Origin of the sequence: Actinokineospora sp. NBRC 105648, from assembly GCF_030269645.1 — a bacterium.
Lineage (GTDB): Bacteria > Actinomycetota > Actinomycetes > Mycobacteriales > Pseudonocardiaceae > Actinokineospora.
In genome coordinates this window covers 1-57,028 of record NZ_BSTR01000045.1, presented here as the reverse complement: position 1 = coordinate 57,028, position 57,028 = coordinate 1, and the positions used below count along the sequence as shown (strand labels likewise).

The following is a 57,028-nucleotide window of genomic DNA, read 5'->3' as shown; positions in this document are numbered from 1 at the left end:
GCAGCCTACGACCTCGGGCCCAGGTGGGCACGCGTTCATCCGGAACTCCTGGGCTGCTCGTCGGGCTCGCGGTGGTGCTTGCCGGTCGGGAGGTTGTCGGGGGGTTCCACGCGCAGCGCGCGGGCGACCGGGACATCGGTGGAGGAGTGCAGCACGATCGACAGCGCGATCGTCACCGCGACCAGGTCGAAGACGACCTCGCTGTCGGGGATGCCGGACTGCAGCGCGAGCAAGCCGTAGACCACCGAGGCGAATCCCTTGGGCCCGAACCAGGCCGCGGTGTACCGCTCCCGTCGGGGTAGTCGGGTGCGCACGAGCGAGAGCAGCATGGACGCCGGGCGCACGACCACGATGGCCAGCACCGCGACGGCCCACCCGCCCAACGACAGGTGGGAGAGCCGCTCCGGGGTGATCAGCGCGCCGAAGACGAGCAGCGCGGCGAACTTCGTGGTCTCGGAGAGCAGGTCGCCCAAGGGCTCGAAGTGCTCGGCCGCGACCCGGTCCAGGGTGGCCAGCGTCGACCCGGCGGCGAACGCGGCCAGGTACGGGTTGGCGTGGGTGAGGTGGCAGGCCGCGTAGAGCATCACCCCGATCGCCAGCGGACCCAGCGCCTGCAGGCGCGGTTCGGCGGTGAGCACCCGCAGACGCCAGGCCAGCGCCACCAGCGCGGGCACCGCGACACCCAGGACCAGGCCGAGCAGCAGTTCGACCGCGACCGTGCCCAGGTGCGACTCGGTGTCCGCGGCGGTGGCCAGGAAGATCAGCACGAACGGCAGCGCCAACCCGTCGTTGAGCCCGGACTCCACGTTGAGCAGCCTGCGCAACCGCAGCGGCACGTCGTCACGGCCGACGATCGCCGCGGCGAACACCGGGTCGGTCGGGGCCAGGATGGCGCCCAACAGCAGCGCGGTCGGCCAGTCGAGCCCGACCAGGAAATACGCCGGGACCGCGACACCGATCATCGTCAACGGCATCCCCAGGCCCAGCGCGCGGCCCGAGAGCCGCCAGCCTTCCCGCAGCGCGGGCAGGTTGGCCCGCTGCCCGTCGGTGAACAGCACGGTGAACAGCGCGATATCGGCCAGGACGGTGACCATCGGGGTATCCGGCTGGATGTCGATCACACCGAGCCCGCCCCGACCGAGGAGGGCACCGGCGAGCAGGAACAGCAACGCCGTCGAGAGGACCGTGCGGGCGGCGACCCCGGAGAGCGAGACACTGATCAGCATCACGACCCCGAACGCCAGAACGAGCATCATGGGTGACCCTGCCGTCGACACCGGACCCGAACCCGGGCGGGTTCGGGCCGCCGACCAGACTTCCCGGCACTCCGACCGTAAACATTCCGCATCGATGCCGCTGAGGCAAACGACCGCGTGTCGACCTTCCCTGGCGTGTCGGGGCCGACCATGCGACAAGGAACGGTCGAGCAGGTGCGGTGCCCGTTGGCAGCGCAACCGGGTGGGGGGTGCACACCGTTGAGGTCGCAGTGGTCGTCACACAACCGACAAGTGGTGGTGCCGTCCATCTCAACACCGCGCGACGACGATCGACGCCATGCTAGCCACGACAGTCACTGCCCTGGCCAGAGAGGCCCTGCTCCTGTGGCCCCGGGAGAACAGGCACGGCGGCGACGCAGACCTGTGGCCGGTCTTCGTGGTCGCCGTCGACGACGACGACATCGCAGGCAACGCCGTCGCTTCCTGCCTGAAGCAGGCGCACTCCACCGTCACCCTCCTCGACGGTGTGTGCCACTGGTCGGTGATCACCATCGACGACCCACTGCTCGGACTTCGCGTCGAGGCGGCCGCCCCGGTCCCCGTGGCGCTGCGAATCGTGTTGCCTGCCGGTCCCCTGCGATCTGAGTTGCCGCTGCTCGCCGCGGGGCCGACGGTCGGGCTCACCACTGTCAATCGCGCCCGTGAGCTGGGCAACGGCGTGGACGCCCAACTCGCTCTGCGCTCGATGGTGCTGGTCCGGAGCCGGCCCGCCGCCGAGGTCGCCGCGCTGGCCCTGGAACGGGCGTCATGACGGCCCCGGTGACTGTCGGGAGCCGGGTGCCCGGACCGCAACTGCCCGGCCTGGTCAGCGGCGTGGTGCTCGCGGTGGGCTGCTGGCTGCTCGTGCAGTCCCTCCGCGCCGACTACGGAGCCCTCACCGGGTTCGACGCCCCGTGGAACGATCGCCTCGTGGGACTGGCGGCCTGCGCGCTGGGCCTGTTCAGGGCACTTCGCCGGATGACCCTGCGCACCGCGACGGTGTGTGGGGCGGCGATCGGGTGCTGGTCGCTCTCGGCACCGCTGATGATCGACTACGGCTTCGGCGCGGACTCCACCCTGGCCACCGGGGCCGATGTGCTCGCGGGCGTGCTCATCGCCGGGTTGAGCCTGTTGGGCCACCTGCACGCTACCGACCCGATGGTCGAGGACTAGCCACTGTGAACACTACTGACCGGCTGTCGCGGCGGGGAACTTGTCACGGCCACGAAGAAGCCGTCGATCGCGCGGACGATGTCGAGGAGTCGTTCGAAGTCGACCGGCTTGGTGACATAAGCGTCGGCGGTCCCGTGGCCGCGCGCGATGTCCGCCTCGGACTCCGAACCGGTCAGCACGACCACCGGAATCGTGCGGAGTTCGGGGTCGGCCCTGATCTCGGCGAGGACCTGCCTGCCGTCGACACCGGGCAGGTTCACGTCGAGCAGGACCAGGTCGGGGCGTGCTGCCGCAGCGTAGGGCGGTTCGCGGCGCAGGAACCGCAACGCCTGCCGGCCGTCCCGGGTGACGTGCAGGGCGTTGCGGATCTTGTAGTGCGTGAACGCCTCTTGGACGATCACCAGGTCGCCCTCGTCATCCTCGACGAGCAGGATGTCGATGACTTTCAACTGCCGGACGTCATGCATGGGCTCGGCTCACATCCCGAAGTCGATCAGGGCGTCCGAGCCTAGCCACCGCCGCGCCTGATTCACGCCGTCGTCACGTGATCGCAAAGCGGCGCGGGCCGGTGTCGGCTGGTGGAGTTCCCCCGACACGGGGATAGACAGGACGTGGAGGACGCATGCGGACACAGCGCTCAGACATGGAGCGGGGCTCGCTGGCGGCCGAACTGCTCGTCTCCGGGCGTGGTCGCCCCGGACGGGTCCGGTCGAGCGTTGGCATCCGGTTGGCCAGCGCGGTGGTGTTCGGTGCGGGGTGGTGGCTGCTGGCGGCAGGCGGCCAGGACGTCCCCGCGGCCCCGACAGCGGCGCGGCGCGAAGAGGTGCTCGTCGGGGCGGCCCTGGTGGTCTTGGCGTCGGCACGGGTCTTGGCCCCTCGCCGGTTCGTGGTCGTCAGTGGTGTGAATGTGCTGCTCGGCGCGTGGCTCGCTGTCGGTCCGCTCGTGCTCGAGGACGCCGCGGTGACCTCGGACCCGGCGGACACCGCGACCGACGTGATCGTCAGCGCGTTTGTCATGGTCGCCGCCGCGGTGAGTGCGTCGCTCACGCTCTCGCAGGCCGAGTTCCGCATCGGATAGGACCGTCGTGTCGTCGGTCAGTCATGCGGCGCTCGGGGAAGGGCCACGGTGAATCGAGCGGCGCCGTCGGGCGCGTCCGTGCAGACCACTGTTCCGCCGTGCACCGCCACGGTCTCGGCGACCAGGGCCAGGCCCAGCCCGGTACCCGCTGTCGAGCCACGACCGCCGCGGCCGGTGGCGAACCGTTCGAAGACGCGGTCGCGCTCTCCTTCTGGCACCCCGGGCCCGTCATCATCGACGTGGACCAGGACGCGCTCCTCAGTCGTTCTCACCACCACCCGGACCACGCCGCCCGCATGTCGTTCCGCGTTGTCGACCAGGTTGGTGAAGGCCCGTACGAGCGCCAACTTGCGACCCGGCACGACCCCGTCGCCTGTCGCGTCCAACACGGCCGAGGCGTAGCCCTTGCTCGCGAGCACGTGGCCGAGCAACTCGACCAGGGACAGCGGTTCCACCTCGTCGTGGTGCAGACCCGCCTCGGTCCTGGCCAGGGCCAGCAGGTCGTCGAGCATGCGGCGCAGGTGGTCGAGTTCGGTGTGCACCAGCTCCAGTGCGCGACGCGGGCGGTCGGGCAGCTCGGCGCCGTGTTTGCGCATGACCTCCACACTGGTGACCAGAGTGGTCAGCGGGGTGCGCAACTCGTGGGTGACATCGCCGACGAAGCGCTGTTCCCGGTCGATGCGCTGTTGGAGGAAATCGACCATCGTGTTGAACGACGACACAATCGTGCTCAGGTCGCGGTCCCCCTCCTGGGGAAGCCGGGACCCCAGGTTGCCGCCCGCGATGCTCGCCGCCGTGCGGGCCAGGGTGTCGAGCGGGCGCAGCACCCGCCTGCTCGCCCACAGGCCCAGCAGCGCGGCGCTGATGGTCGCCGCCGCGGCGCAGGCCGCCAGGATCACCCCGAGGATGCGGATGGTCGACCGCAGCTCGACGACCGGGGCGTACTCGTAGAACGCGCCGCCATCCGGCAGCGGGATCCCCGTGACCAGGTAGGGCGAGTCCCGGACGGTGAAGGGCACGATCCCGGTCGATCCACCGGTCACCTCGGCGCGGAGGACGTCGGGTGGCAGGTCGGGGGGTGCTGTGTCGTCGGCGGAGACCCACTCCCCCGACCACTGCAACAGGATCTTCGTTCCGGCCGGCGGGTCGAGCGCGGCCACCGCGGCCTTCGGCGTGCCACCGGGTGCGGTGAGCCTGCGGGTGACGAAGTCGGCGTCACCCGCCGCCAACCGCTGGGCAGACCGCTCGCGCTGGTCGGTCAGGTATCCGCGACTGATCGTGAACACCGAGACGGCCAACAGCAGCGAGACCAGGGCCGCGCCGACGGCGAAGGTCAGCATCACCCGCCCGCGCAAGCCCAGCCTGCGCGGGCGCACCTCGTCAGTGGACATCGAGGCGGTACCCGAGGCCCCGCACGGTCACCACGACCGAGGGCGCCGCCGGGTCCCGCTCGATCTTGGTGCGCAGCCTGCGCACGTGCACATCGACGATGCGCTCGTCGCCGAAGAAGCCCCGGTCCCACACCCTCGCCAGCAGCGCGGTGCGGCTCAAGACCCGTCCGGGCTCTCCCGCGAGCTCGCACAGCAGTCGGAACTCGGTGAGCGTCAGGTGCACCGGATGGTCACCGCGCCGCACCGTGCCCGCGTCGACCGAGAGCACGAGGGGATCCTCCCCATCGGACTCCAGGACAAGCTCGGCCGGCGCCGACGCCTGGCTGGTCACCGCGGCGCGTCTGCGCAGCGCGCGCAGCCGGGCGGTGATCTCCTTGATCTCGAACGGCTTGGTCACGTAGTCGTCGGCGCCCGCCTCAAGGGCGGCGACCACATCGTGGGTGTCCGCCCGCGCGCTGACCACGACGATCGGCACGTCACTGCTCTGCCGGACGCCGCGGATGCAGCTGAACCCGTCCATCCCACCGAGCATGAGATCGACGATCATCATGTCGGGTGTGCCGTGGCTCCCGATCCGGGCCAGTGCCGCCTCGGCACTGGCCGCCTCCTCGACGCCGTAACCCTCGTCCTCCAAGGCCAGCCGCAGCGACGCCCGGATCCGGTCGTCGTCCTCCACGATCAGTACGTTCAGGCTCACCCCACCATGCTGTCAAAGCGAGGCAGGCGCCGCGCACTGGCGGACCACGCGTCACGAGATCGCAAGGGCGACCGCTGATACCGCGAGCCGAGAAGTCGTATCCCACCGTGTTCGTCATGAGATCGCAAAGCGATGGGTCGACCCACCTCAACACCCCGCCTCGACAATCGGTCCGTGTTCGGCTGGCCCGCGAGTTCGAGTGGCAGCACCGGAGAGCCAACGGTGCTGCTGGCCCGCGCGATAACCGCGGTGACGACGTGGTCGGGCGACCTGGCGATCGAACTGGTGCTCGACCGGCGCGACGTGCTTCGCGTGCCCGGCGGCAGGCGCCTGCTGACCTGCCGCTCGGCCGCGTTGTCCGCAGGCGCGGAATGGGTCGTGCTCTCCGATCACGGCCCGGTTCTCGCGGCCGTGCTCCCCGCATCGGCGCCGATGCGGACGGGCCTCGCAATCGTGCTGCCCGCCGCGAGTACTCGATCGCACCTCGGGGTGCTCACCCGAGCACCGGCCCTGTGGATCGCGATCCGTGATCCACAGGGCGAACGTCGCCCTACCGTGCTGGCGACGACGCCCACCGCCGCGTCGTGTCGGCTACTCGCCATCGCCCGTCCTCGGGTACCCGCCCGGTGATCGGCCATTCCGGACCCGAACCGGTGGACGTCCCCGGCTCGGTTGCGGTCCGGGCCTTCGCCGTCGATTCCACCTCGCCGGAACCCGTCAGCGGCGCTTCGGCCACGAGCAACACCTCGCAGACCCCGCGCCGCACCAAAGCCCACCCATCGGCCGTAGCGGTGACCTCATAGCCCAAAGCCAGGTAATGGTCCAAAGCGGCACCCAACGATCCACCGACAGCGCGACGGTCGCGTTGCGAAAACGGTTCTCGCTCACGTTCGGCTCTGCTCCGACCGCTCCCGGGACCACCCACGACGCCACTCCTCAGACCGCGCCCGCCACCCGCGGCGAAGGACCCGAGCGGCCTTTGAACTCAAGTGATGATGGCACCCCCGGCACGACTTCGCTCGAAGTCGACGAGGACCGGCCCGACCACGCGGTGTGGCGAGTCCTCCGCAGTCAACTCACCCGACGAGACAAGCCCACACGTCGTCGGTAGAGGTGAACAGCCGCTCCGGCAACCGATTGATGGCGGCGAAGACAGCAGGCCGGGCATCGCACCGCAACGCGGCGTTGAGCAGGTCGGCCTTACCCACATCGACCACCAGGAACGCGTCGCCCACACAGTCGTGCAGTTCCATCCGGGTGACGGCGGGAGCGCGGGTGTCCCGCATAGCGGCAGACTGTCTAATCACGCCAGGTTCCCCTCGATCGACGACGGACCACCATCCAGTGTTCGCGCCCTGGGTTGCGACCGCACTTCCGATCCGTTGACGATGTGATGACAGCACCCGCCGGTACCCGCCTCTCGCCGCGTCCGTTGCCGGCCTCACCGCTTGGCCGATGAGCACAGATCGTCCTCCGTTCACCGATCCCGTCGCGGACCGCGTACCTTGCGATCAGATGACGGTTGCGGCAGGCCCGGCCCGTCCTGGTTTCACCGCCCGGCCCGTGAGGCATCACCCCGACATCCGCAGCACGGGAGGTCCCGATGTCCAGTCATCCCCATGACGAGCGACCCGTTGTCCTCAGCGCTCACGAGCGCCAAGAGTTCGACCGAATCGCCGACCAGTTCGATGGCGGCTCCGAACACTCGGCACATCCGATCCGGGTCGTGGCTCTGGCTCTCTGCGCTGCCGCGTTGGTCGTGTTCGGCACGCTGATGGGCAGCCTGGCATTCATTCTGCTCGGCGCCGTCACCGTACCGGCGAGCATCGTCGTCGGACGATTCGTCGGCGGCCCGCGGTGAAGGCCGTCGGACTCACGACCCCAGCAGCCGTCACGATCGCGGTACTGGTCGTGGTTCTGCTGGCGACGCTGGCATCCGGAGCACCAGCCAAGGCTCGCGTGACCTGTTCGCCCACGTGCGTCTCGAACACGGACGAGTCCGGCTGAGTCGGGGTTTGGTCAAGATGGACGACTGCCGCGTGATGTTCCAGTGCTACCGGGGGTAGAACCGCTATCCGACATAAGAGAAGGTGGTCGAGTGTGAACACTGCGACGGAACAGCGGGCGGAGCGCACGTTCCTCGGTCATCCACGTCCATTGGCCAACCTCTTCGGCGTCGAGATGTGGGAGCGGTTCTCCTTCTACGGCATGCAAGGCATCCTCACCATTTACCTGTACTACTCCGCATCGGCCGGCGGACTGGGCCTGCCGCAGGCCACAGCGACGAGCATTGTCGGCGCCTACGGCGGCTTGGTGTATCTGTCCACAGTGGTGGGCGCGTGGATCGCCGACCGGGTGGCTGGTTCGGAGCGGGTGCTGTTCGCCAGCGCTTTGTTGATCATGTTCGGCCATGTCTCACTAGCCCTGCTGCCCGGCTTCCTCGGTGTCGGTGTCGGTCTGGGTGCCATCGCGCTGGGCAGCGGCGGTCTCAAGGCCAATGCGACCTCGATCGTCGGATCACTGTACGAACCAGGCGACGACCGCCGGGACGCCGGGTTCTCGCTGTTCTACCTTGGGGTCAATCTCGGCGCGTTCGCCGGACCGCTGCTGACCGGGCTGGCCCAGACCAAGCTCGGGTTCCACTACGGCTTCGGACTGGCCGCGATCGGCATGGCCGCCGGTCTCATCCAGTACGCGTTCGGCCGCAAGCGGTTGCCCGTGACCGCGAACGCCATCCCCGACCCCCTGCCTCGGGAAAACCTGTGGCGGATCGCGGCCGCGTCGGTCTTCGTACTGGGCTCGGTCGTCGCGCTCGTACTACTCGGGGTCATCAAGGCGGCCAACCTGGCCACCGTCACGGTGATCGTCATCATCGTAGTATCGGTCGGCTACTTCACCCTCATCCTGTCGAGCAGGCGCATCACCCCGATCGAACGCCGCAGGGTGGTCGCCTTCATCCCGATGTTCCTGACCAGCTTCGTGTTCTTCTCACTGTTCCAACAGCAGTTCACCGTTGTCTCGGTCTACGCCGACAAGCGCTTGGATCGTTCGCTGTTCGGCTGGGAGATGCCGGTGTCGTGGGTCAACTCGATCAACCCGGTTTTCGTGATCGTGTTCGCGGGCGTGTTCGCCGCGCTGTGGACCAGGCTCGGGCCGCGCCAACCCTCGAGCCCAGTGAAGTTCGCGCTCGGCACGATCGTCATGGGCTTGGCATTTCTCGGGTTCCTTACCGTGAGTGGCGGAGGGGCCAACAGCACACCCCTGCTTGCGCTGGTTCTTATCCTGCTGCTGTTTACCATCGCCGAACTCCTGCTCTCACCGGTCGGCCTGTCACTGTCCACAAAACTCGCTCCGAAGGCATTCCGCACCCAGATGGTCGCCCTGAACTTCCTGTCCATCGCTCTCGGCACGGCGACGGCCGGAGCCCTCGCAAAGTTCTACAACGCGGAGGCGGAGGCCGCCTACTTCACCACTATCGGCGGTGGCGCGATCGTTTTCGGTTTCCTGATCCTGCTCGCCAGCCCCGCCGTACGGCGCCTGATGGGCGGCGTGCGCTGAACCGGCCTACAGCCAATCCGACATCGGCCGCGCGCAGAACGGTGGCCAGAATGGAACCAGCACCACCGTCACTTCCCAGACGGGCGTTCGCGTTGACGACCGGTCGCGTGGGGCCATGGCCGCAGCACCACCAGCGACACGCAGGTGCACAGACCGGCTATCACCACGCGGAACAACCTGCCCAAGGGGCAAGCGACTACGCGCGCCGCGCCGGCTCGGTCGTCACAGTTCGGAGAGGAAAGATCGGACCGCCAGCAGCAGCGGCACCGCGAACAGCGCGCCGGTGATACCCGCCACCACGCCCCCGACGGCTACGGCGAGAACGACGGTGAGTGGATGCAGGCTCACGGCCTTACCGAGCAGGAGCGGCTGCAGGACGTTGCCCTCCAGTTGTTGCACGGCGACCACCACGGCGATAATCAGCGCGGCAAGCGGCCCGTTGACGAGCAGGGCGACCAGGACCGCGCGATGCCGGACACGAACGCGCCCACGAACGGCACGAATCCGCCCAGGAACACCAGGGCGGTCAGCGGGAGCACAAAGGGCACACCGACCACGAGCAGGCCGATGCTGATACCCGCCGCGTCGAGGAAGGCCACCGCGATGGTGGCCCTCATGTATGCGGACAGCTGGGCGAAGGCACGGCGTCCTCGTTCGTCGACCCGGCCGGCGAGGTCGCGCGGCACTCTGCGGGTCAGACCCCGCCAGATCCGGGCGCCGTCGTGCAGCAGGAACACCAGAGCGAACAGGGCCAGGACGCCGCCGACGAGCAACCGGACAACGGCCGAGGCGGTCGCTCCGGCGCCCGCGGCCAGGGATTCGGCATGTCCGCGCAACCAGTCGGTGAGGCTGCCCACGCCCTCGTCGATCTGCCGGGGGCTGAGGTTGAGTGGCCCGTCGACCAGCCAGTTGCGAACACCGGACACGCTGTTCTCGATCGTGCCCTGCAGCTCGGGCAGCTCGCGAAGCAGGGCGCTCACCGCGAGAGCCAGCAACCCACTCAGCAGCGCGAGCGCGCCGAGCAACACCACGGCGACGGCAGGCCCGCCCGGTGAAGCCAGCCGACCAACGGGTGCAGCAGCGCCGCGAGCAGCACGGCCACCACCACGGGGTCACCACCACCACGGGGTCACCACCACCACGGGGTCACCACCACACTGAGAAGCGCCAGCAGGCGGACCGCCACATAGCCCAAGACCACCGGCACCAGCAGAGCCGGTCCGCCATGCCACGGGTGTCAGGAGGACTCGGGTCGCCGTCGCTCGTCACGGTAGACGAACGACCCTGTTGTGCGTGCTGAAACACTCAAGCAAACTGGTGGCGGACTTCAACCCCGTGGGACTCCGTTCGAGAAGCACCGCACCGGAACATGACTTCCGAAGACCTCGCGAACGCCTGACAAGCAGCATCGATGTTCAGCAACCGAGCTGGCGGGTAACCATCGGCATGGACTGTCACCGGGCACCCGTGATCCTGGCGGTCATTCTGCTCGCCTCAGCGGGCTGTGGGACGTCGCACCCCGAGCAAGAAACCAGTACGACCGCGTCCTCGCCACCGACCACCACCAGCGCCACCCCATCGGGCACGCCACCGTCGCGGCCGCAAACAGTTCTGCGCGGACTGGTGCAAGAGGGAGTGGAGGCCGGGTGCCTGGTGTTGGCCACCGACCAGGGCCAATTCCTGCTCTTGGGAGGTGACGAGGACGTCATCCGTGCGGGCGCCGAGGTCGTCGTAGAGGGAACCGCCCAACCTGGCCAGGCCACGACATGCCAACAGGGGACGCCGTTCACGGTCACCAAGGCCCGGACCGCACCCACCACCCGATGAGGCGGCCGACATCCACCGGGCCTGATCCCGTGGCGGTCCGAACTCGCCGAATCGAGGCAACTCATGGCCATGTCGAGGTTTCGTGGTGCGGTGAGCGCGTTGCGAGACGCCCTGCGCACGCAGCTGTGGCCGGTGCCGACAGCGGGGGTCGTCCTCGCGGTGGCACTGGGAGTGACTCTGCCGGAGGTGGACGCCCGGATCGACGGGGATCTGCCCTCGGCATGGACGGCGTACCTGTTCGGCGGGGGCGCCGACGCGGCCCGCTCGGTGTTGGCCGCGATCGCCGGTTCCCTGATAACGGTCACCTCGTTGACGTTCTCGCTGACCGTGGTGACGCTGCAGCTGGCCAGCGGCCAGTTCTCTCCCCGGCTCCTGCGCACGTTCACCCGCGACCGATTCGTCCACGTCACCCTGGCCTTGTTCCTCGCCACGTTCGCCTACGCCCTCACTGTGCTGCGCACGGTGCGCACCGCCGACGGCGTCCAGCCGGCGTTCGTCCCGCAGGCGTCGGTGACGTTGGCCTTCCTACTCGCTCTGGCCAGTGTGGTCTTTCTGGTACTGTTCCTGGCCCACCTGGCACGCAAGATCCGAGTCGAGACGATGGTGCGCGACGTGCACGTCGACGCCGACGCCACGGTGAGCCGCCTCCTCGTCGAAAGGGGCCGGGATTCGCCTCGGCCCGTGTTCCCGATGCCGCCGCCGAGCGGGGTGCCGGTGCTCGCCGCGTCATCTGGGTTCCTCGGCCGGGTCGATGAGAGCGCGCTGCTGGCCGCGGCGGTCGACGCCGACGCCATCATCGTCATCGATCGTCGTCCCGGTGACTCCGTCGTCACGGGCACACCGATCGGGGTGTGCTGGCCCCGCAACGGCGACGCCTTCACACAGGAGATCTCGGCGCGCCTGCTGTCCCGTGCACCGTCCGCTGTATCGACGCAGACCGAGCGGACCTCGGCCCAGGACGTCGGGTTCGGGCTGCGGCAGCTCACCGATGTCGCAGTCAAGGCGCTCTCGCCCGGAATCAACGACCCGACCACCGCCATCCACGCGCTGGGCCACTCCGCCGCACTGCTGGCTCGCCTCGCCGGACACGACCTGGGACACCGCGCCCTGCGCGACGGCCAGGACCTCATCCGGGTGGTGCTGCACCGACCGGACCTCGGGGACCTGTTGGACATGGCGGTGTCGCAGCCGCGGCGCTATGGCGCTGCGGACCCGGCGTTGCTGGGCAGGCTGCTGATGCTGCTGCGTGAATTGGCGTGGACGGTGGACCTGCCCGATCACCGGCGGGTGATCGGGCAGCAGTTGGCCCGTCTGCGCGCCACCGCCGATTCGCAGGATTTCGACGGCACCGAACGCGAGCACCTACGCTACCTCGGCGATCAGGTCGGGCTGGCGTTGCGCGGGCAGTGGACGTCGGAGTGACCCGCACGTGCGGCCCGTGCCGCGATCGCCTCACCGAGGATGGGATCCTCCTGAAGTCGCTGGACGGTTTACAACCACCTGGCGTGGACGAACGCCTGCGGCATCTCGCCCCCAAACCGGCGTTGGCGGATGTCGAACTCCTCGGTGAGCAGTCCGGGGTGGGCCGCAGGCGGCCCCGCGCGGCAAGTGGACGTCGATACGTTCCGTAAGCCCGCCACGCAGGACAGCCACGAGTGGGTCCACCACTGGTCACGCAGTTCCCAGATTCCCGCGTCGGCCTGGCCCGACCGTGCGGCGATCGCGTCGGTTACGATCCCGACGGGGCGGTGGTCGTAGTTGCGGCCCGCGTTCGCGCGTTCGAGTAAGCCCCAGGGTGACGGTTGCGACCATCCCCTCGCGAGTGGTCAGCCCTCGCAGCACCGCGTAGGCGTGGCTCGCGTCGCGGGGTGCGGCGCTGGAGGTGAGGTCCGGAACCGCGGCGTGCCAAGCGCGCTCGGTGCCCGACCACGCCGCGACGGGACCGATCGAGGTGGGGAGAGGGCGGTCGCTGATCTCGAGGACCAGATCGTGGTGCCGCCCGCGGGCATGGACAGTTCCAACACCAAGCGACCGTGCTGGTCACGTCGGGCGTTCGCCGCACCGCTGAGCCGCAGCCGGCGTCGACCGGTGTCCGCGACCCAAGGCCCGCCCTGGCGGTGGAGATAGCGCATCGGGTGGTGTCCGCCCCCCTCAAGCGTCAAACCGCACCCGGACTCGCACGTCCCGTTCGCACGCCTCGACCCGGCCCAGGAGCGCAAGCCCGTGCTGGTCGCTGGGGAACCCCAGCACATCGCGACATTCCAGCACCTCGTCCGTCGTCACCCAGCGACTGTGCCAGATCAGGGTTCCTGGCTCGTAGTAGCCGTCCCAGACCTGCCTGCCGACCGGGCTCACACAGAACATGCCAGATCCGCCGGACAAGGGTGGAGAACACGGCGTCGTCATCCCATCCGGGAGCACAGCCACCCCACCTCGCCGTGCGGACCGCACAGCGCGCCGCCCTCACCATCGGCCAGCAATGCGCACTTCACGCAACACATGCGGCGGGAACTCACGCCACCGAGCCGACGACATCAGTCCAACAGCCCGGTGCGGGAACCCCAGGCCGCGACAGCCAGCACCGACGCGGCGACGGCACTCATCAGGGCGGGCCTGCGGTACGTGGCGGAGGCGGCGGCCCGCGACCATACGACTTTGCCGGGGCCATGGGCCTCATCCCGGCCGCGGGATCCGCCAACGGTTTCGAAGTAGGCATCTCCTGGAACCACACAACGAGGCTCGACATCGCCTTCCTCACCCTCGCCGCCGCGTTCGTGATCCGATTCCTCCGCACCGGCGGGCGCGACATGCTGAACAACATGGGTGGAACACCAGTTACCGACGGACAGGTCGGATGACCCTGATCCAACGACCTCAATAACCCGCTGCAGGACTCAACGAGGGCACCGCTTGGGCTCCGCCGGTCGCCACAGTTTGCTCACGCTATCGAACGCGCCAGCCCTACATCAGCGTCCGCTCGCCACTAGCCGGGCCCGGCAACCAGAACGGCGAACTCGTGCGGTGTGAGCATCTGGTCCTTGGCCTTGCGCGGATCCGGGGCCACCCAGGTTCATGGGTGCGTTCGGGGCCCGATGGATGCGTGCCGACAGCGGTCCCCGTTCTCGTCCGAGCGGGTGGTGACCGTGGAGGCTGACAAGGTCAGGATGCTGGACCGACCCGCAACCGGCACCGGCCACGCTAGGAGCACCGCTCGTGGGACTCCCCCGGGATCTGCAGGCCCATATCGCTCAGAGCCGTGGAGGTTGGGCAGGCTGACGACGAGGATACCGGGACGCCACGCACAACTCGGGCAGTTCCGTACGCGACCCCCGCGGCGGTCGCCGCAACGATCGGTCCAGCGATCACGAGCAGCACCACACCGTCATCGACCCGAACCGAGATCCTCAGCCGGGCAGCACCCGAGCGGATGCCGGGTTGTGTCGGCGCTGAAGGCACGGCCGTGGTCATGGTGCGAACTGCCCCGCCTGAGCAGCGGGTGGTACCTCCGAGAGGCCTACCAGGGCCAGCACCCGGCGATCGGCCGGGTGCACCCCGGTCACGGAGAGGGTTGCGCCGCCGCGAGCCCGCTGGCGGTGCAACCGGACCAGGACCGCCAATGCGGCAGCACCCAGATCGCGCATTCCCGACAGGTCCAGTTCCACATCTGTCCCGACCGGAACTCGCCTGACGCGCTCGACCAGGTTCGGGGCGCTCTCCGCATCAAGCGCTCCGGCGAACCTGAGCTGGTGAGGCGCCGATCTGCCGAGGGACTCCACGCGATCCTGGGTTGTGTGTCGCAGCTCCATCGAGACTCCTCCTCGGCGCCCCGCGAAGAAGGTTCCCGCACAGCGGGTTCCCGCCGATCGGGCGGGAAGGGGTTGGCGGACGGGGTCGGGGCGTGTCATGCGGCATCGGGAACGATGGTGAGCTGAGTGTCCAGGCCAGTGATGTGCAGCGGCATCAGCACACTGCGGTGGGTGGCCACCACCTTCAGGGTGAGATGCCTGCGTTGGCAGCGCAGGTCGATGATGATCAGCGCGGTCAGCCCTGCGGCGGAGAAGAATCGGATCCCGGTCAGGTCGACCACCAGCGGACCCGGCGGGCGTGCGGCCAGGCAGCCTGCCCGCAGCGCCGCAGCCAACGTCGGCGCGGTGCCCAGATCAACCTCGCCGCTGGCGCGCACCACCACCGCGGCCCCCACGTGCCTCCAGCTCGCCGACAGGCCCGACCGCTCCACCGGGGAGCCGGTTGCTATCTGGCTCGGTTGGGCGTGATGGGTGTGCGCCGGATCGGACGTCGGGACAGGCGGATCATGTACCTGGCTTTGCACGAGCCACCCGGTTCGGGGGGCAGCGGTGAGGACCGCCAGGAGATCCCCGGTGAGTCCTGTGCCGGCGCCCGGGACACGGGCGTCGGGAATGTCGCCAGCGGCGAACTGATGCTCAGGCACGGGCTACCACTCCGGTCGTCGAGTCGAACAGCATCGACTGCCGGGGCCGGGGCAGCACCCAACCAAATCGGGGGGAGGGCGTCAGTATGCGCCGCGTAGGCATCGCCTGCAAGGCCGCCTGGACGCGCACGGAAAGTGCGTGGTGGGTCGGCGGCCTCTGGCTGAATCCGATGTTGTGGCAAGTACCAGATTCTCCGCAAGCTGAACCATGGGCTGCCAGACATCACATCGTTGGCTCCGCCAGGGTGGTGGCAGATGACGACAGGTGGCCGCGCACCCTGCCGCTAGACCTGTATAGGTCTAGCCTGAGGACTTGGGCCGTTGATCAACGCTTCTGGGCTCACTTGGTCCTGGACAGCGGATACGCGGTTTACAGATCCGCCCCGGTCCCTGGCGGTGGCTGCGCCCACGCGCCAGGGAGGTAGTTGTGACCCGCAATCGTCCACCGGCGGCCTGGTCGGCGGCGCGTGCCACAAACATGTCGCGTACCAAGAATTGCCACGAAGGGACAACCCGTGAAAATTGATCCGACAGTGTTCCGTGTCGAGGCCGGAGAACAGGTGGATCTGACCGAACGGCCAACTACCGTAAAGCCTTTCTATAAGTCGCACAAGAACTACAAGAAGAAGCTGAAGAAGACCGGTAAGAAACTAAAGTCACTACAACGTCTGCATTATGCCTCCGACCACTGGTCGTTGCTCGTGATCTTTCAAGGCATGGACGCCGCCGGCAAGGACGGCGCGATCCGCCACGTCATGTCCGGAATCAACCCGCAAGGCTGCCAGGTCTTCAGCTTCAAACAACCCACCGACCAGGAACTCGACCACGACTTTCTCTGGCGTACCAGCCGCTGCCTGCCCGAACGTGGCCGGATCGGTGTCTTCAACCGCTCCTACTACGAGGACGTCGTGATCGCCCGTGTCCACCCCGAAATCCTGCACGGTCATGGACTGCCTGAGGAGTTGATCGACGACGCGATGATCTGGGAACAGCGTTACCAATCCATCGGCGACCTCGAGAAGCACCTGCACCGCAACGGTACCCAGATCGTCAAGATCTTCCTGCACCTGTCCAAGGACGAGCAGGCCACACGGTTCCGAGCCCGCATCGACGATCCGGACAAGAACTGGAAGTTCAGCATCGCCGACATCCACGAACGGTCCTACTGGGACACATACATGACCGTCTACGGCGACTGTCTGAGTGCCACAAGCTCCGAACACGCCCCGTGGTATGTCGTCCCCGCCGACGACAAACACAACGCCCGACTGATCGTCTCCCAGATCCTCCTCGAGACGCTGTCCGACCTCAAGATGGCCTACCCCGAGACGACCGACGAACGCCATCAGGAACTGCTTTCGTTCCGCAGCCAACTCTGACCGGAGGGCCCACGTCGCGCTACCGACGACCACCAGATGACCGCGACGGTGCGCCCGACACGGCGTTCGCGGACTTCGAACTCGGCCAGCACGCGGCACTCACCACTGGCCTCGCACTGCCACGTGTGGAGGTGGGTACGGCCCCGGCGGGGGCTGATGTGGCGACCAGGTCATCGTTGCGGCCGGTTCGCGCCAAGGTGATGGCCCGGTCGACATGGGTGCGGGCCGGGGCGAGATGGGTGCGGGCCGGGTCGAGCTGCCCGGTGTCGAACGCGGTCCAGGCTGCCAGATTGTGCAGGTCGGCCAGCGCGCAGTGGAGCCGGCCGGTCACCCCGTCGGGGCCTCGACGCCGAGCAACCGCCGACAGCACCGTCACCAGGGCTTCGTGACAGGTACCGCCGCCGTACTGATGGTCAACCGCCCGTAGGTCCGGGTCGTGGTCCCGATCCGCGCGATATCGGCGCTGCCGAGACGGCTCGGTGTCGAGGTGGGCAAGCCATCGCCCTTGGTCGGTGTGACCGATCCGTTCGTATCAGGTCGGGTGTGACCGTGACGGGCCCTCAATCAATCTCTGACGAGAGATGCTCCACCTGTCGCTGATCTGGCACGATGCGGTGCATAGGTCGTGGATCGCGACCGGACACTGAGCCGCAGGCGGACATGATCATGCCGCGGTGCGGCGTTGAGCGCCCACCTCTCCGTGTCCGCTGGTCAGGCGCAAGGGTCGGTGTCCAGACTGTCAGTCGACTGCGGAAACCCGGGGTCGGGTGCAGCGTAGATTCAGCTCAACTCTCCACCGACTGGCAGGTGGCGGATGGACTGTCCACCCTTGCGGTTGTCGGACCGTCCGTATTTGCTCTCAAGCAGTGCCTCGAGTTTGCGAAGAGCGCCGTTGCACGCCTCGTCCATCGATGCCGCGTGGTGGGAGACGGCGACCGGCTGGTGTCCGGCGGGACGTGCTTCCAGCATGCATCGTTTGTCCGAGGCACCGGACTTCTCGGCGTTCTCATCGCTCAAGTGGATCTCCACGCGAGTGATCTGGTCTCCGAAACGGGCGAGCGCCGACTCCACGTCTGCCTCGATCCGTTGGACCAGGTCATCGTGGAAATCGACGTTCGTGTCCGTATTGACCTGAATCTGCATGACCCATCTCCTTGACGTCCAATATCTGACCGGTACCGTGCGGCATGGAACCGGGTGCTGCTACTGCGGGATGACGGTCACCGGACAGGGCGCATGCTGCACGCAGTGCTGGCTGACCGAACCGAGCAGGATGCCGGCGAAGGTGCCGTGCCCGCGACTGCCCACGACCAGCATTTGCGCCCCGGTAGCGGCATCCATCAGGACCTGGGTGGGATGACCCTGGACGACGCGTGTGCGGATTGTCACCGCCTGGCCCCCAGACCCGGCGACGCCGGCGACTGTTTCGGCGAGGGTCTTTTCGGTGATGGCCTGCAGGCTGTCGCTTCCGGCGAAAGAGGTTGGCGCCCACCCGTAGGCGTAGCCATACATTACCGGGTCCTGCCAGGCGGCAAAGGCTTCGACACTCGCCCCGGTCAGGCGTGCCTGCGATATCGCCCACCGCAGGGCTGTTTTCGAGCATTCCGAGCCGTCGACGCCGACGATGATGCATGCCGAGCGCTGCTCGCTGCTGAGATCGTGCATGTCACTCTCCTGAACGCTGGTGGCCGTGGCTCGTCACGCCGAGGCGGCATGGCCTGACGAGGGTAGGGCTGTCCTGTGTGTGCACCTGGTGTCGTTGACGTCGAGTCCGGTGGTCAGCCGACTGCGGCTACTTGGGCCAGGGGCTCCGCCGCACCAGGGGGCGGCCCAGGCCTTGCCGAACCCGACGGTGTTGCCCGCGGCGAGAAGGACAAGGACGATCAGGACAGCCCGTGAATGAGATGGTCGTCCGTGAACGGATTGGTCGTCGATGGCCACCGCAGCCCTCGATGGGCCAAGGACTCTTGAGTCGGGTTGCCGCCGTTGATCAATGCCTTCGCCGACTTGGTCGAGAGCTTGCCGAACACCTGGTCCAGCAAAGCTCATAGAAGTATGACATCCAACGCGAGCCGGATACCGGCGAGAAGGTGACGCGTGGCGATAGCGGTACAGGGATCCGCGGCGAGCGCCCGCCGGGCCATTGGCGCTCACACGGAATTCGGTGCGATCGGTCCGGGGTTCCTTGGTGGCGGTGACAGCAGACCTGGGAGGTTCGGCGTTGTCGCCCATCGCACTCACATTCCTCACGTTTCCTACACCAGGTTCGCACCGGGGTGAACACACACGGGCAGGGCAGAGAAGGCCGAAGACGGCGGTGTGGCTGGCGCCCACCGGGGACAGACGACGGTCTGTGGGCCTACGCCTGTGTCGGTTCCGGCGGGCGACCATCCGCACAGACACCACAGGGCCCAGGACCTTGTCACGGCGACGAGGCTGGTGACGGACCCGTGGTGGGGTTGCGCCAGTGTGCGTTGGTGATGAGGGTGTCGGCTCGTGCCGGTCCCCAACTGCCGGGTTCGTAAGGATAGGCGCGGTCGTGGTGGTCGAGGACAGGAGCGACGACCGCCCAGGCCGCCTCGACGTTTTCCGCACTCGTGAAAAGCGCGTCCTGGCCGGCCAAGGCATCGCCGAGGAGTCGTTCGTAGGGTTGTTCCTTGTTCGGCTGCGCGTTGAGCAGCGAGAGTTCACGTTGGTCACCGAGAAACTCCTCGCCGGGCCGCTTCACCCGGGCCGCGAGCGCGATCACCGGGTTGGGCGCGAGCCGGAAGCGCAGGTAGTTGGCGAGACCGTGCTCGGGGGTGGAGTCGTCGAAAAGGCGTTGAGGTGGTGGCTTCAGCTCGACCAGTACTTCCGCCGCCGTCTCAGCCAGGCACTTTCCGGACCTCAGGTACCAGGGAACACCGGACCAGCGCCATGAGTCGATGAAAAGCCTTACCGCGCAGAAGGTTTCCACGTCGGAGTCATTCGCCACGCCCGCTTCGTCGCGGTAGCCGGTGAACTGCCCGCGTACCACGTCGTCGGCGTCCAGTGGGCGCATCGCCTTGAAGATGTTGAACTTTTCGCGGCGTACTGCCCCGAAACCTTGGTAGGATGGCGGTTCCATGGCCAGCAGCGCGACGATCTGGAACACGTGGTTCTCGATCACGTCACGCAGGCAGCCCGCGGTCTCGTAGAAGGCGCCCCGCCCTTGGACGCCGAACTGCTCGGCAAGCGTGATCTGGACGCTGGCAATGTGGTTGCGGTTCCAGATCGGTTCCGAAAACGAGTTGGCGAATCGGAAGTAGAGCAGATTCAGGATCTCCTCCTTGCCGAGGAAGTGGTCGATGCGAAAGATCGAGTCCTCCGGGAAGACCGAACGCAGAGTCCGGTTCAACTCACGGGCAGAGGCGAGATCACGACCGAACGGCTTCTCGACGATGACCCGCGCGTCGCGGGCAAGGCCCGCAGCACCGAGTCCCATGGTCACCGTCGCGAACAGCGCAGGCGGGATCGCGAGGTAATGGGCTGGACGGTGGGCGCCCTCAAGCGCCCGGCCGAGCGCACTGAAGGTGTTGGGATCGCCGTAGTCGCCGTCCACGTAACTCAACAACGACAGCAGTCGTTCCAGCGCATCCGGGTCGTCGATGCCACCGTCGGACTGCTCGATGCTGTCCCGCACCCGTTCGGACAGGCGTGCCAGATCCCACTGCGAGTAGGCCACCCCGATCACCGGGACCGAAAGGCTACCTCGCTTCACCATCCGATACAGCGCGGGAAAGATCATCTTATACGCGAGGTCACCCGTCGCACCGAAGAACACGAACGCATCCGACGCTAGCGCGTTCCGACTGCGGTCACTCATGGTCAACGTCTCCTTCGCACTCGAAGCAGCACTTCGACTCTCACTGGACACCATCGCCTACAAGGTCGGTTGGTGGGCCGTGATCTGGTGGGGCGCGGCAGGAATGACCCACCCCCCTTGGGTCGAGTTCGCACGGACGGACGCCGTGCAGGTGGAGGTATACGTGGTGATCTCTGGGCAGGTCCAAGCCACGGCCATCGGTCGTGCGGTACAGCGAACCGTCGGCACCACGGTCGCTGCGGTCGCTGGTCTCACGGTCACCGTGACGTTCTCGCCCGACTGGTGTCCGTCCAGCGTCCACAACGTCGACACCACGTCGCGAGAGCACCGCCAACAAACCACGAGGAACACCACAACATGACCGCTACCCACGGCTAGTCGTCGGCCTCGCTGTGGTTGACGCGAGCGCAGGCCAGAACGAACCACGGGACGACCACGATGGCCGTGAGGATGCACAAGCCAAGCGGCCCGAGTTCGAGCAGTTGCACGCCGAGCACGATCACGACCACAAGCCCGAGTACGAGAAGCCCGGCGAGGCCCAAACCGGTCCGCACGAGGGATGAGTACCGCAGGCGCCATACGGGGCCGGTGTTCAGAGTTGCCGCAAGTGTCTTTGCCTTGTCGGTGAGTTCCCCTTCGATCTGGGCAAGGATTTCCTGTTCCCGGCGCGACAACTCCATGACGCTTCTCCCATCTTGTCGATCACAGGTCCAGTTCCTCGCGACACCGGTTGTCCTTCATCGTGGTTCGAGCCTCGACGACCTGGCTCGATGTTCGCGCAGCGGCTCGATGATGTCGGGCCAGGCGACGAAGCGCATGGACGGTTCGCCCGCGCGAGTCCGCCCGGTCATCGCGGGTCGGTTGAGTCGTACCGCCCCCTAATATCATCAGGAGTAGCATGCTGCGGATCGACACGGCCCGGCTGGTCGGATTGGCGCTCATCTGGAGGCGACGCTTGATGGGTGCCCGGCCGATCCCGGTCAGCAGGCAATAGCCCGTGGCGTCGTGTAGCACGACGACGCGCACCTTCTGTGCCCTTCCTCGGTGACCCGGAAGGATCGACCGGCCCGCAGACCGCCCGGCTAACGGTCATGCTGGGTCGCGGGTCGAAGGAGACGTCGCGGGGTTAGTAGCGCGGGCAGATCGTGACGAGAGGCCGGTGAGAGCCGCCTGCAGGCGAGTCCCGGGCTGCGGCGGATAGTCGCGGCGGCGGTATCACTCGACGCGATGAGTGTCCGCCCTTCTATCCTTAGACTGTAAGTGTGTCCAGGCCGTGGTCAAAGGGGTTCATCGGGCAAAGGTGGACACCGTCGAGTTGCCCGGGTCCGGAAACGGAGAGGCTGGACGGGCTTGATCGACCCTGGCGGGGCCTCACGGTCAGGCGGGCCGGGTGCGGGTGGACAGTTCGGAGGGAGCGCCGTGTAGCGCTCGGGTCAGGCTCACGCCGCTGGAGATGACGCCGATGTGGCTGAACGCCTGGGGGTAGTTGCCCAGGAAGGACCCGTCCGCTGGGTCGATCTGCTCGGGCAGCAGCCCGAGCGGGTTGGCCTTGGCACACAGGCTTTCGTACAGTTCAGCCGCGTCGTCGACGCGACCTTGTCCGACTAGGTTGTCGACCAGCCAGAAGCTGCACAGCAGGAAGGCGCCTTCGCGCCCGGGCAGCCCGTCGGGTGACTCGTCGGGCAGGTACCGGAACAGCAGGCCGCCCCCGGCGCCGAGCCGGTCGGTGATCGCGCGGGTGGTCGCGAGCATCCGCGGGTGGTCGGCGGGCAGGACGCGGCGCAGCGGCAGGGCGAGCAGGCTCGCGTCCAGCCCGCCGCCGGGTCCCAGGTGCTCGGTGAGGCTGCCGCGTTCCTCGTCCCATGCCTCATCCAGGATGCGCGCGCTCAGCTCGTCGGCGGTGTCGGCCCATCGGGTCACGTCACCGGGCAGGTGCAGCCGGGTCGCGAGCCGGGCTGCTCGGTCAAGGGCGACCTGGCACATGGCCACGGAGTAGGTGAACGGGCGGGCGGTGGAGCGCACCTCCCAGATGCCCTGGCCGGGCTGCCTCCACACCGTAGCGGCGGCCTCGGTGAGCCCAGCAAGGTGGGCCCAGAGCGTGTCGTCGACGTGACCGCCGCGGGCGGCCCACTGGTAGGCGCAGTCGAGGATCTCGCCGTATACGTCGTGCTGGACCTGGTCGGCAGCGCCGTTGCCCCAACGGACGGGCCCAGACCCCCGGTACCCGGCCAGGTCGTGGTCCACGTGCTCGGGCGGGGGTTCCTGTCCGTCGAGGTTGTAGAGCACGCGGGGTTTGCCGCCCTCGATGGCGTCCAGGACCCAGCCCAGGAAGCTGTCAGCTTCGGTGGTCAGCCCGATTCGGCGCAGCGCGTACACGGAGAAGGCCGCGTCGCGGATCCAGGTGTAGCGGTAGTCCCAGTTGCGGGCACCGCCGATCGATTCGGGCAGCGAGGAGGTGGGTGCCGCGACGATGGCACCGTTCTCGACGTTGTCGAGCAGCTTGAGTGTGATCGCCGAACGCCGCACCAGTGTGGTCTGCGGCCCGTCGTAGGAGATCCCGGCGGTCCAGCGGCGCCAGGTCACCGCCGTCTCGTCCAGCAGCCGACGGGGGTGGACGCGGTGCGCCCGGCGTGCGCCCGATTCCCACCGCAGCAGCAGCCAGAGGTCCTGACCGGCCTCGACCCGTACGGTCGTGTCGAGACCGTCCAGTGGCCGCTCGGACAGCAGGTGCAGTTCCAGGTCGGGCCGCGAGCAGCGCAGCCGCAGACCGCCGCCGTGGCGGTCGACGTCGGCGCCACCGCGGGGACGGACCGCGATCCGGAGCTCGACCCGCCCCTGCAGCACCCGGACATAGCGCAGCAGTTCGCCGCTCGCCGCGGGTGTGTCGACGGTGAGGTCGGCGCCGGGGCGCAGGATGAACGCGTCGGTCACCTCCACCAGGCCGGTCGCGCAGCGCATCTCGGTGACCAGCACCCCGGTGTCGGGCAGGTAGTACTGGCGGCTCGAGTGCACCGCCTCGGGGGCGAGGAGGAACTCGCCCCCGAGGCGGTGGTCGAGCAGCCCGCAGAAGATCGGGTCGCTGTCGAAGCGGGGAACGCACATCCAGCTGATCGAGCCGTCGCGGCCGACGAGGGCACTTCCTCGTCCGTCGCCGATCAGGCCGTGGTCGGCCAGCGGCAGGTAGCCGCCGACGCGCCGCAGTGGCCGGGCTGAGTTCATATCGTCGCCTTCTCGGGGTGTCGGGGTGACGCGGAGCGGCAGGGTGACGCCCACCGCGGCACTGACCGCGGATGCGGCGACGATGCCGACCTTGGCGAAGTCGACCCGCACGGAGGGTGCGGTGCAGGCGAGCTCAGCGATGCGGGATGAGGCGGTGACACCAATCCTGGCCTGCGCTCCCGTAGCGGTTCGACGATTGCTGTACGGGTCTGTCGACGCAGGGCCCATCTTCGGGACACGGTCAACCTCCACGTTCGGGACAATCCTGTGCGAGCAATCGGCCAAGAATCGAGGAATTCCTCCACGCGGCCGCCCACCTCGACAATTCCCCACGCGCGACGCGGTTAACAAGGCGCTGGTCTGGCTACTCTGCAGAGACCGGGTTGCCGGGATACGGCAACGACGGGGCGGAAGGGGCGGTCCGATGGCGACCGAACGTGGGTTCACGGCAGTGAACGTGGCCGCCATCACCGCCAACGCGGCCGCCGGCTCCGGCGTAGAGGCGTCGTCGCTACTCGACGGGTACATCGAGATGCTGGTCTCGGTGGGCGCGACCAACCGCCGACTGGCCCGTGACGAGCTAGACACCCGACGTGCCCTTGGGGCCGCCGCCGCCGAGCAGAACATCCCCCTGCGTGCCGTGGTCGACCTATACCTCACCGCGAACTTGCTGGTCTGGTCCGAGCTTCCCAGTGTCACCGGTGCGAGCGGCACCACGGTGCGCGCTATCACCGAGAGTGTGCTGCGTGCCGCTGCGGACGCCGTCGTCGCTCTCGCCGAAGGCTACGAGGCAACCCAGCGACTGGTGATGCGTCAGGAGGAGACGCGGCGCCGAGAGTTCATCGACGACCTGCTCAACGGTCGCAGCGATCTCGGCCGGATGGCCGAAACGGCGGAACGCTTCGGTCTGCAACTGGCCGGTCACCTGGCCGTCGCCGTCGCCCGCGCGGACCACGGCTTTGTCGACGGCGACCCTGTAACCCGCCGCGTCGAGTCCGCCATGCTGGCACGCTTCGGTACCCGCGATCTTCTCATTACCACCAAAGACGAGTTGTTGATCTGCGTCGCTGCCGGCACGTCCGCCGACCTGCTCGCGGAGTTCGCCCGGCAGGTGAAGTTCGGCATGGGAGCCGATGCCCACTGGCGTCTCGGGGTGGGCCGCACCCATGCCGGGCCTGGTGGCGCCGTACGCTCCTACGAAGAAGCCCGCAGAACGCTGGAACTGGCCGACTCGCTCTGCCTTACCGCCCAGGTGCTGTTCGCCGCCGACCTTCTCGTTTTCCAGGTACTGCTTCGTGACCGAGTCGCCATCACTGACCTGGTCACCACCGTGCTGGGGCCGCTGGAACAGGCGCGCGACGGCGCGCAACCGCTGTTGGACACCCTCGCGGGATACTTCGCCTCGGGTGGGGTCCACGCCGCCGCCGCCCGCTGGCTGCACCTCAGCGTCCGCGCCGTCACCTACCGCCTCGACCGGATCAAGCGGCTCACCGGACACGATGTGGCCGAGCCGACGCAGCGGTTCGCGCTGGAAGCGGCAGTGCTCGGGGCACGGCTGCTGGACTGGCCGCGTCAACCGTTGCCCTCGATCGACTGAGCGTACGAGCAGAGGTCGAATTGATGGTAACCCACACGCCAGACGTACTCGGCGCCGATCCCACGGTGATATTGCCGGGATCCGGAACGCGGAACCGGGCAAGCATGGCCGACCAGGTGCCTTACCCGTAAGTGGTAGTCGGAGCACGCTCAGGCAGAGTGGAATTGTCCTCTCGTTCGCGCACCTGGCAGGAGGCCGTCCCATGAGCCAGTGGCTGATCTGGTTGATCTTCGCCGTGGTGCTGGGTGTGGCCGAGGTCTTCACCCTCACCGCGGCGCTCGGAATGCTCAGCGGCGCCGCTCTGGTCACGGTGGGTTTCGCCGCCATCGGCCTTCCGCTGCCCGTGCAGCTGTTGGTGTTCGCCGTCGCCGCAACGGTCGGGATCCTGCTTGTCCGTCCGATCGCGCTGCGGCACATGCTCCAGCCTCAGGCGCAGCGGTTCGGAGTGGACGCACTGGTCGGCACGGCCGCATACGTCGTCTCAGAAGTGAGCGGGTCGGACGGCCGGGTTCGCATCGGTGGCGAGGAATGGACGGCCCGCACCTACGACCACACCCTTGTGATCCCCGCCGGTGCCACCGTCGCGGTCATGGAGATCAACGGCACCACGGCACTCGTCTACCCCCAGGAGTAACCCATGGAAATCTCCGCCTTCCTCATCGCCGGACTGCTCATCGCCCTGTTCGCGATCTTCACCGTGCTGCGGGCGGTGCGCATCGTGCCCCAGGCACGCGCTCGCAATGTCGAAAGACTCGGCCGCTACCACCGCACACTGAAGCCCGGCCTCAACTTCGTCATCCCCTACGTCGACCGTGTCTACCCAGTGATCGACCTGCGGGAACAGGTCGTCTCATTCCAACCACAGCCGGTGATTACCGAGGACAACCTGGTCGTCGAAATCGACACCGTCCTGTACTTCCAGGTCACCGATCCGCGCGCCGCGGCCTACGAGATCGCCAGCTTCCTGCAGGCTGTCGAACAACTCACCGTCACCACCCTGCGCAACGTCGTCGGCTCCATGGACCTGGAACGCACCCTCACCTCCCGCGACACCATCAACAACCAGCTGCGCGGCGTTCTCGACGAGGCCACCGGAAAATGGGGCCTGCGGGTCAACCGAGTCGAGATCAAGGCAATCGACCCGCCGCAGTCCATCAAGGACGCGATGGAAAAGCAGATGCGCGCCGAACGCGACAAGCGCGCCGCGATCCTTGGCGCAGAAGGGCAACGCCAGTCCCAGATCCTCACCGCCGAAGGCGACAAGCAGTCCGCCGTGCTCCGCGCCGAGGGCAACCGGACCGCAGCGATCCTCAACGCAGAAGGCCAGTCCCGCGCCATCGACGAAGTCTTCCAGGCCATTCACCGCAACGACCCCGATCCCAAAGTGCTCGCCTACCAGTACCTCCAGATGCTGCCCCAGCTAGCTCAGGGCCCGGGCAACACGTTCTGGGTCATCCCCAGCGAGGTCACCTCAGCGCTCCAAGGCGTGTCCCGCGCCTTCACCGAGGCCCTCCCCCCATCACCGGCCACGCGCGAAACTTCCTCCGACGGCATGGCCGCCCACGCCGCCAACGACGCGGCCCAGGCAGCGCAAGCCTCCGCGGAAGCGCTCGCCGACGCAGCCCAAGCCGACAGCCCCCACATCACACCCAGCACTACCGGCCCCGGCGCCAACGGAGACAGGAAACACCAGAACGACAACAACCCGATCGCTGTACCAACTCGATCGTGACCACAGACCGAGAGACCAATCGTGCATCACTCGGTCGACCGGATCGGTCTATCGGTGAAGAGACCAGGAACATCCACTCCGGCGCCGACGAGACGCACGGCAACCACCCAGAGGTGGCTATCGCGGTTCTGCGTCCTCGGATGGCCGACGCCGCGGAGCAACGATGGGAAGCCGACGGCGGCCGGACCCGCGATGTGGGCTGAATCGGCCCCGTGCCTGCCGGCGCCGATCGCTCGGCCGCTCCCGACTGACGGTTGTCACCTCTGGGTGCCAGCCTTACCACTCCAGACGAGAGGACGATAGCCATGACCCAACTCCAGCCGGAGAAGAGCACCAACCAGTTAGCGGTGTGGCGTGACCTGATCCAGGCGCTCGAACAGGTCGACACCGCATGGAAAGCCGTACAAGCACTCAGCACTGGCACCGCCGCGTCGTCCCAGCTACCAGCGAACCTGGCAGTGGCCTTGGTCAAGACCAGCCACCAGGCAACCGAGGCGGTCGTCGGAGTGACCGACATCCTCGTCGACCAGTACGACAACGGTGACACCTTCCGCAACATCGCCTCGGTGCTACGACAAGGCCTCAAACGGTGGCCAACGCGGTGACCACCTACCCTGCCCGGAACACCGACGCCGCAGGAACGGCCACGCGCCGGCGCCGTGAGCGCTGTGGAGAGCAGATCATTCATCATCATTGAATGGCACAGCCCATCGATCAACCACAACGATCTGTCGCTCCGCATCACCTGTGCCGGCACGCCACTCACCAATGATCGACAACAGCGTGTCGGAGCGGGATGAAACCCGCCGCGAAGCGCAGAGATCCCCTGGTCCCAGGTCGCCGCATGACTCCAGCGTCCATCTCGCTCAGCAGAGCCACTGCGGCGAGCGGCAATGCAACTCTTCGGACGTCGTCTTTGAGATCAATTTCCTTAAAGGCGCCGAAGCTTCACGACCTTGTACATGATGGGGAGGCCAGGCGGTGACTCGAACGACTGTGTCGGGTCACCGCGACGTGATGTGGGCGCGTTCGCTGTGCTGATGGTCGGGCAGGAGTCCGGCGACACCGGACGATATGGTCGAAGGTGTCGCGGCGGACGAGATGGCGAGCCAAGGATCCAATTCCTCAGATGACCGATGCCGTGTTCCTCACGATTCCGTTGCACGAGTGAGCTTAGCGTTGCACCGCATGGCGTTCCTCGTACCAGGCTGGCGGGGTTCGTCGGAATCGCGGTGCGTCGGTGTCACGATCGCAACCCGGACCGGGCATCGAAGCCTTGAATCCGGCGTCGGCGAGGACCTGAACACCCTGCGTGTCCACAGCAGCGGGTCGGGTAACCCGCTATCGCGGGCCCGGGCAAGGTCGGCGACTGAGCCTGGAACAGTGGCCCGCCGTCACACCACCGACAGACGACAAGGGGCGACCCGAAGGTGTGGTCGGACGGCATGACAACAACAATCAGTGAAGCTCACGTATCCGTGTAGGACTACGGCGGCGATCTTGCGTATTGGACCATTCAGCGATGCACCAATTGCCTCTGGGCCGGGACAACGACGTCGTCGCTGCGAAGGCGGCGGACTTGCGGACCGTTCTGATCCGGCGCGGTCCCTTGGGCTACCTGTGGGCTGATGACCCGCTGGTGCGTCGTGACGCCGACTAGGTGATCGACTCCCTGCTCGAACTGTTCAGCGGGCGCGCGCCCATTCGGCGAGGTCGAATAGACCGGAGTTGGGGGCGCTGTGGGTAGACAGCAGTGTGGTCAGGGTCCGGCGAACCTGCGGGTGCGCGCGGGCATGTTGGGGTGCGACCTGGCGGGCGGTCTGCAGGCTGACGTGGGCGTCCTCGTCGCGGCCGAGGTCGAGCTGGGCGCGGGCGAGGTCGATGAAGTAGTGCGAGCGTCGTTCCGCGGGAAGCTCGGACGGGGGGGTACCAGGACGAGGCGCGTTCGACGCCGACCGGGTCGCTGAGTTCGACGGCGACGGCAAGTCCGTGGATACCCACCGAGGCAGGGCCGAGAACCCTAGCCGCCAATGCCGCCAGGGGACACTCCACACCGGCAACGACCGTCCACCGCGCCCAGGCTACCTCCTTCCGACAAAACAATCCGCGAAAGGCATGTTTACGTGGTGCGTCTGGGCTGATTGCGGCGGTGCGTGAGGAGTGAAACCGCCATCCCGCCTGTAGACGACGACTCGCGTGCCGGGCGGGAACCAAAATCGGGCGTGATCACCTCGGCGATTTCCACGGCCTGAGGGGTCGACCAGTCGGTCCAACGGTCGAAGTATCGACGGTCAAGCCCGATGGTGTCCGCGGCCTTGGCGACGGGGTCGGGTGATCCGCGCATGCCTGTGTCCAGAGCGCGCTGGAACCAGATCGCTTGCTCGTTGCCGACGGGCACGGGCTCGCTCTTGTTCCATCCCCGCGCGGAGATCTGCTTGAAGAGACTGCGGGCGTGTTCGGCGTCAATCACGCCGAGAGTGCGGAAGCGAGTCACCAATGCTTTGATCGACACCCCCCAGTTCTCCTTGATCCGTGCAAGGGTCTGCAGGGTTACCCGACCGCCTAGGCGCTGGAGCTCGTCCAGCATCGCGTCACCCGGCGCGAGGAACGCCCCGGCGAACGCGTGTGCCTGTTTCTCGATCCGGCTCGCCTCGTCCGCCGTATCCGGTGCTCCGAGTCCGGCGTGCAAGGTCAGGTGCCCGAGTTCGTGGGCCACGGTCCAACGCTGGCGGTCCCCCGGGACGGGCGAGCCCTCGGCGGTCCATCGGCCAAGGCAGATCACACCGGTGAGGTTCGCGCGGACCGACAAGCCGATGTGGCGCCCGACCTCGTCGGACATCGGGAGAACCACACAACCCAGTCGTTCGGCGGCACGGATCGAATTGCCCACTACGTCACCCTCGTCGAGCCCGGCAGCGACGCGGACGTCAGCGGCAAGATCCTCGATGGCGGAAGGATCCATGAGGTCTCCGGTGAAGTGGGGAAGCGAGTCGGGCAGCAGCTTGAGTTCCAAGCCGACGATGGCTTCCATCGCGGTCGTGCACTCGTCGACGATCTGGTCGACGGTCCGCTTGGGAGCGTCAGCGTAAGCCCGCAGCCATGGTCGAGTGGTCGGCGCCAGCTCGACGGTCATAGTCAGGAACCGTGGCGTACAACCGAGTATCGCGGCGATGGTCGACAGGAGATCGTCGGTTATCGGCATCCGGCCGTTCTCCAGTTTGGACACCGAACCGGACGCTATGCCGACCATTTTCGCGAACTCGGCTTGCCCGAAACCCGCAACATGCCGCAGCCTTCGGATGCGCTGACCCACGAGTGCCTGCGACACCACGGTGAACCCCAGTCCTTCTTCGATCGCGTTGACGGTGGCAGGGCGCAGTCTGTCAGGATCCGATGCCGTCCGCAGACCCGCCCATGTCCTCCTCGTCTCCGAAGTCCAATCCCTCGTCGGTCGGCATGAACCCCCCGCTGAGCGGGCCCGAGACGCCAAGCGCCACGACCGAGCCAAGGCACAGACGCCCGGGGCTTCCGGGTTCGATACCAAGGATCTTCGCGATGACCACTTCGGCGATCAGGTCGTTGACATCGTAGATCCACGCGAACACCCAGTGCTCCGCCGGGAACAGACCCGGCTCCTCCTCGGCGCCAAGACTGGATTCCGACGACACCTCGACGACAAGAGCCTCGCTCGCGTCGCGCAGCGCTCGACGCAGGCGGTACCTGTGGTGCTCGCCGACGAGTTCGAGCCCGCCGCCACCTACCGGGCGGCAGTGCAGCCCAAGCCGGTTCGCGGCGTTGGCGATCACGTCCTTGGCAAGATCGCGCCGCAACGCGCTACGGGAATGGCCGCTGCCAAATGCCGGGTCGGCGTCGAGCGCGACGCCCACGCGGTGCCCTCGCTCATCGAAGGCCTCGCGCAGCTCGTGGGCGATCTCGTCCAGCAGCCCACGCTCACGCTCACTAGGAAGTGACATGGTCCGTGAGACTATTCCTCTGAATGTCACTCTGTCAAACAGGTGTGCGAGTCCGCGTGTCGCGCGCCCCGGCGCACTCCTGCAACACTTTGACCAGCGGAAACACGGGCCGAGCAGCCCTGTGCTCGCGGGCACGGGATGGCTAAGTCCCCGATCCTGGATCCGGTGGAGGCGAGGGGTGGCCGAGGAGAAGCTGCCGAAACGGAGGAAGGCTTGGGCGGTGGCGCGGGTGCCAGTGGAGCCGGTGGCATCGTGGGCGATGGCGCCGCACTGGGCGGTCGGATCAGGGCAGGTCTGGCGGCGAAACACGATGAACTGGCAGCCTTCACGGCCACGGTGAGTCGCCCGCTTGTGCGGACGTCTGGTCTACGAGGCCGGTGGTGTTGCTGTTCCGGGCGGCGGTGAGGCCGCTGCCCGAAGGGCCTGGGCGGCGGCGGTGTCACTGGTGAAGGTCGGGCGCTTAGCCTGGTTCGCGCGAACCGCGGTCACAAGCATCCGCGAACGTGCCGCCCCCACGCCCAAGCGTTTCCTCAGCGTCTCGGCCGAGATCGGTCGTCGGTGCTGGTCCCAGTGACGCGAGTCTTCGTGAAGCGCCCGCTCGATCAAGTCGTCGAACGTCCTGCTCGATCCGCGATCGTCCCGTCGCTCTTCCGCGGCGATTTCCAGCTCGGAATCCAGCACCTCCTCCGACCGGAGCTGGACACGCGGGTGCTCGTCTGCGGTTGAACCAAGACCTTCGCTGCCGGACTCCATGCTCGGTCGGTACGACGCGGCCATAGCCTGCAGAAGCCCAGGACTGACTTCCGCCCAACCGATCAACAACATCGGACCCACGGCATCGAACGCGGCCTTCCCGTACTCACCCACAGCGATCGGTCCGGCAACGTTCAACGCCAGAGTGACCAGGCTGGCAAAGACCAGGAGCCGACGAGCAGACCGCAACTGGGTGGCTGGTACCCCGGCAAGAGCCAGGTACCTCACAGCGAGCAGGAGCCCGAGGACCGACAGATCAATCGCGGGAGCCACCAACGGGGCCACCCACACCGGCACCCCCAACCGCAGGGCCAAGTCGAAGACGTTGCCGAAACCGAACAAGAACGTCAGACCGACGACCGTGCCCATGATCACCGTCACCGCTCGCACGACCGGAGGCGGACCAAGTTCAGACGCACGTCGGTTGAGGTCGAGGTTGGTCATCAGATCCCACCGCCATAGCTACCGACCTCGCACACTGGAGCCCGCCGATCCTGCCCGGCCCCGCCTGCAAGCCGCTGCGACAGCACCTCAAGTCTGAGGCTCCAGGCACCAGAAGTACTCCGGTCGACCCGCACTTGGTGGACCGACACCAACCGACACATGCGCGCCCGAGACGTGCCCGAGGGGACCGGCACACCGCACCAGCAGGCGGCATGATCCGACACCCGACGCTGGACGCGACCAGCAGGAACGGCCCGACTCGGCATCACTCGACACCGCCCAGCAGGTCGTCAAGTTGGCTCTTAACCAGCGGGTTCGGGGTTCGAGTCCCTGGCGGCGCACCACAGATCCCCAGGTCAACTTCCTTGTTGACCTGGGGATTTGCTGTTTCACGGAGATCTTGCCGGGTGTCCACTGTGGTCTGCTGCGGGCCCGAGGAGGGCCCGAGAAAGACGCGCCGACGCCCGAGGGATGATCAACGCGGTCTTCTCGGCCGCGTCCCGGGCGACCTGGGTGAGCACGTTGGTGTACAGGTTGCTGGTCGTGGTGATCGAGGCGTGTCGCAGCATGGTCTGAACAATCTTCATCTCCACCCCCGGCGGCCTGCTGGGCGAGGTGTAGTTGCAGGACCAGGACGGTGCCGGCGTCGAGGGCGACGGTCGCGGCGGAGTCGTCGGCCTTAGGCCGGGCGTGGCCGGTCTCCCACCCCTACTGCACGAGCCTGACCATCGACCGTGCACACGAAGAGGCCGACCGCGCCGCCGGCACACGTCTGCGCTGCCCGGTCCTGGTCCTGTGGTCCACCCGCGACGACCTCGAAGACCTCCACGGCGACCCCGTGGCCATCTGGCGGGTCTAGGCGGACGACCTCCGCGGCCACGGCACCGACTCCGGCCACCACGTCGCCGAAGAAGTGAGTCGGGAATGCCGGTTCGGCGTTTCGTGGGCAAGTGACAACGGGGTGGGGGCAGGTCCGTCCATTGCGGACTGATCTGCCACCACCCCGTTGTCCGGTGGTGTTGTCGTGTTACCTGCGGGTGATGGTGATGCGTGTCTGTGCTGCGTTGTTGTGGTAGTTGGGGTCCCTGGTGAACAGGGAGCCGGTGGCCGCGGTGATGGTCTGGCCGCCCACTGCGGAGTTGTCGGCGGTGACCGTGATCCGGTAGGTGATGGTCTGGCCTGATGCGATGGTGGGGGCGCCGAAGGCGACGGTGCGGTTGGAGTCGCTGAGGACGCCGCCGCCCGCGTTGGTGATGCGCAGGCCCTTGGGGACGGTGATGCCGGACAGGACGGTGGAGGCGGGGTTGGGTCCGGCGTTGCGGACGGTGAGGGTGACCGGGAACGCGGTGCCGACCTTGGCGCTGCCCTGCACGGTCAGGGTGGCGCTGAGGTCAGCCAGGGCCGGTCCGGGTGGTGCGGTGACGGTCTCGGTGAAGGTCGCCGTGGTCGTCACACCCGCGGTGGTGGCGGTGACAGTGACCGGGCCTGCCATCGCACCCGCGGTCAGGGTGGGTGCGATGGCCTGGCCGTTGGCCCCGGTGGTGGCGGTCGCGGTGCTGGAGCCGCCGGGGAAGGTGGCCGAGCCCGCGGTGACGGTGAAGGTGACCAGGGCACCGGCGAAGGGCTGTCCGGAGGTGCCGGTGACGCCGGCGATCAGCGGGGCGCCGAACGCGGTGCCGGTCTGGGCGGACTGCCCACTGCCGGAGACCGCGGTGATGGTGGCCGCGACCGCCGGGGAGACGGTCTCGGTGAACGTGACGGCGCCGGTGACGCCCGGGGTGGTGGCGGTGACCGTCACCGGGCCGGAGGTGGAGCCCGCGGTCAGGGTCGGCGCGGTGGCCTGGCCGTTGGCACCGGTGGTCACCGTGACGTTGCCGGCCCCGCCGGGGAACGCGGCGGATCCGGCGGTGACGGTGAAGGTCACCGGGCTGCCCACGGACGGCTGCCCGGCGGAGTTGGTGACGGTAGCCACCAGCGGGGTCGGGAAGGTGGTGCCCGCCGGGGTGGACTGGCCGCCGCCGGAAGTGGCGGTGATCGTGGCCGGGACCGCGGCGGTGACGGTCTCGGTGAAGACGGCCGACTCGGCCTCGCCCGCGGTGGCCACGACGGTCACCCCGCCGGGAGTGGCGCCCGCGGTCAGGGCGGGTGCGCTGGCCTGCCCGCCGGTCCCGGTGTTCACCGTGACATTGCCTGCCCCACCGGGGAAGCTCGCCGAGCCCTCGACGACGGAGAAGGTCACCGGGGTGCCCGCGGCGGCGGGCTGTCCGGTGGAGTCGGTGACCGCGACGACCAACGGCGCCGGGAACGGTCTCCCGGCCGGGGTGGACTGGCCGTCACCGGCGGTCGCCACGACGGTGACCGGGACCGCCGCGGTGACGGTCTCGGTGAACACCGCCGACCCGGGCACGCCGGATGTGGTCGCGGTGACCGTCACCGGACCAGGAACACTGCCCGCGGTCAGCAGCGGAGAGCTGGCGAAGCCGTCGGAGTCGGTGCCGACGGTGGCACTGGGGGAACCGCCGTAGAAGCTCGCCGAGCCGGAGGTCACGGTGAACGTCACCCCGGTGTAGGGGGAGGGCTGCCCGGTCGTGTCGGTGACCTTGGCGACCAACGGCGTGTAGAACCCGGTGCCCGCGGGCACGGACTGACCGCCACCGGAGTGTGCGGTGATCTTGGCCGGGACCGCGTCGGTGACGGTCTCGGTGAACGTCGCGGTGCCGGTGACCGGCGGTGCGGCGGCGGTGATGGTGACCGGGCCGGGGGTGGCCCCGGCGGTGAGGGCGGGTGAGGTGGCCCGGCCGTCGGGACCGGTGGTGGCGGTGGCGGTGCTCGCCCCGCCGGGGAAGGTGGCCGACCCGGAGGTGATCGTGAAGGTCACCGGCAGGCCCGGCGAAGGCTTGCCGAGGGTGTCGGTGACGGTCGCGGCCAAGGGCGCGGTGAACGGGGTGCCCGCCGGGGTGGACTGGCCGCCGCCGGAGGTCGCGCTGATGTCCTGGGGCACCGGCGCGGTGCTCGAGAGCGCGATGCCGACCGGGCTGACACCGACCGAGATGTCGGTGGTGCGGGTGTTGGTGGCGGTGTCGACCACGGACAGGGTTCCGGAGGTCTGGTTGGTCACGTACAGGCGCGCGCCGTCGGCGCTCAGGGCCGCGCTGCTGGTGAAGGTGCCGGTGGGCACCGTGGTCAAGACGGTGTTGGTGGCGGTGTCGATGACGATCACGCCGTTGCCGGACTGGCTAGTGACGTACGCGCGGGTGCCCGCGGCGTTGAACAGCACGCTCGTCGCCGAGGCCGGGGTGGGGATGGTGGCGGCGACGGTGTTGGTCGCGGTGTCGACCACGGTCACACTGTTGCGACCGCTCTGCGTGACGTAGACCTTGGTGCCGTCCGGGGTGACGTCGACGTCGTTGGTGCCGATGATGCCGCCGAGGGTGGCGGTGACGGCGCCGGTGGCGGTGTCGATCACCGACAGGTTGTTCGAGTTCGCCACGTAGAGGGTCGTGCCCGCCGGGTTGATGGCGATGCCGTTCGCGAGGTCCGGGACGGGCCCGAGGGTGGCGGTGACGGTGTTGGTGGCGGTGTCGATCACCGACACGGTCATGTCGAGGAGGCTGGTGGTGTAGACGCGGGTGCCTGCCGCGTTGATCGTCGCGTCGATTGGCAGCTGGCCGACCGGGATGGTCGCGGTGACCGTGTTCGTGGCGGTGCTGATCACCGACACGGTGTTGGAGCTGAAGTTGACGGCGTAGACCTGGGTGCCGTCAGGGGTGGCGAGCACCGTGAACGGGTTGGTACCCACCGGGATCGTGCCGACCACGGTGTTGGTCGCGAGGTCCACCCTGGACACCACGCCGAGGCTGGAGTTGCTGACGTACGCGGTCGTGGTGCCCGGCGGGTTCGCCAACGCGTTCGACGCGGGCACGACCAACCCGACAACGACGACACCCAGGACCGTCAACGCCGAGGACAGCAACGACCCAACACGCCGAGCACCCGACACCCGGGTCGGCGCGTCGTTCCCGGCCGACCGGACAGAACCGATGCCCGGACCGTCCTGCCCGGACCGACCGCTCACTTGCCCCGCCCGCCGTTGGGGCAATCGCAACAGCAGATCTCTAGCCCGCATAGGAATCCTCATCCTCGCGAAAAACCCGGACTGCGACCCAGCCCGGGAACGTCAGAATTGGCGACACCCCGCGCCGTGGATATCCGGACGACACAGGAACAGCAGCGGTTTCAGATGCGAGTGACACACCACGCCACTCGCGTCTGAACCCCATTCTGCAATCGCGAATGCACATGCGCTTGTTACCGACATCATCCCATTGGCTCAGTCGTTGATCCAAACGATACGGCGGTTAGGGTTTGCGAACCGCCCATTGCCAATTTCTGATACCCAGAGTTGTCCACACGACCGATTCCGCACCTGCTTGGCTACTTCTTCCGGATCGTGTGCGACCCAGGGTGGGCATCGCGGTGCCGATACCCCCGATCCCGCCGGCATCGAGGTGGTGATGGCGGCGAGGCCCAGCCGCTGTCGGCGGCTGGGCCTCGCCGAGGTCCTTAAGGCGAGATCGGGTATGGCTCGATCCAGGACGCTCAAGGACGCCGCTGGCGGGGTAGTCAGGGGTTGCAGTTGAGGATCTTCGCGCCGGAGGGGTCGGAGATGTGTTTGACCAGGCAGTTGTCGGTGTCGGGGCCGCCGTCGACGGTGCCGTAGCGCTGGAACTCGGTGACGGTGATGGTGTCGTTGCCCGCGTTGCCGTAGACCGCGGCCTCGGGGTTGGGCGGGTTGACCCAGACCAGGTTCGTGACCGTGATGGTGTCGCCGTCGTCCCCGCCGCTGATGGTGCCGAGGTCTCGGGAGACCTTGATGGAGTCGGCGCCCGGGCCGCCATCGAGACTGCCGCCGCGGTCGTTGTTGTCGACGGTAATCGTGTCGTTCTCGGTACCACCGCGCAGGGTGCCGGTGTTGGCCACGCCCGCAGGGGTGGTGATGGTGTCGTTGCCCGCGCCGCCGTCGACCACGGCGCGACTGGTGGTGGTCACGGCGATCGTGTCGACGCCCGCGCCGCCGAGGACCTGGGCGCCGGAGTCGTTGGTGGCGACGGTGATCGTGTCATCGCCGTCGTCGCCGCGCAGGATGTCGCCGTTGAGGTTCTGGGTCGCGGTGATCGTGTCGTTCCCGCCGTCACCGAACACGGTCGGCTTGGGGGTGCTGGTGTTGGCGGTCTGGTTGACCGTGATGACGTCGGGGTCCTCGTTGCCGTGGACGACACCCTCGTTGTTGTCGACGGTGATGGTGTCGACGCCGGGGCCGCCGAGGATCTGACCGGTGCCGATGTAGTTGGTGCGGACCTTGATGGTGTCCGCGCCGTCGTCGCCGTAGATGGTGCTGCTGTTGATCCCGGAGCTCGCGGTAACGGTGACGATGTCGTTGCCGAGATCCCCGTGGATGATCCCGGTCACGTAAGGGGTCTTGCCGTTCTCCGGGGTGGAGATCTTGTCGTCACCAGGGCCACCGTTGACGGTGCCGTAGTTGAGGCTGGTGAGGTTCAGCGTGTCGTCACCGGCCCCGCCGTTCACCACGCCCACGTTGTTGGTGGTAGTAACCGTGTCGTTGCCGTCCAAGGCGTTGACGGTGGTACCACCGCTGATCCCGTTGGCGCAGGCGATGGTGTCGTCGCCGTTGGTGCCGGTGATGGTGGTCCCGCTCTGCGTGGACCCGTTCACCGTGCAGGTGCTCGGACTCGCCATCGCGGACGTCGGGGCGAATAGCGCGAAGGCCGCCACCACCGCCACCGGGACAGCACGACGCAGAACAACAGCGGAATAGCTGATCCGCGAACGAGTGGGCCTCACAAAAGCCATCATAAGATGTTCCAATTCTGCAAGTAATACACCAAATGGGCACCGGACGGGCCCGCGGCGACGAGATGGAGTGACACTGGCACGGAAAGGTGAAGAAGGAAGGCGCTGATCACTAGCAGCAGCCCGCTCCGGCGCGCTACATCTACAAAAGCCAAGAACTGACGGTGAAGCCGGTGTTCCAGGAGACCAGGGCCGCGGTGCTGTCCCGCCTACCTCGGCGACTCACCTTCACCGAAACCACCGCCAGGTCCAAGAAGTGCCGGACCGCGATCTCCACCGTCCCAAGGGCGACGTCCGCGCGCTGTGCGTGGACTGGGTCGACCAGATCAGCGACACCGAGACCTACCGCCACCGCCTCTACATCCCCCGCGCCGAGGTGAGCGAGACCGACGAAGCACAGTGGAGACGAACCCAGGAAGCACGCTGGGGCACGAACTTCGCCGCACTCGCCCCACCTGCGGCTCCACCGTGCTCTCCGTCTGGCTCACCGATGACCCCGCGGTCGTCGACCTCTCGTCCCCTACCACTCTGCTCGCGGGCGAGGACGAGCAACGACGTCAGGCTTCAGGTGTCACGATGACGAACTCGATCGATGGCACGTCGGGAATCGACCCGTCCGTCACATGGTAGGCGGTGAAATACCGCCCATAGGCGTTTCGGGAGGGCCTCCAGAACCAGCGGCTGGCGGAGGAGAAGTCCTGGAAAACTCGTCCCTTGCCATCCTGCTTCAAGGTCATCGGACCGTTCTTGAGCTTGGCGCAAACACCCTCGCTGAACAACTTGTTGATCATAATGCAAGTCGAGGTCCCGACGTTCGCGAAGGTCTTGCCACTGCTGTGATGCTTCCACTGCTGCGCCTTGTTCGTGGCGTCACATGGAAGGAGGTCGAACCTGAGAAAGTGGTACTCGTTCTCGCCGCTGGTGACACACAGCGTTTCGTTCTCGAACGTTGTCGAGATCTGGAAAACAGCGTCGTCCGGCGGGATCTCGGCAGAAGCCGGTGACACCGCACCCCCGACCGACAACACCGCCGCGACCACAGCCGCACCCGCCAGGATGATCTTGCGCATGACACCTCCATGAACTAGCGAATCAACGCCATCACTATCGCGGCGCCATGTTCGAGACGTCACCACGAAACGGACTCGGTCACCGACCAGTGTGGAAAGTCCCCACCATCGAGTGAGGATTCTGTGACCTAATGTCAACCTGCCGAAACGGCGGGTAGCACACCCGTTTGCCACCGCGCGCGAAACCGACCGATATCCACGTGATCCGACCAACCAGCCACACCGGCGCCACCATGCCCACCTACGCCCTGCGGAGCCCAACCAACCGCTGAGCGGTAGTGGTCCCGTTGTCGGGGTGATGAGGGAGCGGGCGGCGGTCAGGAGTGTGCCGCAGAGCAGTCCGTGTGTCGTGGTGCCCGCGGCGGTGGCGCGCTGAGCTAAGGCGGTGCTCTGCGTCGGGTCGAGGACGACGCGGTGCAGGTGTATCCCGGTCTCGGGTCCTGGTTGGCCGTCGCGTGCGGCCAACGGCTCGATGACCGCCGGGCGCGGCCCGGTTCCGCGCTGGGATCGGACGGTGAGGAACGCTTCGATGTCGGTGTGGTCGTAGCGGGAACGCAGCCCGTCGTCGGCCGCCGCCGGGAGAGCAAGCGGGCCGGTGGGCGCGGGCGGGCGGTGGCCTTCGGACAGGGCGGTGTAGACGGACCACAGGAGGTGGTGCAGGGCGAGCATGCATGATCCGTCGCTGATCGTGTGCCCGGTGACCAGAACGACCGTGTGGCTCCCGTCGGCGTGCGGGTGGATGATGGCGCGGAACAGCGGTTCCCCGATCTCGAAGAACCGGGTGTCCGCGAGATCGAACCCCGGCGCGGCGATACTCAGGTCGGGTACGTCGGTGGTGTCCGCGCGCAGGATCAAGCCTTTGGCTGTCTGGGCCAGGCGGGCCGTGAGAACGGGATGCGCGACCGAGAGGCAACGGACCGCGCGGTGCAACACGGCCACGTCGAGGGAGCCGCGCACGGTCCAGGCGACCACCACCGGAGTCCCCGACATGGCCAGTCCTGCCTCACCCGCCGACAGCGAACGCTCAAGAATCACGACAGCTCCGTCGATCGAACACACATGACGTGGCGAGCGGGCAGAGGTGGACGTAACCGTTGTGCAGCAAAGAAGTGGAAGGCGGCAGCCTCGAATGAACTGTTCCTGATCTGGCGGTCCCAGGACGCTCTTGATTCCCGAGGGTGCCCGCGCGGTGCGCGGGCACCCGACTCCCCGCAGGCGTGCTACCTGCCCGAATCCGCAGACTCACCGGAGACGGGGTCGCTCGGGTTGGGGTCGTCGGTCGACGCGAGGACACAGTTCTCGGTTTCGGTGATGCGGGAGAAGTCGGGGTCGTCCACGTTGGGGTCGACCTCGGTGACCACGCGGTCACAGGACCAGACCACCCCCTCGAGGAAGTCGACGACGGTGGCGGGACCGTCGTAGTCGGTGGGTCCGCCCACGCACTGGCTCGCTGCGGTGAGGAGGTCGTTGTCGGTGACGACCTCACCGCACAAGTACTCGACCGGCTCTTGGGCGTGAGCGAGACCGGCAGCGGACACCGGGATGGCGACCAGGGCCACGGCGACCCCGAGTCGAGCGGCGGCGCGGGCGAACGAGGGAACATCGAGCATGGAGATCACCTTCGGGTGTCAGTGGCCGGGCCTGCCGGTGCGCCGGCGATGGCCCTGGGGCGGATGGTGTCGCGCGCGCCCGGGGGCACGCGGATGTCGGGGGGTGTGCTCAGACCTCTTCGAACGTGAAGAGGCCCGCATCGGTGGCGGTCGAGCCACTGGCCCGGTAGACGACCAGGTAGCGGTGGCCGTATTCCTCGCTGACGCCCCAGTAGTCCAGGTACGTGCCCTTGTGCGTGACCCGGCCCTGTGCGTCCTGGGTCCACTGCATGGGGCCCTTGACACCTCGTTGGCACAACCGCTGGAGGATGTCGAACAGGGCGATGCTCCGGGGGTGGGCGACGTTCTGGATGCAGCGGCCGTTGTCGGAACGCTTCCACAACTGCGCGGTGCTGCCGTCGCAGGGAAGCGCGGGGAACTTCCTGACCTTGGACGACGGGACAGGGAGGCTGCCCACGCACAGTCGCTCACTCTCGCCATTCCAGGACAACGTGATCCGGAACTGCTTACCTGCGGGCGGGACGTCCGCGTAGGCGGGCGAAACGGTGATCAAGGACAACCCCACCACACACGCGGCGAGAACCGCAGCGCGCGCACGTAGAGACTTGTTCGAACTCATGACACTCCCAGGTTTGCTTTATCAAAGCTGTTCGGAAACCGACTCGACGATGACCTGCGGTCATCAACCTCTCGCCCCGGGACGGCGCTCGGGCGAGGAGCGGAGGTGTCAGTCGAGGACGGCGAACGCGAACGGCGCTACGTTGTGCGGAGTCGTCCCGTCCGCGAGGTGGGCGAAACTGACGAATGGCCCATCGTGACGCTGGTAAGGGGCCCAGAACGTGCGGTTAATCGAAGATTTCGTTGGGAACTCCGCGTAGGCCGGTGACACCGCACCGCGATCGACAACGCCGCCGCGACCACAGCGGCGCCCGCCGGAGTGGTCTTGCGCATTGCGCCCTCCCTGAACTCGTGGATCAACGCGCCCCACTGTCGCGGCACCATGTCCCAGACGTCACCACGAATCAGGTTCTGTCACCGGCCAGAGTGGACGGTTCCCTCCACCGGGTGAGTAATTCGTGACATAGCGCCACTGTATGAAAACAGCGAGTAACACGCCGGTTCGCCACCACGCGCGAGCCGGCCATGTTTACTCGCAGTATCGGTCGACTGCGCCACACGGCCCGGCGGCCTGCGCGCTGACTGCGACCTCGCCGATATCACCGCGCCCGCAGCCGCAGCACATCCCGCACAGCGACCCAGGTAGTCGTATCCGTGGTCGCGCGGCTGGCGCCTTGCGTGAAGCTGAAGATCCCGGCTGACCCGTGGTCCACTGTGGATGTCAGCCGATCGTGTATACGCGCGGCGGCAGTGCCGTGGCCGGGTTTACCATCCGGTCGATATCGACTGACCGTGAGGATACTGATGTCCATACTCGCCAGGGCAACCGTCACCGCCGGCTTGATGTTCGTCTCGCTGGGGCTTCCGGCCACGGCCACACCAACGCTTGAAGACTTCCCGGACACGCCCTTCCTGATGCAATCAGTCGCGTTCAAGCAGTGCGCCACCATCGGCCCGTGGCAAACGCTGCAAAAGAAGTATCAGATCATCGGCACCGCGTGCGATGGCAACCAGTCGAACCAGCAGTGGTCCTACGACCGGAGTACGCGTCACATCGTCAGCCAGGACGAGAAATACCCCGACATGTGCGTCGTCGCACACGGCGGCCAGTTGATGCTCGACAAGTGCGACAATTCACTACCTTTCCCCGCCGAAAACCAGCAATGGGGAGTGAAGTTGATTGACGCCATCGAGAGCGACTACGACGTTCCCTGTGTCACCACCAAAGATGAGCAGTACATGACTCCGAATCCCGACAACTTCTGGAATACCGGAACAGCCGAAGGTACACACTCCTACCCAAGTAAAGACAACGTGATCAGCTTCCTGTCGTTCTGACCCGAATGACGGCTATGTGACACTTCAGACTTGCGCCGATCGTGCGCTTGCCGCGACCACGGCCGTGGCAGCGAGTTCGACGCCCCGCACTTGGTGGACCGACACCAGCGCCGACACGCACGCGCCCGAGCCGTGCCCGAGGGGACCGGCACACCGCACCAGCAGGCGGCATCATCCGACAGCCGGGGCTGGACGCGACCAGCAGAAACGACTCGGCGCGGCATCACTCGACACCGCCGACAGGTCGTCAAATTGGCTCTTAACCAGCGGGTTCGGGGTTCGAGTCCCTGGCGGCGCACCACAGATCCCCAGGTCAACTTCTCTGTTGACCTGGGGATTTGCTGTTCCCGGGGATCTTGCTGTGTGTCCACTGTGGTCTGCTGCGGGCCCGAGAAGACGCGGCGTGTGATTGTGCGCCTGTGCGGCCTCCCCCAGTCGCGTCGCGAGCAGGGCGACGGCGTGGTGATCACCGTTCGCTACCGTGGCGGGGCGATGCGACGAGGGGGCTGTGGTGGACACTCCGGCGGAGTTGGTGACCGATCTCGCCCGGCAGCAGTTGGGCGGGGGTGCGGCGGCGTTAGTCGCCAAGGCGCTCGCCGACCGGTCTGGGGGTGGCGACCAAGCACCGGAGCGGAGTGCCCGGGTGTTTCTCAGCGCGGTCACCGTCGCCGGGTTCCGCGGGGTGGGGCCGTCGTCGCGGCTGGCGCTGGTGCCCGCCAATGGGCTGACGATCGTGTTGGGGCGCAACGGTTCCGGCAAGTCCAGCTTCGCCGAGGCGCTGGAGCTGGCGCTGACCGGCGACACCTACCGGTGGAGTCGTCGGACCAAGATCTGGCGTGAGAACTGGCGCAACGTCCACCACGGTGAGTCGGCGATCCGTGCCGAGTTCGTCGAGGAAGGTGTAGGGTCGACCGTCGTCGGGGTCGACTGGGGTGACGGTGCGGGGCTGGCCGACCGGTCGGTCTGGGTGCGGCGTGGTGACGGCGAGCCGGAGGCCGGTGCCGGAGCGCTCGGGTGGGCGCGGGCGATCGAGCTCTACCGCCCATTGCTCTCCTACGACGAGGTCGGTGGCCTGCTCACCGACGGTCCGACGAGGCTGTTCGACAAGATCGACGCCGTCCTGGGCATCGATCGGATCACCGACGCGCAGAAAGAACTGGCTGACGAGGTCAAGCGGTTGCGCGCCCCGGTAAGCGAGATGACGGGCGAGCGGCGTGAGCTCAAGCAACTGCTGGAGGCCGTGGACGATCCTCGCGCCGAGCGGGTGCGCGCCGCGCTGGGCCGCCGCCGCGTGGACACCGCCGCGATCCGGGCGCTCGTCACCGGCACGGGCAGTGGCCAGCTCGAAGACCTGGTCGCGCTGCGCGCGCTGAGCGAGGCCGAGGTGCCGCCGGTGGCCGAGGTCGTCGGGGAGTTGCGCGCCGCCGCCGATGTGCTCGCCCGGAACGCCGTCGCCGTGGCCGACCAAGCCGAGGCGCGCTCCGCGCTGCTGCGGCAGGCGCTGGCCCTGCACACCGAGCACGGCGACGGCCCATGCCCGGTGTGCGGGCACGGCGTGCTCGACGAGGAGTGGAGCGCCCGCGCGCGGGCCGGACTGGCCGCCGAGGACAGGGACGCGACCGCGTACCGCGCGGCCCGGCGGCGGGTCGAGGACGCCGTGCGCCGGGCGACGGTGCTCATCGCGTCAGTGCCCCGACCGCCGTCGACCCCGCGCTTCGCCCTGCCCGCCGCGGCAGCGGCGACTTCCGCGTGGGAGGTGTGGGCGACAGCGCCGCAAGACCCGGTCCGGTTGGCAGAGCACCTCGACCGTGCGGGCGCGATCCTCACCGCCGCCGTGGCGGAGTTGCGCGACCAGGCCGGGCAGGCACTGGCGGGGGCCGAGGACACCTGGGCGCCGATCGCGGCCCGGGTAGCCGCCTGGTGCGACTTGGCCGACCGCGCCAACCAGGCTGAGCGCGAGACCGTCGACGCGGACGAGGCCGCGACCTTCCTGGCCGCCCAGGTGGGCAAGCTCCGCGACGAGCGCGTGGCCGAGATCAGCGGTCACGCCAAGACGGTGTGGGCCGCGCTGCGCCACGACGGCCACATCAACCTCGGCGACGTGCAGCTCACCGGGAAGGGCACCATGCGCCGGGTGCGGCTCGGCGTCGCCCTGGACGGCATCGGGGCCGAGGCCATCGGCGTCATGAGCCAGGGCGAACTGCACGCGCTGACCCTGGCCCTGTTCCTGCCCAGAGCGACCCGCCCGACGAGCCCGTTCCGGTTCCTCGTCCTCGACGACCCGGTCCAGGCCATGGACGCGGCCACGGTCGACGGGTTCGCCGGGGTGCTGGACAGGCTGGCGGCCAAACGCCAGGTCATCGTCCTCACCCACGACGACCGACTGCCCAACGCCGTGCGCACCCTCGGCATCAACGCCAACGTCCTTCGGGTGGAACGCGAACCCGGATCGGTGGTCACGGTCCACGAGAACCAGCGCTGAGCCCTCAGCCACCGACCTACCCGCCCAGCACAGCCCGGCAGTGTGCCACCCGAACCCACCTGGCCAACCGGGCGTGATCACCAGAAACGACCCGATCCACCACCACTCGACTCCACTCGGCCGGGCCTCGGGTCGGGCTCTCAACCAGTGGGTTCGTCCCTGTCGTTCGCGGCTGATGCTGCCGAGTGTCCACTGTGGTCGGTGGTGGGGTAGGTGGGGAGGTCGATGGCGTCGGATGGGGGGTTGGTGAACCGGGTGACAAGGCGAGTGGCTCTGGGGTTGGCGGCGAGGCCGGCAAGGGTGTTGAGGATCCGGATACCGGTGCGGGTTTTCGGCGACGCCAGCCGGGGCGCGAACCAGGACACCTTCTGGGCTTGGGTGACGTAGGGCCGCATCGTGGTTTCGTAGGCGCGGAAGGCATCCCGGTGGCCGGCGTGCCGATCGAGTTCGCCCGCGAGGACGTAGGCGCCGACGAGGGCGAGGCTGGTGCCCATCCCGCTGAGCGGGGACGCGCAGTAGCCCGCGTCTCCGACGACGGCGATCCGGCCGCGTGACCACTGCTTGAGGTGCATCTGCCCGATAGATTCGAAGTAGAAGTCCGGGGCGGCTTCCATGCCGTCCAGTACGCGCGGGGTTTCCCAGCCCGCGTCGGCGTAGTGGTGCCGCAAGAACCGCTTCTGGGCCGGGGCCGGCAGCCGGTCCAGTCCTTTTTGGATGGTGAGGAACGACAGCGACGCGCGGGTGGTGCCCTGGTTGTCCGGGCGGAGGAGGACGACGCGGCGGCCGGGGGCGTTGTACCAGCGGGCCCAGCTGCCGTCGGACTCGGTGCGGGCAATGGTGAAGTAAGCGGTGTAGAGACCGAAGGACCGGGTGCGGGCGATGTCGCCGAAGACCAGGTCGCGGGTGCGGGAGCGGAACCCGTCGGCCAGGACGACGAGGTCGAACCGGCGGTCGGGGCCGGCGCGGAAGGTGACGTCCACGCCGTCGCCGGTCTCGGTCAGGTCGGTGATCTGGTCACCGAAGACGTACTCGGTGTCGTCGCGGGTCCGCTGGTGGAGCAGGTCGGCGAGTTCGCCGCGCAGCAGTTCCAGCTCGGTGACGAACCCGTCGCCGCCGAGGGCGTCGCTGCCGAACGCGGCCCGGACGCGGTCGCGGCCGTCGACGAAGTGCAGGCCCGCTTCGTGGGTGACACGCTCACGCGCGGCCTGCTCCAGGCCCATGCGCTCGATGACGGTGCGGCCCGCGCCGCGCAGGTCGACCGTCTGCCCACCCGGACGCGGCCCGGTGGCGCGTTCGACCACGGTCGGGGTCATGCCGTACCGGTTGAGCCAGAAGGCCAGCGCGGGCCCGGCGATGCCGGCACCGGAGATCAAGACGCTACGGGGCACGAGACGTCCTCCTCACAGGAGATGGGGGTGTGCCGGTCAGCGGGAATTGGCGACGCTCGCAGGCGTGGCGGTCGCCGACGCGTCGGTGTCGTCAGGGCGGGCCCGGCGGGGGAACAGCGGCGAGATGAGCAGGAACAGCCCGATGATGATCGCCTGGACCACGAGGGCGTCGCGGAAGCTGCTGGTGGCCTGGCCGGTGAGCGCACCGGCGAAGAAGACGGTGCTGAACACCGCGACGCCGACCGAGCCGCCGATGGACTGGACCGCGGACAGGACCCCGGAGGCGGAGCCGACCTCGTCGTCGGCGACGGCACCGAGGACGGTGTTGAACACCGCGGCGATCACGATCCCCGCACCGATCCCGGCGACCACGCTGCCGGGCACGATCCGCCAGATCGTGAAGTCGGTCGTGTCGGCCAGGGCGAGCCACAGCCACGCGATCCCGGCGAACTGGACCACGGCGCCGGCCTGCAGCACCGCGCGGCCGAGTCTCGCGGCGAGCAGCCCGCCGCTGATGCCGCCGCCGACGGCCGTGCCCAGCGCGACCGGGAGGTTGCCCAGCCCGGCCTCCCCGGCGGTGAAGCCCTGCCCGATCTGCAGGAAGAACGTCAGCACCAGCTGGGTGCCGATCAGGCCACCGAAGAACAACGCGACCGCGACCAGCCCGACGGTGAACGCGGACTTGCCGAACAGGCTCGGCGTGACCAGCGGGGCACGGTCGTGGCGCACCACGCGACGCTGCCACAGCGCGAACGCCACGTAGCCGATCGCCGCCGCGGTGAGGGACAGCCAGGTCCACAGCGGCCACCCGGCGGACTGCCCTTCGTTGAGCGGCAGGACCAGCAGCGCGGACGCGGCGGCGACGAGGACGGCGCCGACGATGTCCACCCGCAGCGTCCGGGTCCGGCCACCGCGGGGCACCAGCCGCCACGACAGCAGGAGCGCGGCGAGGCCGACCGGCACGTTGACCAGGAACACCAGCCGCCAGCCGAGACCGAACAGGTCCCAGTCCACGAGCGCGCCACCCAGCACCGGGCCCAGCACCCCGCCGAGCCCGAGCACGGGACCGAACACGGCGAGGGCCTTGGTCAGGTCGCGCGGGGTGAGGTTGTCGCGCAGGATGCCCAGGCCCTGGGGCAGCATCATGGCCCCGGCCACGCCCTGGACCAGCCGGAAGGTGATCAGCAGGCCGACGCTCGGCGCGATCGCGCACAACAGCGACGCGGCGATGAACCCGACGAGTCCGACGAGGAACATCGGGCGGCGCCCGTAGCGGTCGCCCAGCCGCCCGCCCAGCACCAGGCCCGCGCCGAGGGTGAGCGCGTAGCCGCCGATCACCCACTGCAGTCCCACCGGGCTGGTCCCCAGGGACCGCTCCAGCGCCGGGCCCGCCACGTTGACGATCGTCGAGTCCAGCAGGTCCATCAGCTCGACGACGAGCACGGTGGCCAGCAGCCACCACATCGACCTCGGCCGGATCGTCTTCTCGGGCACAGCCATGTCTTCTCTCCGAACTGGATTGATCAGCGCGCCGCTCGGGCGGCGTCGATGCCGGGTCGCGCGGGCAGAACCGGTGGGACGAGAGGTCAGTCCCGGGGCAGGGAGTCTGCGGTGTCGGCGTAGATCCGCACGACCTCGGTCAAGAAGTTCTCCACCGCGTCCCGGTCGCCGGGGCTCAGCGCCGCGACCAGGCTCGCCACGCCGTGCAGCAGTGGGTCGATGTGCTCGAAGAGCCGCGTCATCGACTCCGGGACCGGCTCGACCAGCACCTTGCGGCGATCGGTGGCATGCGGACGGCGGACGATGTGCCCGGCCTTCTCCAGCCGGTCCACGATGTGCGTGCTCGCCGCGGTCGAGACCCGCAACCTGTCAGCAAGATCCTTCGCGGTCAGCGGACCCTCACTGGCGAGGTGCTCCATCGCCGACAAACCCGTGCCGTTGACACCCAGAACGCCACTCAGCCGCTTCTCGATCACCCGCGTCAACGCGCCCACCTCTTGCAGGCGCTCCATCAGCGGGTTGCCCACCCCCGGGGACCCGACCTGCCACTTGCCCGCGACACCATCCGCCCCCTCGGTGGGGTCAGTGCCTACACGCTGGGCATCACGGGGAGAAGTCATACCGGGAAGACTACTAGCTAAGTCACTAACTAGCTTAGTTATATTGTGTGACGACAGGCACCTGATCGGGACCTGCCCACTTGGAACTCCCGTCGTACTCGCCGCACCGCGCCGCCGGGCCTGGGGTGTGCCCAGGCCCGGGCGGAGGTCAGTTGATGCGCTTGATCTCGCCGCGGGCTCGGTAGAAGGAGCCGTTGGCTGAGGTCAGGACTTCGGAGACGACGTAGCGGGCGCCGGGGACCCGGATGTTCTTCGGGAACTGGACGCCCCAGGTCTGGTTGTAGCCGTCGGTGAGGACGTGGACTCGGACTCGGCCGCCGGTCTGGACGCATTCGACGATGACGCCGTCGGCGGGGGTCACGTGGGTGACGACCTCGACCTCGGCGGTGGCCTCGACCCGTTGGACGCTGCCCGCCTTGATGTCGCGGCGTTCGGGCAGTTGGCCCTGTTCTGCGGAGTGGACGGCGGCCGGGCTGGCGTCCAGGCAGGCCAGGGAGCCGTCGGTGGTGACCAGGTACAGGCGTTCGTCGCGGTACTGCATGGAGTAGGCGGAACCGCAGCCGGTGCCGAGTTTCCACAGGCGGGTGCCGTCGGCGGCGAAGCAGTACACAGAGGACTGGTTGTCGCCCGCGAAGACGAACTCGCCGTCGGGTGAGGTGGCGCAGGAGAACACGGCGGCGTCGCAGCGGTAGTTGCCGGTGACCTGGCCGTCGGCCTTGGCGAAGCGGTGCACCCAGCCGCGGCTGGTACCGGCGAACACCTCGGTGCGCTCCTGCCATCCAAAGAGGACACCGCCGGTGGTCTCGGCGTGCCACACCTGCTCGCCGCGCGCGGAGTAGTGGGCCACGCCGCGGGAATGCCCGTGGTACACGCCTTCCGCGGCGTTGCGCACCATCCACGCGCTGTCGCCGGAGCTGGGCCGCGACCACTGGAACTCGTCCTCGTGGTCGACGACGGTCACGCCACCCTGCCGATCGGAGACGCCCAGCACGCCGTCGTGGATGTCGAGCCAGTAGATGTCGACGTTGTCGGCGATCTCGTAGGCCACCCGGGGCACCTTCCCGCCCAGGTCGTAGACGTTGCCGTCGTCGCACCCGGCGTAGATCCAGAAGTCGTCGGCGACGATGCACTTGACCGCGTCCGGGAGGCCGAACCTGCCGGTGACGCGGCCGTCGTGGGTCAGGGTGTAGACGTCGCCGTTCTCGTTGCCCACCCAGGCCTGGTCCTCGCCGACGAAGATCCCGAACGCGGGCGCGCCGGAGGTGAAGCGCCACAGCACCGGGGCCTGGCGCGCGGTCGAGCGGGTGCTGACGATCTCCCGCCTGCTCACCGGCCTGCGCCCCCGCTCCCCCTTGACCGCGGGCGCGTACCCCTTGCGCACCTTCTCGCCGATCTTCTTCTCGGCCGCCTTGAGCGCCTTGCCGTGGTCGCTGAAGGACGCGGTCCTGACCTGCCCCTGCTCCCCGATCCGCCCGTAGGTGATGGTGACCTCGGCGTCCACGACGCGCACCTCGTAGAACTTGTGCGCGCCGCCCCCCGTCTCGGACAGCTCCAGATACGTCGTGGCGGACATGTGCTGATTCCTCTCTGCGTGAGCTGAAATCACACTATCGAGGGCCACCGACAGCCGATCGTGGTCGTTGCCCGAGTGCGGACGATCACCGACGCGGGCCTCGCCGGCGGATTGCTCCCGGCAGCACGCGGGCCCTTCAGACCAGGGCGAGGATGCGGGCGACGACGAGGTCCGGCTTCTCCAGGGTGAGCGTGTGGCTGGACTTGGGGATGACCTCGGCGTGGACGCGCTGGTTGAGCGGTGCGAGGCGGGCGACCACCTCATGGGACCGGTGGATGTTGCTGCGTTCGGCGAGGACGAGGTGGGTGGGGACGTTGATCGCGCGCAGTTCGTCGTCGGTGAAGAGGTGCTGGGGCGGCAGGTGCGCTTTGTACTTCAGCGCGGCGAAGAGCAAAGGGCGGAAGGTGTGGCGCACGTCCGGATCGCCCGAGGTGATCCGCCGGAGGACCGCCGAGGGCAGTAGCCAGCGGAAGATCTCGAGGAAGCTCCACAGGATGAACCGGGTGCCGATCCACGCGAATCCCCCCGGCTCGACGGCGATGACGCTCGCGAGCCGCTCGGAGGTCCGGGTCGCGAGGGTGAGCGCGAGGAAGCCACCGCGGGAGAGGCCGACCAGGTGGACCTTGTCGTGACCGAGACCGGTGAGGACGTCGGCCAGCCAGTCGGCCATGTCGTCGTCGGTCTCCAGCGGGTGGGTCTGGGTGGAGTGCCCCGGTTCGCCGATCGTGTCGACCGCGTACACGGGGTGGTGTTCGGCCAGGTCTGCGACGTAGGGGTACCAGGACAGCGACGAGCCCAGGTGGCCGGGCAGCAGCACGATCGGCGTGCCCGCCCCGGCGCCGCTCCGGCGCACGCGGGTCGGGCCGAAGCGCGTGTCGACGTCCAGTTCGACGGCCGGGACGGGCCACTTCCGCAGGATGGCCGCGTAGGCGGCGAAGTAGCGCTCGCGCGCCTTATCGTCGGCGAAATGTCCGAGCATCGGAACCTCCCCAGGTTTTTATGGTGCAACTGCACGATAACACTTCGTGGTCGCGACGGACAGCCCGGTCCCGTGTGGCACAGTGATCGAGTGCCGAAACGCGTTGACCACCAGGAGCGGAGGCGGGAGATCGCGGAGGCGCTCTTCCGGATCGCCGCCGCGCAAGGCCTGCAGGCGGTGACGTTGCGTGCGGTTGCCGCGGCGGCGGGTATCTCGATGAACCTGGTCCAGTACTACTTCCCGACCAAGGAGGAGATGCTGCGGTTCGCCTGGCAGCGGATCGCCGAACTGGGCGGTGAGCGCGCGGGGGCGGGCATCGTCGAAGCGCTGCGGACCGGGGACGAACGCGCCGTCCTGCGCGCGTACCTACTCGGCGTGCTACCGACCGACGAGCGTGGCCGGATGCTGTGCGCGGTCCAGATCGCGTACTTCGCGGTGGACGTCACCCGCGGCGGCCAAGACCCGGATCAGGAGGCGCTCCTTCCCCACCTGGTCAACGCGCTCACCGACCAGATCCGCCAAGCCCAAGCCCGGCAACGGATCCCGGCGCACCTCGACGCCCGACTGGAGGCCGACACCCTGGCGACCATGACCGCGGGCCTGCTCACCGGCATCCTGGTCGACACCTACGACACCGACCAGGCGACCACGATCATCGACTACCGACTCGACCAGTTGTTCTCCGGCATCCGAGCCGCAGCACCGTGACCGCTCGGTGAAACAGGCCGATGTGGACAGTCAGCGGGTGCTTCGCGACTCTAAGGCCATCCTCGGCTCCGAGTCAGGCACGGGTGTCCCGTCAGGGAGACCCCGTGGTGACGAACTCCAACGGGCGCCGGATAGTCCTGGCCAAACCATCCACTCCTACGTCGGTGCGGTGCCCGACCTGCGGGCCCGCGCCGTGCCCGATCCACCCCAGCGCTGCTCCCGGGTGTCACGGTCAGTCGTTCGGCCCCCGTCATGGCCACCGGCCTGACGGGGACCGGATCGGCTACTCGCAAGCCAGGCCGTCGTGGTTGCGGTCGAGATCGGGGCGGTAACCCGGTTCACCGACGTGCAGTGGCGCGGCACCGGCGGCTCGGGCCGCGTCGCAGTTCTTGTAGTAGACGTTGGCCGCGGGTTTGGTCACCTCAGGTTCAGCCCGCGGTGGCCCCGCCACCGGCGGGGGTTCGGGCGATGCGGTGGTGGGACTGGGTTTAGTGGCTGCCGGGGCCTTGTCCACTCGCAGCACGATTCGCGTGGTCCCGACCGCGCGTTCGACGGCGATCACCGTCCAGTTGCTCGCGACGATCACGTTGCGGCCATCGACCGACTGGTAGTCGACGGTGAAACCGAGGCCCGTCAGGGCGGTTCGCGCTTCTTCCGCGTTCTTGCCGACCAGGTCAGCAGGCACCTCGACCACCGCCGTGGTGGTCGGTGCGCTGGACACCGCCGTGGTGGTCGGTGCGCTGGACACCGCCGTGCTGGGCGGCGCGGCGATCGCCTGCCGAACACCCGGATCCGGACGACCGGCGATCCCCGCGACCACGAACAACCCCACCAGGAGCGCCCCCACAACCCAAAGCCACTTGCGCTTGCGCCCACGCCACCACGCCACTGCGTCCACCCCGTCGGAGCCCTTCTCTGCGGATCCCTGTCCGTCCGAGTGGATCGCCTGGCCGCTACCGGTCGTTACCACCTGTCATCGCGTTGTCACGTCGCCAGTCGCAAGATTGTCATGGCCGTCAATCCACAGTAGACAGACCATTCGCGAACTGGACCGCACATTGCAGGTGGTGGCCACCGCGGTGGTGACCCACCGGCGACGATCTCCGACTTCGGCACCTGCACGGACCTCTACACCCCGGCTTCGAGATCACGTCGTCCTGGAACGGCTCGGACACCGACTCCGCCACGAGCGACGGCACCTCGATGGCCGGCCCGCACGCGGCGGGTGCCGCCGCGCTGTGCCTGACGTCACACATCCGCGACTCTCCGGCGGCGTCGCAGGCCACCGTGGTCGGCAACACCACCCCGAACAAGATCACCGACCCGGCGCCGGATCGCCGAACGCGCGGATATTCGCGCGGCCGATCCCCAGTGCCGACCCACCTTTCGAGCCGGACCGCGGAACGGTGCGGAAAGGCCGAGTGACCTAGCATGCGCCACCGAGCCGGTGCCCGACCTGGTGGTCGGGGACCGGGCCATTGGTGCTGTCGGGCTCGCCTGGTTTAGTGGGCGCTCAGACGCGACTGGCGCATGACCGGCACCAGGGGCGCCGAGACGAGAGGGGCCGGGAGATGAGTCGGCGCGCGCGGCCGTCCAGCTGGGAGGAGTCGCTGGGGGCGGTGTTGGCGCCGCGGTCGTCCAACGAGGCGGACTGGTCGGGGCCGACGCCGTTGGCGGTGGAGTTGACGCTGGCCGGGGGCGCGGACCAGGTCCGGCCACTGCTCCGCGTGGTGCGGCCCGGCAAAACCGGGTGGGTCGGCGGTCGACTGCTCTGGAGCGATCTGGACTCCTTGATCTACCGGGGTGAACACCCCACCGCGCACATCCACTTGTTGCGGGAGTTCTATGCGCTCTACCAGGCGCACACGGCGCGATACGCGTACGGGGTCGTGAAGACGATCGATCTGGCCGAGTTCGAGTCGAGCAGGTTGTGGCCGCTGTTGGACGAGGCCGAGGAGATCGGGTTGCGGCTCGTCCACGGCAACTCCCGGCTGGGGCCGCTGGACCGGTACGACACCGCCGAGTTCTCGCTGGACGTCCGCGCCGACAGGCGCGGCGCGCTCGCGGTCAGCCCGGTGGTCCAGGTCGCCGACCCCGCGGTGGACGTGGCGACGATCCGGTTCATCGGGTCGAGCGGGCACGGGGTGGTCTACCTCGACCGGGCCGACCTGCTGGCGCACGACGACCACAACGACTGGCGGCTGCGGCTCGCCCGGCTCACCAAGCCGGTGCCCGCGGGCCTGCAGCAGCTCACCCAGGAGAACCGCCAACTCGCCGTCCCAGCCGCCGAGGCGACGCGGTTTCGCCAGCAGTACGTTCCCCGGCTGCGCAGGGCCGCCGCGGTGCACTCGTCGGACGGGTCGGTCGACCTGCCCGAGGTGTCCGCGCCCTCCCTGGTCCTGCGGGCCGACTACGGCGACGACCACGCCCTCGACCTGACCTGGGAGTGGGCCTACGAGGTCGGCGACACCGAGCTGCGGGTGCCGCTGGCCCCCGGCGACGACGACGGCTACCGGGACGAGGCCGCGGAGCGCTCCGTGCTCACCGGGCTGTCCTTCCCGTTCGACCGGTTCGGGCTGACCGACACCGACCACCTCGCGTTCAGCGGCCTGGACACGATGCGCTTCACCACCGAGGTGCTGCCGCTGCTGGCCGACCAGACCGAGGTCGACGTCGAGGTCCGAGGCGAGCCCGCCGACTACCGCGAGGCGAGCGACGCGGTGCGCATCGGGGTCTCGACCGCCGCGATCGCCGGTGAGACCGACTGGTTCGACCTCGGGATCACCATCACCGTCGCGGGCCGCCCGGTCCCGTTCGTCGACGTGTTCGCCGCGCTGAGCCGCGAGGAGTCGCACCTGCTGCTCCCCGACGGCACCTACTTCGCCCTGGACAAGCCAGAACTGCACACCCTGCGCGAGCTGATCGAAGAGGCGCGGGCGATGCGGGACTCGCCGCGGGGCGGGCTGCGGATCAGCCGCTTCCAGGCGGGGTTCTGGGACGAGCTGAGCGCGCTGGGTGTGGTCGACCAGCAGGCCGAGGAGTGGCAACGCCAGACCCAGGGCCTGTTGTCCCTCGACTCCGTGGCCGCGCCGCCGCTGCCCGCGGGCCTGCGAGCGCGCCTGCGGCCGTACCAGCTGTCGGGGTTCAGCTGGCTGGCCTTCCTGTGGGACAACGGACTCGGCGGGATCCTGGCCGATGACATGGGCCTGGGCAAGACCCTGCAAACCCTGGCGCTGATCTGCCACGCCCGCGCGGGCGCCCCCGGTGCCGCGCCGTTCCTGATCGTCGCACCGACCAGCGTGGTGGCCAACTGGGCGGCCGAGGCGGCCCGGTTCGCGCCGGGGCTGGCGGTCGCCACCATCACCGACACGCTGCGCCGCCGGGGCCAGTCCCTCGACGAGGCCGCGGCGGGCGCGGACGTCGTCATTACCTCGTACACCCTGTTCCGGCTCGACTTCGACGCCCACGCCCAGCACGACTGGTCGGCGCTGGTCCTCGACGAGGCACAGTTCGTCAAGAACCACCAGGCCAAGGTGCACCGGTGCGCGCGCGAGCTCAGCGCACCGTTCAAGCTCGCGATCACCGGCACGCCCATGGAGAACAACCTGATGGAGCTGTGGTCGCTGCTGTCGATCACCGCGCCCGGGCTGTTCCCCAGCCCAACCCGGTTCCAGGACTACTACGCCCGCCCGATCGAGAAGACGGGCGACGCGGAGCTGCTGGCCCGGCTCCGCCGACGCGTCCGCCCGCTGATCACCCGGCGCACCAAGGAACAGGTCGCGGTCGACCTGCCGCCGAAGCAGGAGCAGGTGGTGGAGGTCGAGCTGCACCCCAGGCACCGCAAGATCTACCAGACCCACCTGCAGCGCGAACGGCAGAAGGTGTTGGGGCTGCTGGGGAACGTGGACAAGCACCGGTTCACCATCCTGACCTCGCTGACCCTGCTGCGGCAGCTGAGCCTGCACGCGGGACTGGTCGACGACCAGTACGACCACGTCCCGTCGGTCAAGGTCGACGCCCTGGTCGAGCAGCTGGCGGACGTGGCCGGGGGCGGACACCGGGCGCTGGTCTTCAGCCAGTTCACCGGATTCTTGGCCAAGGTGCGAGAGCGGCTGAACGAAGAGGGTCTGGCGTACTGCTACCTCGACGGCAAGACCAGGAACCGCAAGCAGGTGCTCGCGACGTTCAAGGAGGGCACCGCACCGGTATTCCTGATCAGCCTGAAAGCGGGCGGTTTCGGCCTCAACCTGCAGGAGGCGGACTACTGCTTCCTGCTCGACCCGTGGTGGAACCCGGCAACCGAGGCGCAGGCCGTCGACCGGACACACCGCATCGGCCAGACCCGCACGGTCATGGTGTACCGGTTGGTGGCCAAGGACACCATCGAGGAGAAGGTGATGGCACTCAAGGCGAAGAAGGCCGAACTGTTCGCCAACGTCATGGACGACGGCGACTACTTCGACACGACGCTGACCGCCGAGGACCTGCGCTCGCTGTTCGAGCCGTCGGAACACACCTCCGGCTGACTCCGGTCACCAGGTAAGTGATGCGTTCATCGTTCATCTGTCTCCCCTGGCCGATAGGCCGACCGCGCTGGAACGAAACAGGTTGCCGTCCCCCACCAGACCGCAACGGTGAGCCCGACCCTGGTGGTACACAAGAGAATCCCGACCCGCTGGAACGCAACAAGATCCCAGCCCCGCTAGGAAGCAACAGGTTCCCGTCCCACGCTGGTACCGCAGCGGATAGGCCGACCACGCTGGAACGCAACGCCCGCTACGGATGCTCGATCTAGTGGACTCGCTTCGTGTGGGGGGAGAGTGCCGCTAAACTTGCCGTGGGTGGGGATGCCCTTACCCTGCCCTTTGCTCTCCACCGCGGTGCTCTAGGGGCCCCACA

At 68.1% G+C, this 57,028-nt stretch carries 56 protein-coding genes; 22 read left to right on the top strand and 34 right to left on the bottom strand.

Annotated features, from left to right (window positions below):
* Window positions 1-35: 35 nt before the first annotated feature.
* Window positions 36-1,256 carry a cation:proton antiporter gene (locus QSK30_RS29050; RefSeq protein WP_285507659.1) on the bottom strand — a complete coding sequence of 407 codons (1,221 nt, stop codon included), beginning with the start codon at window positions 1,254-1,256 and terminating at the stop codon, window positions 36-38.
* A gap of 298 nt (window positions 1,257-1,554) precedes the next feature.
* On the opposite strand from QSK30_RS29050, the gene QSK30_RS29045 reads away from it, so the two are divergent.
* Entirely contained in the window at window positions 1,555-2,028 is a 474-nt protein-coding gene (locus tag QSK30_RS29045; protein WP_285507657.1) for a hypothetical protein, read from the top strand.
* Between the two features lie 26 nt (window positions 2,029-2,054).
* The gene (locus QSK30_RS29040; protein ID WP_285507655.1) at window positions 2,055-2,429 is read left to right on the top strand and encodes an SPW repeat domain-containing protein; all 375 of its coding nucleotides are present in this window, start codon (window positions 2,055-2,057) and stop codon (window positions 2,427-2,429) included.
* Here the strand turns inward: QSK30_RS29040 and QSK30_RS29035 are convergent.
* On the bottom strand, window positions 2,426-2,896 hold the full coding sequence (locus QSK30_RS29035) for a response regulator (protein WP_285507652.1): 471 nt from the start codon (window positions 2,894-2,896) through the stop codon (window positions 2,426-2,428). The genes QSK30_RS29040 and QSK30_RS29035 overlap by 4 nt on opposite strands.
* Window positions 2,897-3,051: 155 nt before the next feature.
* On the opposite strand from QSK30_RS29035, the gene QSK30_RS29030 reads away from it, so the two are divergent.
* Window positions 3,052-3,507: an SPW repeat domain-containing protein gene (locus QSK30_RS29030; RefSeq protein WP_285507650.1), complete on the top strand. Its 456-nt coding sequence runs from the start codon at window positions 3,052-3,054 to the stop codon at window positions 3,505-3,507.
* Between the two features lie 17 nt (window positions 3,508-3,524).
* On the opposite strand, the gene QSK30_RS29025 is transcribed toward QSK30_RS29030, so the two are convergent.
* Together QSK30_RS29025 and QSK30_RS29020 are read right to left on the bottom strand one after the other, a co-directional pair.
* Entirely contained in the window at window positions 3,525-4,898 is a 1,374-nt protein-coding gene (locus tag QSK30_RS29025) for a HAMP domain-containing sensor histidine kinase (RefSeq protein ID WP_285507648.1), read from the bottom strand.
* Entirely contained in the window at window positions 4,888-5,595 is a 708-nt protein-coding gene (locus tag QSK30_RS29020; protein WP_285507646.1) for a response regulator, read from the bottom strand. The genes QSK30_RS29025 and QSK30_RS29020 overlap by 11 nt, the downstream gene beginning before the upstream one ends.
* Before the next feature lie 222 nt (window positions 5,596-5,817).
* Between QSK30_RS29020 and QSK30_RS29015 the strand changes: the two genes are divergently transcribed.
* Entirely contained in the window at window positions 5,818-6,225 is a 408-nt protein-coding gene (locus tag QSK30_RS29015) for a hypothetical protein (protein ID WP_285507644.1), read from the top strand.
* 446 nt (window positions 6,226-6,671) lie between these two features.
* Here the strand turns inward: QSK30_RS29015 and QSK30_RS29010 are convergent, their stop codons facing one another.
* Window positions 6,672-6,881, bottom strand: coding sequence for a hypothetical protein (locus QSK30_RS29010; protein ID WP_285507643.1), 210 nt, complete (start codon window positions 6,879-6,881; stop codon window positions 6,672-6,674).
* 317 nt (window positions 6,882-7,198) lie between these two features.
* On the opposite strand from QSK30_RS29010, the gene QSK30_RS29005 reads away from it, so the two are divergent.
* Both QSK30_RS29005 and QSK30_RS29000 read left to right on the top strand, forming a co-directional pair.
* On the top strand, window positions 7,199-7,456 hold the full coding sequence (locus QSK30_RS29005) for a hypothetical protein (protein ID WP_285507641.1): 258 nt from the start codon (window positions 7,199-7,201) through the stop codon (window positions 7,454-7,456).
* Between the two features lie 239 nt (window positions 7,457-7,695).
* Window positions 7,696-9,153, top strand: coding sequence for a peptide MFS transporter (locus QSK30_RS29000; RefSeq protein WP_285507639.1), 1,458 nt, complete (start codon window positions 7,696-7,698; stop codon window positions 9,151-9,153).
* Window positions 9,154-9,375: 222 nt separating this feature from the next.
* On the opposite strand, the gene QSK30_RS28995 is transcribed toward QSK30_RS29000, so the two are convergent.
* Together QSK30_RS28995 and QSK30_RS28990 are read right to left on the bottom strand one after the other, a co-directional pair.
* Window positions 9,376-9,561 (bottom strand): AI-2E family transporter, encoded by a 186-nt coding sequence (locus QSK30_RS28995; RefSeq protein ID WP_285507637.1) that lies wholly within the window; start codon window positions 9,559-9,561, stop codon window positions 9,376-9,378.
* 11 nt (window positions 9,562-9,572) lie between these two features.
* Window positions 9,573-10,181, bottom strand: a complete 609-nt coding sequence (locus QSK30_RS28990; RefSeq protein WP_285507635.1) for an AI-2E family transporter — start codon at window positions 10,179-10,181, stop codon at window positions 9,573-9,575.
* Between the two features lie 595 nt (window positions 10,182-10,776).
* Between QSK30_RS28990 and QSK30_RS28985 the strand changes: the two genes are divergently transcribed.
* Together QSK30_RS28985 and QSK30_RS28980 are read left to right on the top strand one after the other, a co-directional pair.
* Window positions 10,777-10,980 (top strand): hypothetical protein, encoded by a 204-nt coding sequence (locus QSK30_RS28985; protein WP_285507633.1) that lies wholly within the window; start codon window positions 10,777-10,779, stop codon window positions 10,978-10,980.
* A 90-nt stretch (window positions 10,981-11,070) separates the two neighbouring features.
* A complete protein-coding gene (locus QSK30_RS28980) occupies window positions 11,071-12,402 on the top strand; it encodes a DUF2254 domain-containing protein (protein ID WP_285507631.1) in 1,332 nt (443 codons plus the stop codon).
* A gap of 729 nt (window positions 12,403-13,131) precedes the next feature.
* Here QSK30_RS28980 and QSK30_RS28975 read toward each other — a convergent pair.
* Entirely contained in the window at window positions 13,132-13,344 is a 213-nt protein-coding gene (locus QSK30_RS28975) for a hypothetical protein (protein ID WP_285507630.1), read from the bottom strand.
* 302 nt (window positions 13,345-13,646) lie between these two features.
* Here QSK30_RS28975 and QSK30_RS28970 point away from each other — a divergent pair, with 302 nt between their 5' ends.
* The gene (locus QSK30_RS28970; protein ID WP_285507629.1) at window positions 13,647-13,838 is read left to right on the top strand and encodes a hypothetical protein; all 192 of its coding nucleotides are present in this window, start codon (window positions 13,647-13,649) and stop codon (window positions 13,836-13,838) included.
* A 606-nt stretch (window positions 13,839-14,444) separates the two neighbouring features.
* Here QSK30_RS28970 and QSK30_RS37005 read toward each other — a convergent pair.
* Window positions 14,445-14,786, bottom strand: coding sequence for an STAS domain-containing protein (locus tag QSK30_RS37005; protein WP_352231638.1), 342 nt, complete (start codon window positions 14,784-14,786; stop codon window positions 14,445-14,447).
* A gap of 95 nt (window positions 14,787-14,881) precedes the next feature.
* A complete protein-coding gene (locus tag QSK30_RS28965; RefSeq protein ID WP_285507628.1) occupies window positions 14,882-15,430 on the bottom strand; it encodes an STAS domain-containing protein in 549 nt (182 codons plus the stop codon).
* A gap of 515 nt (window positions 15,431-15,945) precedes the next feature.
* On the opposite strand from QSK30_RS28965, the gene QSK30_RS28960 reads away from it, so the two are divergent.
* Entirely contained in the window at window positions 15,946-16,809 is an 864-nt protein-coding gene (locus QSK30_RS28960; RefSeq protein ID WP_285507627.1) for an ADP-polyphosphate phosphotransferase, read from the top strand.
* A gap of 780 nt (window positions 16,810-17,589) precedes the next feature.
* On the opposite strand, the gene QSK30_RS28955 is transcribed toward QSK30_RS28960, so the two are convergent.
* From QSK30_RS28955 to zwf, 4 genes are all read right to left on the bottom strand, one after another.
* Window positions 17,590-17,952, bottom strand: a complete 363-nt coding sequence (locus tag QSK30_RS28955; RefSeq protein WP_285507626.1) for an HPF/RaiA family ribosome-associated protein — start codon at window positions 17,950-17,952, stop codon at window positions 17,590-17,592.
* A 60-nt stretch (window positions 17,953-18,012) separates the two neighbouring features.
* Complete coding sequence (locus QSK30_RS28950; protein WP_285507625.1) at window positions 18,013-18,474, bottom strand: universal stress protein; 462 nt, start codon at window positions 18,472-18,474, stop codon at window positions 18,013-18,015.
* A 218-nt stretch (window positions 18,475-18,692) separates the two neighbouring features.
* Window positions 18,693-18,839, bottom strand: coding sequence for a hypothetical protein (locus tag QSK30_RS28945; RefSeq protein WP_285507623.1), 147 nt, complete (start codon window positions 18,837-18,839; stop codon window positions 18,693-18,695).
* A 392-nt stretch (window positions 18,840-19,231) separates the two neighbouring features.
* Window positions 19,232-20,653: a glucose-6-phosphate dehydrogenase gene (zwf, locus tag QSK30_RS28940; RefSeq protein WP_285507621.1), complete on the bottom strand. Its 1,422-nt coding sequence runs from the start codon at window positions 20,651-20,653 to the stop codon at window positions 19,232-19,234.
* Here zwf and QSK30_RS28935 point away from each other — a divergent pair.
* Window positions 20,652-21,014, top strand: coding sequence for a hypothetical protein (locus QSK30_RS28935; RefSeq protein ID WP_285507620.1), 363 nt, complete (start codon window positions 20,652-20,654; stop codon window positions 21,012-21,014). The genes zwf and QSK30_RS28935 overlap by 2 nt on opposite strands.
* 13 nt (window positions 21,015-21,027) lie before the next feature.
* Here the strand turns inward: QSK30_RS28935 and QSK30_RS28930 are convergent, their stop codons facing one another.
* From QSK30_RS28930 to QSK30_RS28920, 3 genes are all read right to left on the bottom strand, one after another.
* Window positions 21,028-21,333 (bottom strand): DUF3040 domain-containing protein, encoded by a 306-nt coding sequence (locus QSK30_RS28930; RefSeq protein WP_285507618.1) that lies wholly within the window; start codon window positions 21,331-21,333, stop codon window positions 21,028-21,030.
* Between the two features lie 22 nt (window positions 21,334-21,355).
* Window positions 21,356-21,679, bottom strand: coding sequence for a hypothetical protein (locus QSK30_RS28925; RefSeq protein WP_285507616.1), 324 nt, complete (start codon window positions 21,677-21,679; stop codon window positions 21,356-21,358).
* 351 nt (window positions 21,680-22,030) lie between these two features.
* Window positions 22,031-23,983, bottom strand: coding sequence for a glycoside hydrolase family 15 protein (locus QSK30_RS28920; RefSeq protein ID WP_285507614.1), 1,953 nt, complete (start codon window positions 23,981-23,983; stop codon window positions 22,031-22,033).
* A gap of 313 nt (window positions 23,984-24,296) precedes the next feature.
* Between QSK30_RS28920 and QSK30_RS28915 the strand changes: the two genes are divergently transcribed.
* The 5 genes from QSK30_RS28915 to QSK30_RS28895 all read left to right on the top strand — a co-directional run bounded on the left by QSK30_RS28915 (window position 24,297) and on the right by QSK30_RS28895 (window position 28,861).
* Window positions 24,297-25,469, top strand: a complete 1,173-nt coding sequence (locus QSK30_RS28915; RefSeq protein ID WP_285507612.1) for a PucR family transcriptional regulator — start codon at window positions 24,297-24,299, stop codon at window positions 25,467-25,469.
* A gap of 202 nt (window positions 25,470-25,671) precedes the next feature.
* Window positions 25,672-26,103, top strand: a complete 432-nt coding sequence (locus tag QSK30_RS28910; RefSeq protein WP_285507610.1) for an NfeD family protein — start codon at window positions 25,672-25,674, stop codon at window positions 26,101-26,103.
* A gap of 3 nt (window positions 26,104-26,106) precedes the next feature.
* Window positions 26,107-27,201, top strand: coding sequence for an SPFH domain-containing protein (locus tag QSK30_RS28905; protein WP_285507608.1), 1,095 nt, complete (start codon window positions 26,107-26,109; stop codon window positions 27,199-27,201).
* A 305-nt stretch (window positions 27,202-27,506) separates the two neighbouring features.
* The gene (locus tag QSK30_RS28900; RefSeq protein WP_285507606.1) at window positions 27,507-27,806 is read left to right on the top strand and encodes a hypothetical protein; all 300 of its coding nucleotides are present in this window, start codon (window positions 27,507-27,509) and stop codon (window positions 27,804-27,806) included.
* Window positions 27,807-28,723: 917 nt separating this feature from the next.
* Window positions 28,724-28,861 carry a hypothetical protein gene (locus QSK30_RS28895; protein ID WP_502871899.1) on the top strand — a complete coding sequence of 46 codons (138 nt, stop codon included), beginning with the start codon at window positions 28,724-28,726 and terminating at the stop codon, window positions 28,859-28,861.
* A 25-nt stretch (window positions 28,862-28,886) separates the two neighbouring features.
* On the opposite strand, the gene QSK30_RS28890 is transcribed toward QSK30_RS28895, so the two are convergent.
* The 5 genes from QSK30_RS28890 to QSK30_RS28870 all read right to left on the bottom strand — a co-directional run bounded on the left by QSK30_RS28890 (window position 28,887) and on the right by QSK30_RS28870 (window position 32,959).
* The gene (locus QSK30_RS28890; RefSeq protein WP_285507604.1) at window positions 28,887-29,186 is read right to left on the bottom strand and encodes a hypothetical protein; all 300 of its coding nucleotides are present in this window, start codon (window positions 29,184-29,186) and stop codon (window positions 28,887-28,889) included.
* Window positions 29,187-29,320: 134 nt separating this feature from the next.
* Window positions 29,321-30,529, bottom strand: a complete 1,209-nt coding sequence (locus QSK30_RS28885; RefSeq protein ID WP_285507603.1) for an XRE family transcriptional regulator — start codon at window positions 30,527-30,529, stop codon at window positions 29,321-29,323.
* Window positions 30,530-30,584: 55 nt separating this feature from the next.
* On the bottom strand, window positions 30,585-31,175 hold the full coding sequence (locus QSK30_RS28880) for a hypothetical protein (RefSeq protein WP_285507601.1): 591 nt from the start codon (window positions 31,173-31,175) through the stop codon (window positions 30,585-30,587).
* A 366-nt stretch (window positions 31,176-31,541) separates the two neighbouring features.
* On the bottom strand, window positions 31,542-32,372 hold the full coding sequence (locus tag QSK30_RS28875) for a hypothetical protein (RefSeq protein WP_285507599.1): 831 nt from the start codon (window positions 32,370-32,372) through the stop codon (window positions 31,542-31,544).
* A 389-nt stretch (window positions 32,373-32,761) separates the two neighbouring features.
* Window positions 32,762-32,959 carry a hypothetical protein gene (locus tag QSK30_RS28870; RefSeq protein ID WP_285507597.1) on the bottom strand — a complete coding sequence of 66 codons (198 nt, stop codon included), beginning with the start codon at window positions 32,957-32,959 and terminating at the stop codon, window positions 32,762-32,764.
* Between the two features lie 50 nt (window positions 32,960-33,009).
* Between QSK30_RS28870 and QSK30_RS28865 the strand changes: the two genes are divergently transcribed.
* Complete coding sequence (locus QSK30_RS28865) at window positions 33,010-33,231, top strand: hypothetical protein (protein ID WP_285507595.1); 222 nt, start codon at window positions 33,010-33,012, stop codon at window positions 33,229-33,231.
* A 168-nt stretch (window positions 33,232-33,399) separates the two neighbouring features.
* Here the strand turns inward: QSK30_RS28865 and QSK30_RS28860 are convergent, their stop codons facing one another.
* The 6 genes from QSK30_RS28860 to QSK30_RS28835 form a co-directional block, all read right to left on the bottom strand.
* Window positions 33,400-36,447 (bottom strand): YVTN family beta-propeller repeat protein, encoded by a 3,048-nt coding sequence (locus QSK30_RS28860; protein ID WP_285507592.1) that lies wholly within the window; start codon window positions 36,445-36,447, stop codon window positions 33,400-33,402.
* A 548-nt stretch (window positions 36,448-36,995) separates the two neighbouring features.
* Window positions 36,996-38,234: a calcium-binding protein gene (locus tag QSK30_RS28855; RefSeq protein ID WP_285507589.1), complete on the bottom strand. Its 1,239-nt coding sequence runs from the start codon at window positions 38,232-38,234 to the stop codon at window positions 36,996-36,998.
* A gap of 151 nt (window positions 38,235-38,385) precedes the next feature.
* The gene (locus tag QSK30_RS28850; RefSeq protein WP_285507587.1) at window positions 38,386-38,595 is read right to left on the bottom strand and encodes a hypothetical protein; all 210 of its coding nucleotides are present in this window, start codon (window positions 38,593-38,595) and stop codon (window positions 38,386-38,388) included.
* Between the two features lie 205 nt (window positions 38,596-38,800).
* Complete coding sequence (locus QSK30_RS28845) at window positions 38,801-40,348, bottom strand: hypothetical protein (RefSeq protein WP_285507585.1); 1,548 nt, start codon at window positions 40,346-40,348, stop codon at window positions 38,801-38,803.
* Between the two features lie 185 nt (window positions 40,349-40,533).
* Window positions 40,534-40,923, bottom strand: coding sequence for a hypothetical protein (locus tag QSK30_RS28840; protein WP_285507583.1), 390 nt, complete (start codon window positions 40,921-40,923; stop codon window positions 40,534-40,536).
* A gap of 109 nt (window positions 40,924-41,032) precedes the next feature.
* Window positions 41,033-41,476 (bottom strand): hypothetical protein, encoded by a 444-nt coding sequence (locus QSK30_RS28835; RefSeq protein WP_285507581.1) that lies wholly within the window; start codon window positions 41,474-41,476, stop codon window positions 41,033-41,035.
* A gap of 869 nt (window positions 41,477-42,345) precedes the next feature.
* Here QSK30_RS28835 and QSK30_RS28830 point away from each other — a divergent pair.
* Both QSK30_RS28830 and QSK30_RS28825 read left to right on the top strand, forming a co-directional pair.
* Entirely contained in the window at window positions 42,346-42,879 is a 534-nt protein-coding gene (locus QSK30_RS28830) for a ricin-type beta-trefoil lectin domain protein (RefSeq protein ID WP_285507579.1), read from the top strand.
* A gap of 511 nt (window positions 42,880-43,390) precedes the next feature.
* Window positions 43,391-45,361 carry an AAA family ATPase gene (locus QSK30_RS28825; RefSeq protein WP_285507577.1) on the top strand — a complete coding sequence of 657 codons (1,971 nt, stop codon included), beginning with the start codon at window positions 43,391-43,393 and terminating at the stop codon, window positions 45,359-45,361.
* A gap of 140 nt (window positions 45,362-45,501) precedes the next feature.
* Here the strand turns inward: QSK30_RS28825 and QSK30_RS28820 are convergent, their stop codons facing one another.
* From QSK30_RS28820 to QSK30_RS28800, 5 genes are all read right to left on the bottom strand, one after another.
* A complete protein-coding gene (locus QSK30_RS28820; RefSeq protein WP_285507575.1) occupies window positions 45,502-46,749 on the bottom strand; it encodes an FAD-dependent monooxygenase in 1,248 nt (415 codons plus the stop codon).
* A 36-nt stretch (window positions 46,750-46,785) separates the two neighbouring features.
* A complete protein-coding gene (locus QSK30_RS28815; RefSeq protein WP_285507573.1) occupies window positions 46,786-48,249 on the bottom strand; it encodes an MFS transporter in 1,464 nt (487 codons plus the stop codon).
* A gap of 86 nt (window positions 48,250-48,335) precedes the next feature.
* A complete protein-coding gene (locus tag QSK30_RS28810) occupies window positions 48,336-48,869 on the bottom strand; it encodes a MarR family winged helix-turn-helix transcriptional regulator (protein ID WP_285507572.1) in 534 nt (177 codons plus the stop codon).
* Between the two features lie 148 nt (window positions 48,870-49,017).
* Entirely contained in the window at window positions 49,018-50,442 is a 1,425-nt protein-coding gene (locus tag QSK30_RS28805) for a WGR domain-containing protein (RefSeq protein ID WP_285507571.1), read from the bottom strand.
* Window positions 50,443-50,578: 136 nt separating this feature from the next.
* A complete protein-coding gene (locus tag QSK30_RS28800) occupies window positions 50,579-51,421 on the bottom strand; it encodes an alpha/beta fold hydrolase (protein ID WP_285507570.1) in 843 nt (280 codons plus the stop codon).
* Window positions 51,422-51,511: 90 nt separating this feature from the next.
* Here QSK30_RS28800 and QSK30_RS28795 point away from each other — a divergent pair, with 90 nt between their 5' ends.
* Window positions 51,512-52,129, top strand: coding sequence for a TetR/AcrR family transcriptional regulator (locus tag QSK30_RS28795; protein WP_285507567.1), 618 nt, complete (start codon window positions 51,512-51,514; stop codon window positions 52,127-52,129).
* Window positions 52,130-52,412: 283 nt separating this feature from the next.
* On the opposite strand, the gene QSK30_RS28790 is transcribed toward QSK30_RS28795, so the two are convergent.
* A complete protein-coding gene (locus QSK30_RS28790) occupies window positions 52,413-52,961 on the bottom strand; it encodes an excalibur calcium-binding domain-containing protein (RefSeq protein WP_285507565.1) in 549 nt (182 codons plus the stop codon).
* 284 nt (window positions 52,962-53,245) lie between these two features.
* On the opposite strand from QSK30_RS28790, the gene QSK30_RS28785 reads away from it, so the two are divergent.
* Together QSK30_RS28785 and QSK30_RS28780 are read left to right on the top strand one after the other, a co-directional pair.
* Window positions 53,246-53,554: a S8 family serine peptidase gene (locus QSK30_RS28785; RefSeq protein ID WP_502871900.1), complete on the top strand. Its 309-nt coding sequence runs from the start codon at window positions 53,246-53,248 to the stop codon at window positions 53,552-53,554.
* Window positions 53,555-53,700: 146 nt separating this feature from the next.
* Window positions 53,701-56,655: a DEAD/DEAH box helicase gene (locus QSK30_RS28780; RefSeq protein ID WP_285507561.1), complete on the top strand. Its 2,955-nt coding sequence runs from the start codon at window positions 53,701-53,703 to the stop codon at window positions 56,653-56,655.
* Window positions 56,656-57,028: the final 373 nt, after the last annotated feature.

What these genes read in the sequence shown, in the direction of transcription:
- QSK30_RS29050 (WP_285507659.1), bottom strand. Translation starts at nt 1,256, where the DNA reads ATGATGCTCGTTCTGGCGTTCGGGGTCGTGATGCTGATCAGTGTCTCG.
- QSK30_RS29045 (WP_285507657.1), top strand. Translation starts at nt 1,555, where the DNA reads ATGCTAGCCACGACAGTCACTGCCCTGGCCAGAGAGGCCCTGCTCCTG.
- QSK30_RS29035 (WP_285507652.1), bottom strand. Translation starts at nt 2,896, where the DNA reads ATGCATGACGTCCGGCAGTTGAAAGTCATCGACATCCTGCTCGTCGAG.
- QSK30_RS29030 (WP_285507650.1), top strand. Translation starts at nt 3,052, where the DNA reads ATGCGGACACAGCGCTCAGACATGGAGCGGGGCTCGCTGGCGGCCGAA.
- QSK30_RS29025 (WP_285507648.1), bottom strand. Translation starts at nt 4,898, where the DNA reads ATGTCCACTGACGAGGTGCGCCCGCGCAGGCTGGGCTTGCGCGGGCGG.
- QSK30_RS29010 (WP_285507643.1), bottom strand. Translation starts at nt 6,881, where the DNA reads ATGCGGGACACCCGCGCTCCCGCCGTCACCCGGATGGAACTGCACGAC.
- QSK30_RS29005 (WP_285507641.1), top strand. Translation starts at nt 7,199, where the DNA reads ATGTCCAGTCATCCCCATGACGAGCGACCCGTTGTCCTCAGCGCTCAC.
- QSK30_RS28975 (WP_285507630.1), bottom strand. Translation starts at nt 13,344, where the DNA reads ATGTTCTGTGTGAGCCCGGTCGGCAGGCAGGTCTGGGACGGCTACTAC.
- QSK30_RS28970 (WP_285507629.1), top strand. Translation starts at nt 13,647, where the DNA reads ATGGGCCTCATCCCGGCCGCGGGATCCGCCAACGGTTTCGAAGTAGGC.
- QSK30_RS37005 (WP_352231638.1), bottom strand. Translation starts at nt 14,786, where the DNA reads ATGGAGCTGCGACACACAACCCAGGATCGCGTGGAGTCCCTCGGCAGA.
- QSK30_RS28955 (WP_285507626.1), bottom strand. Translation starts at nt 17,952, where the DNA reads ATGCAGATTCAGGTCAATACGGACACGAACGTCGATTTCCACGATGAC.
- QSK30_RS28950 (WP_285507625.1), bottom strand. Translation starts at nt 18,474, where the DNA reads ATGCACGATCTCAGCAGCGAGCAGCGCTCGGCATGCATCATCGTCGGC.
- QSK30_RS28935 (WP_285507620.1), top strand. Translation starts at nt 20,652, where the DNA reads ATGGTCAACGTCTCCTTCGCACTCGAAGCAGCACTTCGACTCTCACTG.
- zwf (WP_285507621.1), bottom strand. Translation starts at nt 20,653, where the DNA reads ATGAGTGACCGCAGTCGGAACGCGCTAGCGTCGGATGCGTTCGTGTTC.
- QSK30_RS28930 (WP_285507618.1), bottom strand. Translation starts at nt 21,333, where the DNA reads ATGGAGTTGTCGCGCCGGGAACAGGAAATCCTTGCCCAGATCGAAGGG.
- QSK30_RS28915 (WP_285507612.1), top strand. Translation starts at nt 24,297, where the DNA reads ATGGCGACCGAACGTGGGTTCACGGCAGTGAACGTGGCCGCCATCACC.
- QSK30_RS28910 (WP_285507610.1), top strand. Translation starts at nt 25,672, where the DNA reads ATGAGCCAGTGGCTGATCTGGTTGATCTTCGCCGTGGTGCTGGGTGTG.
- QSK30_RS28905 (WP_285507608.1), top strand. Translation starts at nt 26,107, where the DNA reads ATGGAAATCTCCGCCTTCCTCATCGCCGGACTGCTCATCGCCCTGTTC.
- QSK30_RS28900 (WP_285507606.1), top strand. Translation starts at nt 27,507, where the DNA reads ATGACCCAACTCCAGCCGGAGAAGAGCACCAACCAGTTAGCGGTGTGG.
- QSK30_RS28895 (WP_502871899.1), top strand. Translation starts at nt 28,724, where the DNA reads ATGCACCAATTGCCTCTGGGCCGGGACAACGACGTCGTCGCTGCGAAG.
- QSK30_RS28880 (WP_285507601.1), bottom strand. Translation starts at nt 31,175, where the DNA reads ATGTCACTTCCTAGTGAGCGTGAGCGTGGGCTGCTGGACGAGATCGCC.
- QSK30_RS28875 (WP_285507599.1), bottom strand. Translation starts at nt 32,372, where the DNA reads ATGACCAACCTCGACCTCAACCGACGTGCGTCTGAACTTGGTCCGCCT.
- QSK30_RS28870 (WP_285507597.1), bottom strand. Translation starts at nt 32,959, where the DNA reads ATGAAGATTGTTCAGACCATGCTGCGACACGCCTCGATCACCACGACC.
- QSK30_RS28840 (WP_285507583.1), bottom strand. Translation starts at nt 40,923, where the DNA reads ATGCTCGATGTTCCCTCGTTCGCCCGCGCCGCCGCTCGACTCGGGGTC.
- QSK30_RS28830 (WP_285507579.1), top strand. Translation starts at nt 42,346, where the DNA reads ATGTCCATACTCGCCAGGGCAACCGTCACCGCCGGCTTGATGTTCGTC.
- QSK30_RS28815 (WP_285507573.1), bottom strand. Translation starts at nt 48,249, where the DNA reads ATGGCTGTGCCCGAGAAGACGATCCGGCCGAGGTCGATGTGGTGGCTG.
- QSK30_RS28810 (WP_285507572.1), bottom strand. Translation starts at nt 48,869, where the DNA reads ATGACTTCTCCCCGTGATGCCCAGCGTGTAGGCACTGACCCCACCGAG.
- QSK30_RS28805 (WP_285507571.1), bottom strand. Translation starts at nt 50,442, where the DNA reads ATGTCCGCCACGACGTATCTGGAGCTGTCCGAGACGGGGGGCGGCGCG.
- QSK30_RS28800 (WP_285507570.1), bottom strand. Translation starts at nt 51,421, where the DNA reads ATGCTCGGACATTTCGCCGACGATAAGGCGCGCGAGCGCTACTTCGCC.
- QSK30_RS28780 (WP_285507561.1), top strand. Translation starts at nt 53,701, where the DNA reads ATGAGTCGGCGCGCGCGGCCGTCCAGCTGGGAGGAGTCGCTGGGGGCG.